Origin of the sequence: Desulfitibacter alkalitolerans DSM 16504 (genome assembly GCF_000620305.1) — a bacterium.
Lineage (GTDB): Bacteria > Bacillota > DSM-16504 > Desulfitibacterales > Desulfitibacteraceae > Desulfitibacter > Desulfitibacter alkalitolerans.
The window spans coordinates 320,890-378,560 of the sequence record NZ_KK211101.1; the positions used below are offsets into that span (position 1 = coordinate 320,890).

At 35.8% G+C, this 57,671-nt stretch carries 67 protein-coding genes and 4 pseudogenes (1 of these 71 running past the window's edge); 61 read left to right on the forward strand and 10 right to left on the reverse strand.

Annotation, left to right across the window (positions count from 1 at the left end; all coding sequences use genetic code 11):
• The coding region (locus K364_RS26960) for a DDE-type integrase/transposase/recombinase (RefSeq protein ID WP_028308445.1) at positions 1–1,335 on the reverse strand (1,335 nt) is incomplete at its 3' end.
• Positions 1,336–1,606: 271 nt separating this feature from the next.
• Positions 1,607–2,131, reverse strand: a complete 525-nt coding sequence (locus tag K364_RS0113410; protein ID WP_028307233.1) for a hypothetical protein — start codon at positions 2,129–2,131, stop codon at positions 1,607–1,609.
• A 465-nt stretch (positions 2,132–2,596) separates the two neighbouring features.
• Between K364_RS0113410 and K364_RS0113415 the strand changes: the two genes are divergently transcribed.
• The 18 genes and pseudogenes from K364_RS0113415 (at position 2,597) to K364_RS26735 (ending at position 15,866) form a co-directional block, all read left to right on the forward strand.
• A complete protein-coding gene (locus K364_RS0113415; RefSeq protein WP_028308446.1) occupies positions 2,597–3,583 on the forward strand; it encodes a helix-turn-helix transcriptional regulator in 987 nt (328 codons plus the stop codon).
• Positions 3,584–3,681: 98 nt separating this feature from the next.
• Positions 3,682–4,011, forward strand: a complete 330-nt coding sequence (locus K364_RS0113420; RefSeq protein WP_028308447.1) for a helix-turn-helix domain-containing protein — start codon at positions 3,682–3,684, stop codon at positions 4,009–4,011.
• Positions 4,012–4,231: 220 nt separating this feature from the next.
• Positions 4,232–4,912: a GGDEF domain-containing protein gene (locus tag K364_RS24105; RefSeq protein ID WP_051534058.1), complete on the forward strand. Its 681-nt coding sequence runs from the start codon at positions 4,232–4,234 to the stop codon at positions 4,910–4,912.
• 36 nt (positions 4,913–4,948) lie between these two features.
• Positions 4,949–5,077 carry a hypothetical protein gene (locus tag K364_RS27605; protein ID WP_276326169.1) on the forward strand — a complete coding sequence of 43 codons (129 nt, stop codon included), beginning with the start codon at positions 4,949–4,951 and terminating at the stop codon, positions 5,075–5,077.
• 171 nt (positions 5,078–5,248) lie between these two features.
• Complete coding sequence (locus tag K364_RS0113435; RefSeq protein WP_028308448.1) at positions 5,249–6,553, forward strand: DUF4139 domain-containing protein; 1,305 nt, start codon at positions 5,249–5,251, stop codon at positions 6,551–6,553.
• Positions 6,554–6,586: 33 nt separating this feature from the next.
• Positions 6,587–7,162, forward strand: coding sequence for an HD domain-containing protein (locus tag K364_RS0113440; protein ID WP_028308449.1), 576 nt, complete (start codon positions 6,587–6,589; stop codon positions 7,160–7,162).
• A gap of 89 nt (positions 7,163–7,251) precedes the next feature.
• Positions 7,252–7,452, forward strand: a complete 201-nt coding sequence (locus tag K364_RS0113445; protein WP_028308450.1) for a hypothetical protein — start codon at positions 7,252–7,254, stop codon at positions 7,450–7,452.
• Positions 7,453–7,510: 58 nt separating this feature from the next.
• Complete coding sequence (locus K364_RS0113450; protein WP_028308451.1) at positions 7,511–8,350, forward strand: hypothetical protein; 840 nt, start codon at positions 7,511–7,513, stop codon at positions 8,348–8,350.
• The gene (locus K364_RS0113455; RefSeq protein ID WP_028308452.1) at positions 8,347–8,880 is read left to right on the forward strand and encodes a hypothetical protein; all 534 of its coding nucleotides are present in this window, start codon (positions 8,347–8,349) and stop codon (positions 8,878–8,880) included. The genes K364_RS0113450 and K364_RS0113455 overlap by 4 nt, the downstream gene beginning before the upstream one ends.
• A 29-nt stretch (positions 8,881–8,909) precedes the next feature.
• Entirely contained in the window at positions 8,910–9,308 is a 399-nt protein-coding gene (locus K364_RS24110; protein WP_050753483.1) for a hypothetical protein, read from the forward strand.
• A 50-nt stretch (positions 9,309–9,358) separates the two neighbouring features.
• A pseudogene (locus K364_RS24115) lies at positions 9,359–9,778 on the forward strand (GTP pyrophosphokinase); the annotation flags it as partial.
• A gap of 312 nt (positions 9,779–10,090) precedes the next feature.
• Positions 10,091–10,381, forward strand: a complete 291-nt coding sequence (locus K364_RS0113470) for a helix-turn-helix transcriptional regulator (RefSeq protein ID WP_028308453.1) — start codon at positions 10,091–10,093, stop codon at positions 10,379–10,381.
• A gap of 81 nt (positions 10,382–10,462) precedes the next feature.
• On the forward strand, positions 10,463–11,458 hold the full coding sequence (locus K364_RS0113475; protein ID WP_081927162.1) for a helix-turn-helix transcriptional regulator: 996 nt from the start codon (positions 10,463–10,465) through the stop codon (positions 11,456–11,458).
• 31 nt (positions 11,459–11,489) lie between these two features.
• Positions 11,490–13,049: a hypothetical protein gene (locus K364_RS27325; protein ID WP_035269287.1), complete on the forward strand. Its 1,560-nt coding sequence runs from the start codon at positions 11,490–11,492 to the stop codon at positions 13,047–13,049.
• A gap of 35 nt (positions 13,050–13,084) precedes the next feature.
• Positions 13,085–14,110, forward strand: coding sequence for a hypothetical protein (locus tag K364_RS0113485; protein WP_028308456.1), 1,026 nt, complete (start codon positions 13,085–13,087; stop codon positions 14,108–14,110).
• Between the two features lie 264 nt (positions 14,111–14,374).
• Positions 14,375–14,815, forward strand: a complete 441-nt coding sequence (locus K364_RS26730) for a hypothetical protein (protein WP_154673498.1) — start codon at positions 14,375–14,377, stop codon at positions 14,813–14,815.
• A gap of 27 nt (positions 14,816–14,842) precedes the next feature.
• The gene (locus K364_RS0113495; protein WP_028308457.1) at positions 14,843–15,253 is read left to right on the forward strand and encodes a tellurite resistance TerB family protein; all 411 of its coding nucleotides are present in this window, start codon (positions 14,843–14,845) and stop codon (positions 15,251–15,253) included.
• A gap of 469 nt (positions 15,254–15,722) precedes the next feature.
• The gene (locus tag K364_RS26735; RefSeq protein ID WP_154673499.1) at positions 15,723–15,866 is read left to right on the forward strand and encodes a hypothetical protein; all 144 of its coding nucleotides are present in this window, start codon (positions 15,723–15,725) and stop codon (positions 15,864–15,866) included.
• 147 nt (positions 15,867–16,013) lie between these two features.
• On the opposite strand, the gene K364_RS0113505 is transcribed toward K364_RS26735, so the two are convergent.
• Complete coding sequence (locus K364_RS0113505; protein ID WP_035269292.1) at positions 16,014–16,526, reverse strand: ImmA/IrrE family metallo-endopeptidase; 513 nt, start codon at positions 16,524–16,526, stop codon at positions 16,014–16,016.
• Positions 16,527–16,591: 65 nt separating this feature from the next.
• On the reverse strand, positions 16,592–17,008 hold the full coding sequence (locus K364_RS0113510; protein ID WP_028308459.1) for a helix-turn-helix domain-containing protein: 417 nt from the start codon (positions 17,006–17,008) through the stop codon (positions 16,592–16,594).
• Between the two features lie 189 nt (positions 17,009–17,197).
• Here K364_RS0113510 and K364_RS24125 point away from each other — a divergent pair, with 189 nt between their 5' ends.
• The 23 genes and pseudogenes from K364_RS24125 (at position 17,198) to K364_RS0113625 (ending at position 37,150) form a co-directional block, all read left to right on the forward strand.
• The gene (locus K364_RS24125) at positions 17,198–17,809 is read left to right on the forward strand and encodes a hypothetical protein (protein ID WP_050753479.1); all 612 of its coding nucleotides are present in this window, start codon (positions 17,198–17,200) and stop codon (positions 17,807–17,809) included.
• 456 nt (positions 17,810–18,265) lie between these two features.
• Entirely contained in the window at positions 18,266–18,697 is a 432-nt protein-coding gene (locus K364_RS0113525) for a sigma factor-like helix-turn-helix DNA-binding protein (protein ID WP_028308461.1), read from the forward strand.
• A 557-nt stretch (positions 18,698–19,254) separates the two neighbouring features.
• A complete protein-coding gene (locus K364_RS0113530; protein WP_028308462.1) occupies positions 19,255–21,567 on the forward strand; it encodes an ATP-dependent DNA helicase in 2,313 nt (770 codons plus the stop codon).
• Between the two features lie 50 nt (positions 21,568–21,617).
• Entirely contained in the window at positions 21,618–21,869 is a 252-nt protein-coding gene (locus tag K364_RS0113535; protein ID WP_028308463.1) for a DUF6870 family protein, read from the forward strand.
• A gap of 149 nt (positions 21,870–22,018) precedes the next feature.
• Positions 22,019–23,689, forward strand: a complete 1,671-nt coding sequence (locus K364_RS0113540) for a recombinase family protein (RefSeq protein ID WP_028308464.1) — start codon at positions 22,019–22,021, stop codon at positions 23,687–23,689.
• 2 nt (positions 23,690–23,691) lie between these two features.
• Positions 23,692–25,425 carry a recombinase family protein gene (locus K364_RS24130; RefSeq protein WP_050753478.1) on the forward strand — a complete coding sequence of 578 codons (1,734 nt, stop codon included), beginning with the start codon at positions 23,692–23,694 and terminating at the stop codon, positions 25,423–25,425.
• Positions 25,391–26,998, forward strand: coding sequence for a recombinase family protein (locus tag K364_RS24135; RefSeq protein ID WP_035269295.1), 1,608 nt, complete (start codon positions 25,391–25,393; stop codon positions 26,996–26,998). The genes K364_RS24130 and K364_RS24135 overlap by 35 nt, the downstream gene beginning before the upstream one ends.
• Complete coding sequence (locus tag K364_RS24140) at positions 26,998–27,321, forward strand: recombinase family protein (protein ID WP_050752923.1); 324 nt, start codon at positions 26,998–27,000, stop codon at positions 27,319–27,321. The genes K364_RS24135 and K364_RS24140 overlap by 1 nt, the downstream gene beginning before the upstream one ends.
• Positions 27,322–27,500: 179 nt before the next feature.
• Positions 27,501–27,965 (forward strand): DEAD/DEAH box helicase, encoded by a 465-nt coding sequence (locus K364_RS27330; RefSeq protein WP_242841703.1) that lies wholly within the window; start codon positions 27,501–27,503, stop codon positions 27,963–27,965.
• Positions 27,966–27,970: 5 nt separating this feature from the next.
• Positions 27,971–28,549, forward strand: a complete 579-nt coding sequence (locus tag K364_RS27335; protein ID WP_028308466.1) for a phospholipase D-like domain-containing protein — start codon at positions 27,971–27,973, stop codon at positions 28,547–28,549.
• Positions 28,550–28,913: 364 nt separating this feature from the next.
• Positions 28,914–29,429, forward strand: a complete 516-nt coding sequence (locus tag K364_RS0113570; protein WP_028308467.1) for a DUF6036 family nucleotidyltransferase — start codon at positions 28,914–28,916, stop codon at positions 29,427–29,429.
• A 9-nt stretch (positions 29,430–29,438) separates the two neighbouring features.
• Positions 29,439–29,900, forward strand: coding sequence for a hypothetical protein (locus K364_RS0113575; protein WP_028308468.1), 462 nt, complete (start codon positions 29,439–29,441; stop codon positions 29,898–29,900).
• A gap of 114 nt (positions 29,901–30,014) precedes the next feature.
• Positions 30,015–30,854: an SDR family oxidoreductase gene (locus K364_RS0113580; protein WP_051534060.1), complete on the forward strand. Its 840-nt coding sequence runs from the start codon at positions 30,015–30,017 to the stop codon at positions 30,852–30,854.
• Positions 30,855–31,027: 173 nt separating this feature from the next.
• The gene (locus K364_RS0113585) at positions 31,028–31,384 is read left to right on the forward strand and encodes a Na-translocating system protein MpsC family protein (RefSeq protein WP_028308470.1); all 357 of its coding nucleotides are present in this window, start codon (positions 31,028–31,030) and stop codon (positions 31,382–31,384) included.
• Positions 31,385–31,503: 119 nt separating this feature from the next.
• On the forward strand, positions 31,504–32,502 hold the full coding sequence (locus K364_RS0113590) for a sodium-dependent bicarbonate transport family permease (RefSeq protein ID WP_051534061.1): 999 nt from the start codon (positions 31,504–31,506) through the stop codon (positions 32,500–32,502).
• Between the two features lie 88 nt (positions 32,503–32,590).
• Positions 32,591–32,908, forward strand: coding sequence for a DUF190 domain-containing protein (locus K364_RS0113595; RefSeq protein WP_028308472.1), 318 nt, complete (start codon positions 32,591–32,593; stop codon positions 32,906–32,908).
• Between the two features lie 384 nt (positions 32,909–33,292).
• A complete protein-coding gene (locus tag K364_RS0113600; RefSeq protein WP_028308473.1) occupies positions 33,293–33,880 on the forward strand; it encodes a carbon monoxide dehydrogenase beta subunit family protein in 588 nt (195 codons plus the stop codon).
• Positions 33,873–35,015, forward strand: coding sequence for a transketolase C-terminal domain-containing protein (locus tag K364_RS0113605; RefSeq protein ID WP_028308474.1), 1,143 nt, complete (start codon positions 33,873–33,875; stop codon positions 35,013–35,015). The genes K364_RS0113600 and K364_RS0113605 overlap by 8 nt, the downstream gene beginning before the upstream one ends.
• The gene (locus tag K364_RS0113610) at positions 35,012–35,881 is read left to right on the forward strand and encodes a thiamine pyrophosphate-dependent enzyme (RefSeq protein WP_028308475.1); all 870 of its coding nucleotides are present in this window, start codon (positions 35,012–35,014) and stop codon (positions 35,879–35,881) included. Before K364_RS0113605 ends, K364_RS0113610 begins: the two co-directional genes overlap by 4 nt.
• Positions 35,874–36,539 (forward strand): 2-oxoacid:ferredoxin oxidoreductase subunit gamma family protein, encoded by a 666-nt coding sequence (locus K364_RS0113615; RefSeq protein WP_028308476.1) that lies wholly within the window; start codon positions 35,874–35,876, stop codon positions 36,537–36,539. The genes K364_RS0113610 and K364_RS0113615 overlap by 8 nt, the downstream gene beginning before the upstream one ends.
• Before the next feature lie 17 nt (positions 36,540–36,556).
• A complete protein-coding gene (locus tag K364_RS0113620) occupies positions 36,557–36,745 on the forward strand; it encodes a 4Fe-4S binding protein (RefSeq protein ID WP_028308477.1) in 189 nt (62 codons plus the stop codon).
• An 86-nt stretch (positions 36,746–36,831) separates the two neighbouring features.
• Positions 36,832–36,945 (forward strand): annotated as a pseudogene (locus K364_RS27955) (2-oxoacid:acceptor oxidoreductase family protein); the annotation flags it as partial.
• Positions 36,911–37,150: a hypothetical protein gene (locus tag K364_RS0113625; RefSeq protein ID WP_028308478.1), complete on the forward strand. Its 240-nt coding sequence runs from the start codon at positions 36,911–36,913 to the stop codon at positions 37,148–37,150. The pseudogene K364_RS27955 and the gene K364_RS0113625, both read left to right, overlap by 35 nt.
• Positions 37,151–37,323: 173 nt before the next feature.
• Here the strand turns inward: K364_RS0113625 and K364_RS24150 are convergent, their stop codons facing one another.
• Positions 37,324–37,746 carry a hypothetical protein gene (locus tag K364_RS24150; protein ID WP_035269300.1) on the reverse strand — a complete coding sequence of 141 codons (423 nt, stop codon included), beginning with the start codon at positions 37,744–37,746 and terminating at the stop codon, positions 37,324–37,326.
• Positions 37,747–37,871: 125 nt separating this feature from the next.
• Here K364_RS24150 and K364_RS0113635 point away from each other — a divergent pair, with 125 nt between their 5' ends.
• Both K364_RS0113635 and K364_RS24155 read left to right on the forward strand, forming a co-directional pair.
• The gene (locus K364_RS0113635) at positions 37,872–38,327 is read left to right on the forward strand and encodes a hypothetical protein (protein ID WP_028308479.1); all 456 of its coding nucleotides are present in this window, start codon (positions 37,872–37,874) and stop codon (positions 38,325–38,327) included.
• 399 nt (positions 38,328–38,726) lie between these two features.
• Positions 38,727–39,248 carry a superoxide dismutase family protein gene (locus K364_RS24155; RefSeq protein ID WP_035269303.1) on the forward strand — a complete coding sequence of 174 codons (522 nt, stop codon included), beginning with the start codon at positions 38,727–38,729 and terminating at the stop codon, positions 39,246–39,248.
• Positions 39,249–39,319: 71 nt separating this feature from the next.
• Here the strand turns inward: K364_RS24155 and K364_RS27960 are convergent.
• Positions 39,320–39,485: pseudogene (locus tag K364_RS27960) on the reverse strand (carboxymuconolactone decarboxylase family protein); the annotation flags it as partial.
• A 290-nt stretch (positions 39,486–39,775) separates the two neighbouring features.
• On the opposite strand from K364_RS27960, the gene K364_RS0113645 reads away from it, so the two are divergent.
• From K364_RS0113645 to K364_RS27610, 15 genes and pseudogenes are all read left to right on the forward strand, one after another.
• On the forward strand, positions 39,776–40,024 hold the full coding sequence (locus K364_RS0113645; RefSeq protein ID WP_028308480.1) for a thioredoxin family protein: 249 nt from the start codon (positions 39,776–39,778) through the stop codon (positions 40,022–40,024).
• Positions 40,025–40,122: 98 nt separating this feature from the next.
• Complete coding sequence (locus K364_RS0113650) at positions 40,123–41,292, forward strand: permease (protein ID WP_028308481.1); 1,170 nt, start codon at positions 40,123–40,125, stop codon at positions 41,290–41,292.
• 38 nt (positions 41,293–41,330) lie between these two features.
• Positions 41,331–41,711, forward strand: coding sequence for an ArsR/SmtB family transcription factor (locus tag K364_RS0113655; RefSeq protein WP_035269305.1), 381 nt, complete (start codon positions 41,331–41,333; stop codon positions 41,709–41,711).
• Positions 41,712–41,782: 71 nt separating this feature from the next.
• Positions 41,783–42,172, forward strand: a complete 390-nt coding sequence (locus K364_RS0113660) for a secondary thiamine-phosphate synthase enzyme YjbQ (protein ID WP_028308483.1) — start codon at positions 41,783–41,785, stop codon at positions 42,170–42,172.
• 222 nt (positions 42,173–42,394) lie between these two features.
• The gene (locus K364_RS0113665) at positions 42,395–42,658 is read left to right on the forward strand and encodes a metal-sensitive transcriptional regulator (protein WP_277995589.1); all 264 of its coding nucleotides are present in this window, start codon (positions 42,395–42,397) and stop codon (positions 42,656–42,658) included.
• A 17-nt stretch (positions 42,659–42,675) separates the two neighbouring features.
• The gene (gene sqr, locus K364_RS0113670; protein WP_028308485.1) at positions 42,676–43,923 is read left to right on the forward strand and encodes a type III sulfide quinone reductase, selenoprotein subtype; all 1,248 of its coding nucleotides are present in this window, start codon (positions 42,676–42,678) and stop codon (positions 43,921–43,923) included.
• Positions 43,924–43,959: 36 nt separating this feature from the next.
• Positions 43,960–44,274, forward strand: coding sequence for a TusE/DsrC/DsvC family sulfur relay protein (locus K364_RS0113675; RefSeq protein ID WP_028308486.1), 315 nt, complete (start codon positions 43,960–43,962; stop codon positions 44,272–44,274).
• Between the two features lie 17 nt (positions 44,275–44,291).
• Positions 44,292–44,765, forward strand: a complete 474-nt coding sequence (locus tag K364_RS0113680; RefSeq protein ID WP_028308487.1) for a DsrE/DsrF/DrsH-like family protein — start codon at positions 44,292–44,294, stop codon at positions 44,763–44,765.
• Positions 44,766–45,005: 240 nt separating this feature from the next.
• Positions 45,006–46,439 carry an amino acid permease gene (locus tag K364_RS0113685; RefSeq protein ID WP_028308488.1) on the forward strand — a complete coding sequence of 478 codons (1,434 nt, stop codon included), beginning with the start codon at positions 45,006–45,008 and terminating at the stop codon, positions 46,437–46,439.
• Positions 46,440–46,466: 27 nt separating this feature from the next.
• Positions 46,467–47,882 (forward strand): amino acid permease, encoded by a 1,416-nt coding sequence (locus tag K364_RS0113690; protein ID WP_028308489.1) that lies wholly within the window; start codon positions 46,467–46,469, stop codon positions 47,880–47,882.
• A 100-nt stretch (positions 47,883–47,982) separates the two neighbouring features.
• Positions 47,983–49,251: a sensor histidine kinase gene (locus K364_RS25740; RefSeq protein ID WP_242841713.1), complete on the forward strand. Its 1,269-nt coding sequence runs from the start codon at positions 47,983–47,985 to the stop codon at positions 49,249–49,251.
• A 1-nt stretch (position 49,252) separates the two neighbouring features.
• Positions 49,253–49,837 carry an ANTAR domain-containing response regulator gene (locus tag K364_RS0113700; protein ID WP_035269308.1) on the forward strand — a complete coding sequence of 195 codons (585 nt, stop codon included), beginning with the start codon at positions 49,253–49,255 and terminating at the stop codon, positions 49,835–49,837.
• 257 nt (positions 49,838–50,094) lie between these two features.
• The gene (eutH, locus tag K364_RS0113705) at positions 50,095–51,324 is read left to right on the forward strand and encodes an ethanolamine utilization protein EutH (RefSeq protein ID WP_028308491.1); all 1,230 of its coding nucleotides are present in this window, start codon (positions 50,095–50,097) and stop codon (positions 51,322–51,324) included.
• Positions 51,325–51,616: 292 nt separating this feature from the next.
• Positions 51,617–51,784: pseudogene (locus tag K364_RS0113710) on the forward strand (radical SAM protein); the annotation flags it as partial.
• A gap of 407 nt (positions 51,785–52,191) precedes the next feature.
• Complete coding sequence (locus K364_RS27610; protein ID WP_277995590.1) at positions 52,192–52,317, forward strand: hypothetical protein; 126 nt, start codon at positions 52,192–52,194, stop codon at positions 52,315–52,317.
• Between the two features lie 44 nt (positions 52,318–52,361).
• Here K364_RS27610 and K364_RS24165 read toward each other — a convergent pair whose 3' ends face one another.
• Together K364_RS24165 and K364_RS24170 are read right to left on the reverse strand one after the other, a co-directional pair.
• A complete protein-coding gene (locus K364_RS24165; protein ID WP_051534064.1) occupies positions 52,362–53,198 on the reverse strand; it encodes an N-formylglutamate amidohydrolase in 837 nt (278 codons plus the stop codon).
• 22 nt (positions 53,199–53,220) lie between these two features.
• Positions 53,221–54,351 carry an HU family DNA-binding protein gene (locus K364_RS24170; RefSeq protein ID WP_051534065.1) on the reverse strand — a complete coding sequence of 377 codons (1,131 nt, stop codon included), beginning with the start codon at positions 54,349–54,351 and terminating at the stop codon, positions 53,221–53,223.
• A 180-nt stretch (positions 54,352–54,531) separates the two neighbouring features.
• Between K364_RS24170 and K364_RS0113730 the strand changes: the two genes are divergently transcribed.
• The gene (locus K364_RS0113730) at positions 54,532–55,314 is read left to right on the forward strand and encodes a helix-turn-helix domain-containing protein (RefSeq protein ID WP_242841715.1); all 783 of its coding nucleotides are present in this window, start codon (positions 54,532–54,534) and stop codon (positions 55,312–55,314) included.
• Positions 55,315–55,484: 170 nt separating this feature from the next.
• Here the strand turns inward: K364_RS0113730 and queC are convergent, their stop codons facing one another.
• Positions 55,485–56,153, reverse strand: coding sequence for a 7-cyano-7-deazaguanine synthase QueC (queC, locus tag K364_RS0113735; protein WP_035269310.1), 669 nt, complete (start codon positions 56,151–56,153; stop codon positions 55,485–55,487).
• A 146-nt stretch (positions 56,154–56,299) separates the two neighbouring features.
• On the opposite strand from queC, the gene queD reads away from it, so the two are divergent.
• Positions 56,300–56,692 (forward strand): 6-carboxytetrahydropterin synthase QueD, encoded by a 393-nt coding sequence (gene queD, locus K364_RS0113740; protein ID WP_028308495.1) that lies wholly within the window; start codon positions 56,300–56,302, stop codon positions 56,690–56,692.
• 12 nt (positions 56,693–56,704) lie between these two features.
• Positions 56,705–57,364 carry a putative 7-carboxy-7-deazaguanine synthase QueE gene (gene queE / locus K364_RS0113745; protein WP_028308496.1) on the forward strand — a complete coding sequence of 220 codons (660 nt, stop codon included), beginning with the start codon at positions 56,705–56,707 and terminating at the stop codon, positions 57,362–57,364.
• Positions 57,365–57,410: 46 nt separating this feature from the next.
• Here queE and K364_RS0113750 read toward each other — a convergent pair whose 3' ends face one another.
• Positions 57,411–57,671: the final stretch of an aminopeptidase gene (locus K364_RS0113750; RefSeq protein WP_028308497.1), read on the reverse strand. It continues 855 nt past the right edge of the window; 261 of the gene's 1,116 nt are visible here — the last part of the coding sequence; its start codon lies beyond the right edge, outside the window; it ends in the stop codon at positions 57,411–57,413.

Genomic DNA, 57,671 nt, shown 5'->3' on the forward strand with positions numbered 1-57,671 from the left:
CTCTAGCTGTTTTTCTAGATACCTTTGGTAATTGCTTTTAATGTTTTCAAAATACATCTTTGATATCTTGCTTTCATAGCCAGATTCTTCAGGTATTGTCCCAACGCTTTTATGCCTTTTGGTCTGTAAATCAATAATCTTAGCAGCACCAAAGTATTTATCCATGTAATATACATGCAGATAATCAAGATGGAAGGGGTTATACCTTACAACCACCTCTTTACTGACAAGCTCAACTGGAGCTTCATAGGTATTACCTTCAAAGGAAATAATGCCATACTTGTTTACAACACGCTTAGATGCATGCAAAAAAATCTCTTCAAGCTCTACAGGTGAAAAGAACCTAAGCTTATTGCCAGCATTTAATGACTCATCCCACCTTTTTTTAGGTGACATACCAATAGACGAGTGGAGCTTATCATCATACTCAACCTTCATCCAGGCAAAATACAGATCATTAAGCTCTGATAGAGACTTAACAGGCTGCTTTTTGACCTCGGGTATAAAACAATCTTGTACAGTTTTCCAGTACCTCTCAATTTTCCCACGACCAGCTGCGTGGTATGGGGTTCCAAACTTTAACTTAATGCCAAGCCTTGCACATATTAGCTTAAACTGCTCTGATATAAAAATTTTTCCATTGTCCACATAAAGAGAATCACTAGAACCATACTTTGTCACTGCTTTTTTCAATGTATCTTCAAGTCTTGGTAATTTGGAGTCTAAGTAAAACTCAGAGTGCATAATCCTTCTACTATGATCATCAATTATGCCAATAAGGTAAGCGAGCTTTCTGCCATTGTTACCATCTGGTATATAAAATGCTGTCATGACATCTGACTGCCACATGGCGCAGATTCTATCCTTTTCATGTTTTATGTATAGCCTTTTATCTTTAGTTAGACTATCTCTGGTATACCCATACTGATTAAGGATCCTGTTTACGGTTCTTACATGTAGAGAGTTTTCTTCTAATTTACCTGCTAGGGTAAGCATGGTGATAATCTTTGCTGCAGATCGACTGGGAAGCTCCTTTTTTAATTCAAGGATATCTGTGATTACTTTTTCATCAATCCCAGGGTGAGTACCCTTATCACTTCTAATCTTGGGCTTTAGGCCATCAAATCCATGCTTTTTGTAATTTGAGTAGTACTTAAAAATCGTTCTTTCGCAAAAGGTAACTATGCGTTTGTTTAGAGCATCATGAAACTGTTGCTTTGCAAGTTTTTTAGCAGTGGCTTCTATAAATCCAGGCTTTGCATCTAGCATCTCAGATATTACCTGGTATCTAAAAAAGGCAACTGCATCTTCACGCTTAATTGGGAGTTCCCCCATTTGTAACACCTCCAGGTTTTGTTCTGAGTGTATGATATCTTACATCAATACAGGAGCGTGATACGTAAAATTCTTGCTGGACTAAATAATTAAGAAAAAGTACTAAAACAGTGGGGAATTAATCTAGATAAGGGACAAAAAGAGCAAGTTTGGGATGGGTTTAGAACAGTCTTACAAGGAAAGTATGAATGGTTTTTTAAGCTAATATACTATTGTATTACATTATTGTTGTTAACTGGAAGTTAAGAAGCATTCTTTGCCTCTGTTGGTATTATACAACGATTACAGTATTTACAAGTTTAAGTAGTCCATACTGTTTTCCGAAGAATTGCCTTGCTGTTGATACAAGGCTAAACAGTGTACTAAATCTTCTTGTTTCTGTATACTGCTTATCTGATACCAAAAGTGGTCTGTTATAGACGGATACATATCTAGAGTTAAGTAATGCCAAGTAGTTAAACTCTCTGCAATCTTTTTCTATCCGTTTTATTGACCTTACTATACGATCTTCGCTGTCGAGGATTTCTTCCGGGTCATCAATGTGACTAAATATATTCTCACCCTCTCCTACCTGGCAGCTAATGTACTCAAGTAAATTAAGGCTTGGCTGGCAGTACTTCTTGATGAAACTAGGAAATATGCTGATATAGTGCCATTTGTCCGACTCGTTGTTAAACCATACCGCTGTCTGTACTACAAATCTAACCTTGTATATACAATCATTTTCATCGAGAAGAAATAGCCATCTTTCAAACCCACCATTAAACTTAAGCCTGATATTATCCGGAAGACCCAAACTTTCACGAATAAACGTATGCGATATTGTACCTTGATAATGTTCCTGATAGATTCTATTAAAATCCTCAGCGGAACACTTGAAAGGCAGCTCAATGTCTAATACAATGGTTGTGGTTGGTTTTTGTGTGTTGATAATGATATTAATATATCATAAAAAAGGGTACGGGTGGTTCTGTGCCCTTTCCAACCACCTAAACTTCTTACTGAAGGTGAAATTGTCCTAATAGTTTGATTTTACTGTAGGGGAGATTGTCCCCTTACAACATGAAAGTGAACTACAAATACAAATAAGAGATGATAATTATTTTGGTATGCTTAAAGCGGAATATGAAGATATGTATTGATGAATTAATTGACAATAAGTTTATTAGTGGGCGTTTTATTGGACACCTCTTGTGATATTATGATATCATTGGAGGTGTAATTATTTGGAATAATGTTGCAATTATAGGGGGGTGCAGTTATGGCAAAAAGCTCTAACCAGAAGTTGAAAATTCTTTACATAATGAAAATGCTTCTTGAAAAAACGGATGAAGAAAATACAATGACAATTAATGATATGATAGCAGAACTTGAACGCTACGGCATTACTGCTGAGCGAAAATCCATATATGACGATATAGATGCCTTACGGCATTATGGAATAGATATTACTACTCGGAAATCAAAAACTACGGAGTATTTTGTGGCAAGCCGTGTCTTTGAATTGCCGGAATTAAAACTATTGGTTGATGCTGTTCAATGTTCAAAATTTGTTACATATAAAAAGAGTAATGAACTTATAAAAAAGATCGAGAGCTTGGCAAGCTCTCATCAAGCTGCATTGCTTCATCGCCAAGTTTATGTGGCAAACAGGGTTAAGGCTATAAATGAAAACATTTATTATAATGTGGACAGGCTTCATGTAGCAATTGCAGAGAACAAGCAGGTATCTTTTAAGTATTTTGACTACGATATCAAAAAAGAAAAGAGATATCGAAAGAATGGAGAACTTTATTTTGTAAGTCCTTATGCTTTATCCTGGGATGATGAAAATTATTATCTGATTACTTTCTCGGAAAAATATAATGACTTTACACATTATCGAGTTGACAGGATGACGAATATAGAAATCGTAGATCAGCCCAGAGCGATGCTGCCGGACAATGAGCAATTTAACATTGTTGACTATTCAAAAAAAGTATTCAATATGTTCGGAGGAGAAGAAGAGACGGTAAAATTAAAGTTCGACAATTCCCTTGTTAATGCGGTCATCGATCGTTTTGGAAAGGATGTTAGTTTAGACAAAGTTGATGACAATAGCTTTTCAATTAGAATAAACGTTGCAATTAGTTCTACCTTTTTTGCATGGTTAGCACAGTTTGGAAATAAAGTGAAGATATTATCTCCGGAGAGCGTTATTGAAAAATACAAAAACTCTATTCAGGAGATTTTAGAACAATACAAATAAGAGGGTGGAATGTGACCATATAGTAAATAGTTGTGTTTACCAATGGACTGTTTTTATTTCAAAAACTTCCCTGTATGTTTATTACAGGGGGTTGAGACATGGACTATAAGGCTATTGGAGAAAGAATAAAACAGGAACGAAACAAAATGGGACTTACACAGTTTCAACTTGCGGAAAAAGTTGATATATCTCCACAATACGAGGGCAAGATAGAGCGAGGAGAAAAGCGATTTTCATTCGAGACTTTTTTAAATCTGTCGATTGCTTTAAATACAACTCTTGATTATCTTGCGTTTGGCCATAGAGATAGTGCTAAAAGTCCTGAAAGGTTAGAAATGGAGCTATTAGCCAATAAATTATCGGAAGGGCAAATAAGTTTGCTGAACGATATTATTCGAGCCATGTTAGTTCACAAAAACAGGGATTAAAATAGGGGTAGAACACACAACGGTAGGTAGTCTACCCTTATTTTATATATACTATGTGCACTATTGGTAATAATTAATATTTACTCATAGGGAATTTAAATATAAAATATAAAGTAAATAAATGCTAATACCTGTAAAAAGTTATTGGAATGTTTCAGATAAATAAAGTAAAATATTGTAAATGAATAGGGGGAATAGGTAAGTGAGGTGGTCATTTTATATGAGGAATGCTTTGTATAGGAATATTCCTATTTATATAGGTCTAGGGGGACTGTTAATAAGTTTTATTGTTTGCTTTGTTTATTACAGCATACAACCAACCTTCTATAATTTTTTTTGGATAAGTGTTATTGTATTTTCAACTGTTATTAGTGTATTCTGCGGCCTATGGATAAAAAACATAATATATTATGCCTATAAAGACCCACTCACGGATCTTTTTAACCGTAGATACCTCTATGAAAAATTAGAATCAGAGTTAAAAAGACTGAATCGTTCAAAAACTGCACTTTCATTAGTCATAATAGATATTGACCATTTTAAAAGAGTAAATGACAAATACGGGCACTTGGCTGGGGACAAGCTCCTCACACGGGTTTCGGAAGTTTTCAAAGCAAATTCCAGGGAGATTGATACTATTGCACGATGGGGAGGCGAAGAGTTTGCCATTATCCTTCCTGACACAGATAGCCAAGGAGCATTAAAATATGCGGAGAGGTTAAGAAAGGCAATAGAGAAATCCGAAAAATGTTTTGGTGCTACTGTGTGTATTGGAGTAGCAACAACTGATAAACCAATTGCTATAGATATTTTATTTGCAGAAGCAGATAAGGCACTATTTCAAGCAAAATCAGTTAGGAATAAGGTTGTAGGAGCAAATTTTCCATTATGTGAAATTTAAAATCATATAAATTAACATAGATGGGGGGATTAGGTTTTGCAGTATAAGGAAACAATGCAGTTGTTGGAAGCACTAAAACAACACCCTGTTCAAGGCACACTTATCATTCTGTTAATAATTGTGCTTCTTGCATTCTTGATTTATCTTGATAAAAAGAAAAGATAGTTTTTCAATGAGAAAGAGAGGGCATCCCTCTCTCTTTTGCTATAACAGAAGTTTTCTGTGCAGGCTTAGCAGCTTATTGATATTGTTAAAACAGAATAGAATATAAATTTACTGTCCGTTTTATTGTACATATTATTTGATATAATTTGTTATAAAGGAAGGTGTTGGATCATGAAAAAAATATCTACTGCAACTGATACAAAAGACATTTCATTGACTATTTACAATGGAGGATTCGGCGCTGTCAAGGAAACACGTGTCGTAAGCCTTACAGGAGCTGAGACTGAGCTGATTTTTGCTGATGTAGCACAGCAGATTGAAACGGATTCTCTCCTGGTGCAAGGCCTGAATATATTGGAGTTCAATTATGATTATGACTTGGTTGATAGGGATAAGCTCCTTAAAAAGTATATTGATAAGGAAGTCTATCTAAAGGACCGGAAGACCGGTGAAAAGAAGAGCTGCCGTCTTTTATCGGTTGAGAGTGCTGGAAGATGTGTATTAGAGGATAATGTTACAAAGGAGATATATATTGATGCCCAGGCAGAAATTGTTCTTCCTTCTTTACCATCAGGACTTATCGTAAAGCCTGCTCTTGTATGGAAGATTGGGAAGTCAACATCTGAATATGTTAAGGTGTCCTATCTTAGCAAGGGTTTCAATTGGAATGCGAACTATGTCGTAGAAATTTTGGAGAAAACCTTAAACATTGCAGGCTGGGCAGAAATTGAAAATCAAAGTGGTGCAACGTTTGAAAATGCCAAAATAAAACTTATTGCCGGAGATGTCAACAGAATTCAGGACGATACCTATGACATAGAAGAACGCATGTATATTTGTGAGTCCTCTGCTGCACCTCAAGCTGAGGAAAAAGCTTTCTTTGATTATCACATGTACACATTAGTAAATCCCGCAACACTGAAAGATAATCAGACCAAGCAAATCAATATTTTAAATGGTCTAAGTATACCTTATAAAAAATATTACAAGCTCAACATGAGTGAAGAAAAGGCAAATGTAATTATTGAGTTTACAAATAAGAAAGAGTGTGGCTTGGGTTACGCCATACCCAAGGGGAAAATCAAACTGTATAAAGCTGATGAAGCAGACAATTCTCTTGAGTTCATTGGTGAGGATAGTATAGGGCATACCCCAAAGGATGAAGATATTAAGCTCACCATCGGTAATGCGTTTGACATCACCTTTGATTTCAATGAAGTTGATCGAAAGAAAATAAACGGATTTGAACATTACAAATATGAGTGCATTATTAAGAACCATAAGGAAGAAGCTGCGGAAGTGCATTTTGAACATTATGCCTGGGGTATATGGGAAATGGTTTATGCAACACATGAGTATTCAAAGAAAACATCGGGGCTTATTGAATTCTCTGTTAATGTACCGGCTGACAGTGAAGTAAAGGTAGAATTTGAATATAAAATCGACCGGCGTACAGAGGTTATTGTTAAAAAGTAATACACTCGAAATTACATTGTGAGGACCGTTGTTATGAAAAAAAGTGTATCGGAAAGATATAAAGATTTAAAATCCATTGTTATAGAGCGAAAAGAACAATTTGATAGGGTAATAAACTTCATCGAGAAAGAAACCGCTTGGCTAACAGCACCTGCAAGCACGAAATACCATCTCTGCAAAGAGGGTGGTCTTTTAGAGCACTCGGTAAATGTTGCTGAAACTATGTTGAAGATCAAGTCTGCAATTGCACCGGAAATAAGTGATGAGAGCTGCGTCATAGTAGCATTGTTGCATGATTTAGGTAAAGTGGGTATGCCGGGAAATCCACAGTATCTTATAAATGAACCTTCAGAAAAGCAGAAAAAGTACGGATACAAACCGGATTATCCATATCGTTTTAATTCTGAACTTACATATTTGAGTGTACCGGTTAGAAGTATATATTTGGCGCTTCAGCACATCAACCTTACAGAGGAAGAAGTGCAGGCAATTGTCTATCACGATGGACAATATGTGGAGGATAACCGTTCCTGCGCTACCCATGAGGAACGGCTCACGCTGCTTTTGCAGTATGCCGATAGCTGGAGTGGGTTTGTAATTGAGAAATAAAAGACCAGCTAATAAAAGTCAAGAGTTTTTAAGAAAAAAATTTAAGAATTTTTGAAAACTCCTGACAGTGAAAAAAGAGGGTGATAATAATGAAGTTCGGTATGAGAAAACCAAGTATTAAAAAGAGTATTGCGGCAAGAACGAGTGTAAAAAGATATATACGCCACAGCTTAGGAGTGAAAGCTCCAAGAGGATGGGGTTGGATTTCAAACCCTAAAAAAGCCCTATATAACAAGGTCTACCGTAAAACCACATTTAGTATATTTGATATTTTTAAGTTTTTTAAATAATAAAACCTATTTTGAGCTTTTTCTTTTGCATATCTGAGTATCCATTGGGGGTGATTATTTGATACAAGCCGTACTTGAAGGCAAATCGTTAGGTTATGAGTATACGGAGGATATCCTTACTTCAACAGTTTTTGGCACTCTAAAATATCTAAGGCCAGACATGATATTGATTCCTTTTATTGAGTCTGCGTTTTTATATAACGAGGAAAGAACAACTTTTTGGGAAAAGCTAAATTCAGAAGGAATTGAGCTGAGATGTTACCGGGAAGTAGAGTATGTATTCTGGACTTGGAATCAGAATTATGGAGAGCCGGACTTAATCCTTATATTTAGAGACCATGTACATGGTCTTGATGATTTGCTTCTTATTGTTGAAGCTAAATTCAAATCAGGGAAAAGTGGAACAGACGAAAATGATCAATTAGTCCGCTATTTTGAAGCAATAAATAATGATATAGAGAATTTTACTGAATCATCTGTGTCAAGCTTTAAAGGCAAAAAGGGATATATTGTTTATTTAACAGAAGCCGAAGCTTACTCAGACATAATGGCAACTACCAAAATAATACAAAGCAGATATAATCAAATAAAAGAAAATGTATTTCATCTGAGATGGCATCAATTGTACAAAATACTTGAGAAAATGTATCCATTTTATTCATCATTTGAAAAGATTATCGTAGACGACTTGATGAAGTATATGGAAAAGCTCGGGTTGAGAGATTTTTCAGGAATATCTCTACCGGATAAGTCGTTGAATTCGGCTTTTTCATTGCCGTACCCGATTTTTTATAATGATGGAAATAGTTCTGCTGAGAAGAAAACTTATTTTGACCAATTGAACAACTTAGACATTACAATAGAAAAAAATATTTTTTATAGGGGTGAATCAGTGTGAGTGATATTCAAAAGGGCCATCAAATAACATTAGCTTTTCAATATATTCAACAAGTATTTAAAGAATGTCAGCGATTAATATTCAAGATTGACAACCAATTGGCTCCTGAATGGGGAAACTTATATGGTAATAGAATAACAAAGGATGTAAGCGCAAGCTTGCAGGAGGCTGATAGATGGATTGTTGAAGCAATTTTCCGTGTTTATCAAAACAATAAAGATAAACTGGTTAATAAATGCATTACAATCACTTTTTGGGGAGATGAAGTGGAACAACCAATTATTACTGCCGGGAAAATTGTATACTCTGATATTGATAAAAGGGATCATTGGGATTTATGGAATATCTGGTTTTATTGGTCTGGTGCAAGTGAAGACAATAACTATGAATTAGATGGCAAAGTTAATCATTTCCAATCCGAAGAATGCAAACATATTGATGAAGCATATGTTTTCAGTTTGCCACTTATTAGTATTACAGACGACGAAGCATTAATTGAAAAGATCATTAAACCGCTAAAAGAGCTTTAAAATTGGCATGGGAGAGGGTGAGATACCAGATGGAACTAACAGATAATATACGGGCTGTTCTTGAATTCTATTCTTCTCTCGGTAATCATCAAGCCTTCTGTGAATTAAAACACTACAATGGTAATACCGAGGAATATATTTATTCCCGACTGGAGAGAGCAGCCTTTGACCAGCGTGATGGGAACAATGTTGCTGCCTTTTCAAGATATGCCATATGGGCAGATGATGTAAGGTATCTTATAAAAAGTGCTATAGAATCGATTAATGCTCAGGATAAAGAAAGGGCTGTTGAAGAACTTACACTTGCGTTGAATGTTTTGGGTGCGTTTGTAGATATCCAGAATATGTTTGACGCTCAGCCTGGAAGAATGCAGTTTGAAAAACCTGAACAGATTTTAAAGGAGTATAAGGAGTTTAAAAAACTATAGATATAGTTTGCAGTATAATTTTATTGGAAAGATGAAACGGGGTGTTCTAAATGCTTGATAAAGCTATTCGTATCGCAGCTAAGGCGCATGAAGGACAGTTGGACAAGGCTGGGCAGCCATATATACTTCACCCGCTGCGGGTCATGTTTATGCGAAGGAATGAAACGGAAAGAATTTGTGCAGTGTTACATGATACTATTGAGGATTCAGATATTACTATTGAATATTTGAGAAAAGAAGGTTTTTCTGAAGGAGTTCTGATTGCATTAGATGCTCTGACAAAGCGTGAGAATGAAAACTATGATGATTTCATTGGCAGGGTTCTTGAGAATAAAACAGCCTGTAAAGTTAAGTTGGCAGATTTAAGTGATAACATGGATTTATCCCGTATTTCAAATCCTACCCAAGAAGATTATCAAAGAGTAGAAAAATATCGTAAAGCAGCAGACAGGATATTAATGACTATGGATTCTGAGGGTGATGATGAGTATAAAGCCATTAAGGAGATTGAAATAAACGGCTGTGTTTCAGTTCCTCAAAGCTGTTCAGAGGATGAGTTCCTACAAAAGTTTATCGATTTTATTGAAAATAATTATTGGTCATTTGGCGGTGGAGTAAAAGAAATTAATGAGAAGCAGTAGAGATTGGCTCCATAGAGGGCCTATTTTTATTGGTTATCTAAAGTCATTATTTTCAACATTTTATCTATATGTATAGTAAAATGTAAAATTTTATGATATTATTTATGTTGGTAAAATTTAGATTAGCGGGGTGTATGTGTTTTGGAAAACAATAATGTTGCTTTAGCGAGGGAAAAAGTATTAACCAATATGACTGATAATTTAGCAATGCTAAGAACCAAGTTAGGGTTAACACAAGTGCAACTGGCTAACTTAATTGGAGTTTCAAGACACACCATCATGCAAGTCGAGAATAAAAAAGCCAAGTTATCATGGAACACTTTCCTGAGTTTGTTGTTGGTATTTATTAAAAATCCTGAAACTGATAGGTTACTTAATATACTTGAGATATATACGGATGAACTTAACAACGAATTAAAACTAAGATTATAAAGAAATTCTTGAAGAACCCCATTATATGTCTATCTTGGCAGATATAATGATATTGAGCGTGTAAATAGGTTGGTGAAAGATTTGAACTTAGGAATTGATTATAATGGGAATAAAGGTTTTAGATTGCTGAGCATTTATGAGAGGCTAAATAAAGGCGAAGCTATAGAAAAAGCGCAGCTTGCGGACTTTTTTGGTGTTACTCAAAAAACAATACAGAGAGATATTGATGATCTTCGTGCATATTTAGCGGAGACACATATGACAGAAAATGAGGTTGCAATAAAGTATGATAAGACTAGGAATGTTTATTACCTTGTTCGTTTTGAGAGAGAATGGCTCACTAATGAAGAGGTTATGGCACTATGTAAGATTCTATTGGAAAGCCGTGCTTTCTGTAAAGAAGAACTCAATGGCCTTATCAGTAAGTTATTAACACAGGTTGTGCCAAATGATCGTAAAAAGATTGAGAACATGATAAGAAATGAGCTGCATCACTATGTGCCATTACAGCATAAAAAACACCTGTTTTCCATTCTGTGGGAGCTATCACAGTTTATAACCAATAATGAGATAATACAGTTTGATTATACTCGTCAAGACGGTATTACAAAGGAAAGATTAGTAAAGCCAGTAGCTGTATTGTTTTCAGAATACTATTTTTATCTAATAGCTTTTATGGCAGATGGAAGTAAGGATTTCCCTACCACTTTTCGTATAGACCGAATTACAGATTTGAAGGGTATAAAACAGCATTTTAATATCCCATACAAAGACAAGTTCAATGATGGAGAGTTCCGAAAAAGAGTTCAGTTTATGTACTCCGGAGAACTTATGAAAATCCAGTTTAAGTTTTGGGGTCATTCTTTGGAAGCAGTATTGGATCGTCTGCCAACAGCGAAGATTATTGCAGAAGATGGAGAGAAAAAAATTATCGAAGCTGAGGTTTTTGGCATGGGTATAAAAATGTGGTTGTTAAGCCAGAGTGATAACTTGGAAGTGATTAAACCTCAAAGCTTTAGAGAAGAAATCATGTTGAACATAAAGAAAATGTATGAAATTTATGGCTGCGAGTATTAGTGCAGGATATTTGTTTAAAGGAAGTGATTGGATGGAAGAGAAAAAAAAGAAGAATGATGGGTTGAGAGATGCGGCACTTGGAGTTGGTGCGCAAGATGTTGTTGATAAATTTGGAAGTGCCTCAGCAGAATACATAAAAGGATATAAAGGGTCTGTTGATGAAGCAGGAAATATTATATCAAAAGGACTTAGACATATATCGGAATCTAAAGTGAACCCTGATTTTGAGTATCAAAATCTGAAGCAGCAGGCTGGTTTCTCGGCAGAAAGGCATTTTGTAAGCAAAGAGAATGCTGAAAACATTATTAAGGGTAGAGATATTAGGTATAGTCGCTCAAACGATGTGGGTTTAGGGAATGACCAAAGGATTGATGTTCTTGCTGTAGATATTGATGGAAATCCAATCACAGTTAATGGACAGCCCTTGTGGAGTGCACAGATGAAATTTTGTGGTAAATATGAAACACCACAAGAAATTAAAGAAAGCTCAGAAAAATTGGCAAAAGAGCTTGCCGGAGATAAATGGGCTAAATACAGAGGAAACAAGGTTTTAGTTCCTTCTGAACAATATGAGCATGTAAAAAAGTATGCAACCGAAGAAGCTCAAAAACTCCATGAAAAAGCAGCTGAATTTAGACAAAACGGGAATTTTGAAAAAGCGGAGTTGTTGGAACAAAATGCACGGAAGTTTGAACAGGTTGCAGAAGATGTTCAAAATAGCGGGATTAGTAGTAAAGAAGCAATGTTTCTCAGAGAACATGCCAAGTTAGCTACAGCAAAGTATGTGGCTGAAACAGCTAATCGTGCCGGTATTGAACAAGCAAAAACCGGTGCTGTAATTTCAGCTACAATTTCTGTTTCACAAAACATTATCAGTGTAATAAGAGGTGAAAAAGAGATTAAAGAAGCTTTAAAAGATACAGCAATAGATACAGCTAAAGGAGCTGGTACCAGTTACATAATAGGAGCAGGGGGAGCTGCTATAAAAGGAGTTATGCAGACAAGCAGCAACAGTATATTTCAAAATCTTTCAAAAACCAATATGCCCGCTATGATAGCTACGGTATCCCTTCAAGTCGGAAAATCAATTGTTCGTTATGCAAAAGGTGAAATCAATGAAGTTGAGCTTGTAGAGGAGCTTGGTGAAAAAGGGACAGGAATGATGGCAGCAAGCTGGGGTGCAGCAATCGGCACAGCAATATTCCCTGGAGTTGGAACGGTTATTGGTGGAATGATTGGATATATGACATCTTCCACCATATATAAATCAGCTATACAGGTGCTTCAGGAGGAGAGAGTTTCAATTGAAAGAAGAAACAAGATTCATGCATTAACAGAAGCCGCATTAGAAGCTATGAACAAACAAAGAAGAGAATTAAGTATACTAATTGATAACCATTATAAAAATAGGCAAATTCTTTTTGAACAAAGTTTTGAAATGATTGAAAAATCAACTGAAAGTAATAATCTTGAGTTGTTTACTACGGCATTAAATAATATTGCATTAGAGATGGGTAAAGCATTGCAATTTAAGGATTTTAATGAGTTTGACACATTTATGCGTAATAAAAACATGGCACTCGAATTCTAAAAAAATTAAATTAATATAAAAGGAGATTGATGGACATGCCTATACCATTTATTGTTGGAGGAATTGCTGTTGCTGCAGCTATTACAGGGGTAAAGAAAGGAATAGATGCAAAGAATGATATGAATGAAGCTAATGAAGTTAATGAAGCGGCAAAAGCAATGGCTAAAGAAGCTGAAGAGTTTATAACGATGGCAAAGGATAAGACAAAAGGAGCAATCGAGGCTTTAGGTCAAGAGAAGATACGTATACTTTCAACTTCTGTTAATGATTTTGTTATGAATTTTGAGAAAATAAAGAATATTAACTTGAAAAATAGTCAAGGGATTGAAGAACTGAAGAATTTTAATCCATCAAGTGAAGGATTTAAACAACTTAAAGAGGCGGCATATGAAGCAAAACAAATAGCTATCAATGGCCTTGCAGCTATTGGGTCTGGGGCATTACTGGCATATGGTACATACAGTGTCGTGATGAGTGGATTAGGTGGATTAATAGTTACAGCTACAACTGGTACTGCCTTGGGAACTCTGTCTGGTGCAGCAGCAGTCAATGCCACTCTTGCATGGCTTGGTGGGGGTGCGCTTGCAGCTGGTGGATTTGGAATGATGGGGGGCATGATTGTTCTTGGTGGTATTGTTGCGGGACCAGCACTTGCAATTGGAGGAGCTATTTTTGCCAGCCAAGCTCGTAAAGCTTTGAATGATTCTTATGGTAATTATGACAAAGCAAAAGCTTTTAAAGCTCAAGCTAAGAATATAGGTGTGGCTTTAAAGGCAATATTTACACGGGCAGGACAGCTTACAGAATTGTTGCAAAAGCTTGATTCTTACTTTGTAGAATACATCTCAAAAATGGCAGATACAATCAATCATAAAGGAACGGATTGGGAGAAGTATAATTTAGCTGAACAGCAAGACATTTATAAGTGTGTACAGCTTGCTCAAACAATTAAAACCGTTCTGGACACATCGTTACTTAAACAGAATGGTGAACTTGAGGAGGCAACTGCACAAGTGTTAGAAAACGGAAACAAATACTTGCAGATGATAGGCCAGGTGTAGAGGGTGTTTATTTGTGAAAGATGTGGTTTGTGTTGTAAGGCTGTGAGCAGAAGCGATCTTTATAAGCATTTAGATAGAGGAGATGGAGTTTGCATATATTTTGATTGTAGTACAAAATTATGCAGTATTTATGATGAACGACCTATCATTTGTAGAATTGATGACTATTATGAGAAATTTTATAGAAATGATTTTACGTTACAGGAATTTTATGAAGAAAACTATAAAGCTTGCGAGAACTTAAAAAAAATGGAGGATATAAAAATGAGCGATATTAAATCAGCTTTAAAGGGGAAATTCGAAGAAATATTTGGTTATGCACCTGGAGATGATTATGCTCCACGTGTAAGCAATGCTAGAGAAATAATTTGTCAAGGAAAGTATAGAAAAGATGATTTGATAGATATAACTGACACCAGTATTTCAAGCAATGGTAAGTCCGGATTAGTACTTACAGTGGACTCTGTCTGTGTTAAGGATTCTGCAAATAGCACTTCTAAATTTATTGCACGTTATGAAGATATTGATTATACATATATGAATGAAGACCGATTTCTGGGAATGGATATAACGGCACTTGAGCTGAACATGAAATATGGAGCAAAATACAGAATAAGTATTGATGCAATAAATAAAGAGAAACTAATGGAATTCATAGATTATGCAATTTCCTTATACCAAGAGGATGAAAAATTAGAATGGTAATTTAAAAAATTTATTGGAGGGATTTTCATGCTATTAAAGTATTTATCAAAACCAGAACAGGAGTTATTTTTAGAATTATGTAACTTTGCTGCCAATATAGATAATGATTATTCTGAGCAGGAGAAGAATTACATACAAGAATATCGTCAGGAGATGGCTCTTGATGAAAATGCTTATACTATTAAAAGATTAGAATACGATGAAATTGTTAAAAAGATTCTTGAAATAAGCACACCGGAAAGCATCAGAAGAATTATAATCGAATTGATTGCACTCTTAAAATCTGATGGTATACTCCATTCACAAGAGAATAATTTGATTGCAAAATTGCAAGAGGATTTTAAGTTAAGTAGTGATATCCTCAAAGAAATATATGAGTCACTGGAAAATTTAGAAAATGCTTATGCAAAGATATTTGCAATAGTAAATGGAAACTAAGCATGAATGAGATTTCATTGTTAATCTCTGTTTCTAATAAGCTTTTACTCGTCTTTGCTTAACATTCTGACAATAGAGATTAAAAAAAGGGAGTAACAGCAGATTTGAAATGTTGTTACGGAAGGATCTATGGTATTTTTAGAGCCTTTTCTTTACTTTTGTTCATATGTATTAAGTAGAAAATATTGAATGGAAAGAATTAATGATAAAGAATAAAACTCGTTTTGGATTGAAAAAGTTAAAGTAGAAAATGGTGGTAGGTATTTTGTAGCTGAATTGCTTCCATGACCATTTGGAGGATTACTTGATAAAGGGAATTGTATCAACAACAGATAGACTTTGTTATATATCCGGATTGAAATATAAAAAAGCTGTGGAGGTTTTCGATTTTATTTTCTATTATCAAGATATTTAATGGATTTTTGAGATTTTTCCTATGGAAATGACAAATGAAAGGAATATTTAATTGATGATTGAATTAGATCAGGTTAATACGTGGACTGTACAAATATTAAAGATTTTAGAAAATAGGGCTTCCTTTATTAAAGATGAGAGGGAACGTGAAGAACAATCCTTATGTGATGGCTCATACATATTAAATAAAATAGGGTAAATATTAAAACTGTCGACATTTTAATGAGGCCATCAGTTTTGTTATGATACTTATGAGAGATAAGCAATATCTACCGCAATCACATCGCTCTTGTAGTTGGTGGTGTCAAATAGAAAACAGAGCTTTTCAATGAAGAAAATACTCTGTTTATTTTTTTAGAAAATCAGATTTTGGGTCATAAACAGTTCTAAATTGGTATCCTCTTGAATTCATAGAAGCCATTTTTAGGGCGATTAAATTTATGTCGGTATAAAGTATCCGTGCTATTTGTTCAATATCGTAACCTTCATGTGCATAAGAAAAAATAGCATCATCCGGTAGAAGAATCTCTGATGCGAATAGATTAGCTTCATATTCAGGACGGCTTTTCATATCATACAGCATGAATTCCTGCAAACACACCCTCCTAGCCAAATCCCTATGTAATAAGTCGTGCCCTAACTCATGAGCACAAACCAACTTTTTTATGTAATCATCAAGTTTTTCATTGATGACTGCAAAACGGTTCCGTTTAAGATATTTGTACATTCCTTTGAGATGCCCTAAATCAGCATAAAAAATTTCAACTCCAATAGCTTTACATAGTTCAAAAGGATCTCTCGTATCATAACGCTTGATTAACCCGGAAGCAACCGATTGAATATAGTCTTTGTTCGGCATACGTGATTCACCCCCTTAGTATCCCCATTATACCAAATAATGTGTACTATAAAACGGACAGTAACCTATTCATCAGACTCTTTTCGGTACTTCTTAGGGGTATATTTCTTATTATTGTCCTTGGCTCTCCAGTACATCTCAGTGATAGCTCTAAAAACTTTGTCTTTATCCTCTTCATTTAATTCCCCACCGGCAAAAAGGCCGCCTAACTCATCAACTAATTTTTGAGCATCTTTTTTGCCACGGGTGCCGTATTTTTCAGATGCTTCCTGAATGAAATTATCTTCTTCCTTCATTAGTTCTTCTATTGTTGTATTCAATGCCTTGCAGAGCTTGTTTAAAATTGCTACATCTTTTGGGTATCTTTGGTTGCTCTCATAATTTTGAATAGATCGTAAGGAAAGCCCTGCTTTATTTGCTAATTCTTGTTGACTCATTCCTGCCGAAGTTCTCAGTTCTTTAATTTTATCACCAAACAACATGATATTGGCTCCTTCCTAAGCAATACGTTTTTATATGATCGATATGCAATATCGTACACAATAATTCTATTGACAAACGAAAATATGTTCGTGTATAATTTGGATATACGATATGCAACTTCGTTCGTTATATATGTTACACTTGATTGAAACAGATGTCAATATGAAAATTAAGGAAGGACAGATGCTATGCGTAAAGAGAGCAAAGTAATGAAACAATGCGCACTAATGTATAAAGGATTAAATATAGAGCGCACTACGGTTCTACATAAAACAAAACTGCTTCTTAAAATATATCGTCCGGTCGTGTGGTCAACATCAAATAGAGCCTATCAAATATGTGAGAGTGCCGAATGTTATTGCGGTAAAAATTTGGAGAGAGCATTAGAGTACCTGGCTAATTTTGCGCCTGAAACTGAACAAAATAGGTTTTCAGAAAATGTACGATCCTTATTTGAAACACATTGGCTCATTTCATTGATTGATTCCACAATGAATAAAATTTATGAATATCCTGATAACGGGAAGATGTATCATGAAATATTAAGTAAGCAATATTTGACGGTTTCCAAATACTCAGAGCAGGAAATGCTTGAATTATTAAATATGGAGCGTAGTACATATTACGATAAAAAAAGGGAAGCGATTGATTTATTTGCTATTTGCCTTTGGGGCTATACTATTCCATCAATGAGAGGAATTTTTGCTGCAATCGAAGGAGGAAGTGAGATACCGAGCTTTTTTCACTGTTTGGACAACCCCGACTTAATCCCGACTAACTTCCGACAAAGTTCCGATTAAATCCCTACTGCTTTCCGACTTCCAACATGTTACACTGTTTATGCTGGTGAATTATGGCATAAATTAAATCGAATATAGAAGCATACAGCCTCAATTTCCATTGGATTTTGGGGCTTTTTTCATGCCTTTTTCATCAGTTAATATGGCGGCGATTAAGGCCGGAGGTGATTAAGTTCACTTCCGGCCTTTTTTCATGCCCGGAAACAGGAGAAGGTTGCATGAAAAGGCTGGGAACTTACAGGTCTTATTTTCTTATAAAGCATGAGCATTCCTTAAAACAAAAAGACGTGTTTTTAGACGTTTTTGTATTAAAGGCATACTTCGGGAATTTTGGAGGTGCCTTTATGAAGACCTGTATCTATAGCACAAGTCGGTGGGAAACATTTATCGCCCGTTATCCATGACTTTCAAATTTCGTTTGAACATTCATCAAAACGAAATTTGGAGGTTAAGAAAATGGATAAGAAAAAGAAGTTTTTTATACGCATTGATAATCACGTAGAGCAGGTAACAGAAGAAGTCTACAGAGAGTATTTCAAAATGCTCCGAAGAGAGCGCTATTTAGAAGAACGGGATTTGGCACATGGCAGGTTCTTGTATTCACAGCTTGATAATGTCTATGAGGATATTCTGGGAGAAGAAATGCTAGTTGATAGGCTTACAGAGGATCTTTGCGATTCCATTGTCACCAAAATCATGATTGAAAAATTAAAGGAATGTTTATCCCTTTTGTCTGATGATGAACTGAATTTAATCACCCAGTTATTTTATGAAGAAAAAAGTCAGCGACAGCTATCAGAGGAAAGTGGCATACCAGTAATGACCATAAGTGATCGAAAGAACAGAATCCTAAAGAAGCTAAAAAAATATATGGAAAATAAAAAATAATTCCGTACACCCCCCTCACTTTTCCGGCTTAGAAGTGAGGGGGTAATTTTTTACTCTCCTTATGCTCCTTGAAAACTGAACATACGGTATATCAGGAAAACCACCTTTGTAGCCAGAAATGGCAAGCAACGAAAGCGGAGCGCCATGACCGTCCTGGACGCGAGCGAACACCTCCGGCTTGAAATAGCCAGTGGAATGGCTAATTGCGATGACCGGCAAAGGGATAAATAATGATACTTCTGCCTTGAACGCCTCACCGCATTGGGCAGCCCGCAACGAATGACGGGATAACGCTCATTTGGCTTGAGAACTTATAGCCATGTCAGCTTATATGATGTTTTCCAAAGACAAACTGATATATCCCCTCAGTTGTATCAGGGGCGTTGAGAACAAATATGATACACACCAATTCTACTGTTCAAACGAATTGCTTGACAGCAGAAACTATGCGGTGGCCTGTACGAAAGCTGATTATTCAAAATCGCTCAAATAGTAGTACAGGCCACCGTATCATTGTGCTATCAAGTATCCCACATAATACGAAGGAGAGGAAAATTATGTTTGAGATAAAAACGACAGACGAATCGATAATGCAACAATATCTCAAAAAGCATGGAAACAGAAACGAATTTCGTTATCTTTTTACATTTGATAAAAACTACATTTTCATGGTGAAAGAAAATAGAAGCATAAATACCTACTATGTAATTTGCTTGATGAGAAATTGTATGGTTGCTATTGCTAAAAGCAAGCAAGTTTATTCTGATGATATAAAAAAGAAACTAATAGAGAAGTTTATTGCTACACCTGCTTATCAAGTCACACTTCCTGAAAACCCGAATGCCATGATTGAATTTATCTTCAAAAAACTGATGGCAGCAAGCGGATTTACAATCAGGGAAAATCAAATTGAGCTATCTAAAATGATGTATGAAGGAATTAAGCAGAATCATATTGCTATTTGCGAAGCAGAGGTTGGAACGGGAAAAACCTATGCTTACATAGTTGCTTGTGTTGTTTATGCTCTTTATGAAAGACAAAAGCGTAGCAAAGCAGGTATACTTACATATTTGGACAATGAATACTGCTCTGTCCCTTGTGCTATATCAACATCCAGTATTGATTTGCAAAATGCCATTGTTCGCACTTATGTCCCAATCTTATCTGATATATTGCTGAAGAATAAGGTGATTGATCGTCCTTTAAGTGCAGTTTTAAGAAAGGGGAAAGAACATTACTTTTGTCAGATGCGATACGACCGGTTAACGAGTTATTTAAAGAGTAGTCAAAAAGCTGTGGACAGAGAACTGCTTTATAAATTGTCCGCATTAAAGATACCGGATTACGGAATTGATTTGGATGAATACAAAGGGTTGAAAAACCATATAGTTCAAAAAATCAATGTGCCCAAAGCCTGTGAAATTTCCTGCCCTTACTATAAGGAATGCCAATATATCAAGCATATGGATTATGCGAGATCATCAATTCATGACTTTCAGGTATGTAACCATAATTATTACTTGGCAGATACAATGAAACGTGCCAAAGGGAAGCATACGCTTATTCCGGAACACTCAGTAGCAATTATTGATGAGGCTCATAAATTGCCGGATGCAGCTATGCAAATATTTGGGAAGAGATTTTCAAGTGAAGATATAACGATCATGACCAATGTGCTAAAAAGCAATCTAAAAGGTAATAAGGCATATTTACAGATAGCAAAAATGAAGTTAGACAGTTTATCTGTTCTGAGGACGAGATTTTTTAGAAGCCTAGTTTCAAAAATTAACCTGGATGCTGTAGATGATGAAACATCACAAATTGGTATATTCATAGGGCACTTTGAAAAAATGCTGCTCTTGGAGATGTTAAAAATCATTGAAAATATTCAGGAATATTGTGCGGTGGATATTTCAAAGAGCAGGACATTAGAGATTATGTTTTTGGAAGCAAAAGAACAGATTGAAACTTTTTTCCGGACAGAGAATATCATTTATTGGCTTGAAAACCCTTTGAGCGACAAATTGGTTTCTATCTGCTGCATCCCAACAGATTTAGAGGATCAATTGCACAAAGTACTATGGAAAAACAGAATCCCAAAGATTTTGACTTCCGGAACATTATCAGATGATAGAGGCTTTACCTACTTCAAAAGCAATGCGGGAATAGATAAGGTCAATAAAAATTTTATCAGTGAGATGAGCTGTCGTTCTCCATTTGACTATAAAAATAATGCATTGCTTTATGTCAGTGAAAACGTACCATTTCCTGATAAACAATGCAATGAGTATATTGAGGCTTTAGCTGATGAAATTATAAGGATTGTGGATGCAGCCTATGGGCATACAGTGATTTTGTTTACTTCCTACTCTTTATTATCAAGAGTATATGAATTGGCGAGACACAGAATCAAATATCCGGTCCTGAAAATGGATAAAAGTGAGAAGAACATTGTTGAAGCTTTTAAAAACAGCGGAAACAGTGTTCTTTTTGCTACAGGCTCATTTTGGGAAGGTGTTGACTGTCCCGGAGATATTCTATCTTCACTTATTATCGTCAACTTGCCGTTTCCAACACCGACACCGATTTTGGAACATAGGAAGAAACAGTATGCGGAGTTGAAAGAGTTTATAGAATTTATTATTTTTCCTGAAATGCTCATTAAGCTAAAGCAAGGTATGGGGCGCTTGATTCGATGTGAAACTGATACCGGTCTCATTGCCATTTTAGATTTCAGGATCAGTAAAAAAGGAAAGTACCGCAAGAGGGTGCTTGGTGCCCTATCAGACTATAGGGTGACAGATTCTCTTGATGAGGTAAAAGCATTTTTCCGTAAAGTAAAAAGAAAAGAATATTTTTATCAAGATTGAGTGAGCGGTTATGGGAATAGCTGCTCGCTTTTTTTGAAAGGAGCGGTTTCATGAATACAGCCATGACCATAACGGACATGAAAAATATAGATATACGTACAGTTGATCCATCCACCTTAGTAGATATTAAAACAGTCAAAGTCAATACGGATTTACCGGTGGAAGAACGAAAGAAAGATTTTATCAGACAAGTGAAAAATCCTTACTGCTTCAGATGTGGCAAGGTTGTGGTTAAGATGAGTTTCGCTGATACAACAGCAACATTAGAAGACAGGTTGGAGAATTACTTTAGAAGCTTATAGAACAGTAGAAGGCAAAACTTTACAAATTGGCGCTTCGGAAATCTGGACGCGCAGTTAATTTTATGCTAAGCTTTTATTGGACTATAATCAGTGAAGCCTAATGTGTTTAAAGTTTTGCTAATACTTTAAACAAACAGGAGGCTTTACTCATGGAATTTTTAAAAGATAACAAAACCTATAATGCTGCTATTTATGTAAGACTCTCAAGAGATGATGGAGATAAAGAAGAAAGTGACAGCATTTCAAACCAAAAGGAACTAATTCGTGAATATTTAAGGTCAAAGTCAGAAATCCAAATTGCTTCTGTGCACGTAGATGATGGATATAGTGGCGTTGACTTTAATCGGCCTGCCTTTTTAGAAATGATGGAAGAGATTAAGGCAGGGAAGGTAAACTGTGTTGTCGTAAAAGACCTTTCACGTTTTGGCAGAAACTATATTGAGTCAGGGAAATATATTCAAAAGATATTTCCTTTTCTTGGTGTGCGTTTCATTGCGATCAATGATAATTATGATAGTGCGGAAGGTTCAAATATTACCGATAACATCATGATTCCATTTAAAAATCTAATAAACGACTCATATTGCAGAGATTCCTCAATTAAAATAAGGAGCCAACTTGAAATCAAACGTAAAAAGGGTGATTTTATTGGCTCTTTTGCTGCTTACGGCTATAAGAAAGCTGAGAATAATAAGAATAAGCTGGAAATAGACGAATATGCAGCTCAAGTTGTCCGTGACATTTTCAAGTGGAAACTTGAGGGGATGAGCCAGCAGGGGATAGCCAACCGACTAAATGAAATGGGCATCCTGTCCCCTATGGAATATAAACGCTCATTGGGAGAAAGGTACAAAACAACCTTTAAAGTAAAACAGCAGGCTCTCTGGTCTGCCGTTGCAGTCAGACGAATCTTAACAAATGAATTGTATATCGGTGTGTTGGAGCAGGGAAAAAGAACCACTCCGAATTACAAAATAAAAACGAGAGTTGAACGTCCTAAAGAAGAGTGGGTGCGAGTGGAAAATGCACATGAGCCTATAATATCAAAAGAGCTATTTACCACAGTAAATGGTTTATTGCTCCATGACACTCGGATTGCCCCTGCTGAGGAAACCGTATATCTTTTTTCAGGTATTATTGTCTGCGGGGATTGTAAAGAAAATATGATCCGCAAGACGGTTCCTGCTAATGGGAAAAAATATTACTACTACACTTGTTCTACCAACCGAAATGATAAAAATAGTTGCACTACCCATAATATCAGTGAAAAGGCATTTGAAGAAGCTGTTTTGGTGGCTTTAAATGTACATATACGCAGTATTCTTGATATTGAACGTATTCTAACATATATCGATACACTACCTTACAAGCAAGAAGAAATATTGAAATTGGATGCTCAAATTGTCAAGGCACAAGAGGAAATAGAAAAGATTCAAAAGTATAAGCTGACATCATACGAACACTTTGTAGATAAAGTAATCACCAAAGAAGAATACCGAAACCATGTCAGCAGATATAATGCTAAAATTCAAAAGGCAGAAAAGCTTATACTAAAGCGTAAACAAGAGATTGAAGATATTATAAACAATAAGACGCCAACTAACTTATGGATTGAGAATTTTAAGCAGTACCAAAACATTGAGCAGCTTACACGAAAAGTAGTTGTGTCATTGATGGAGAAAATATATGTATATGAAAATGGGAAAATCGATATTCATTTTAAACATCAAGCGGAATATGAAAGTGCTATTCGTTTTATAGAAAGCGCCAGCAAATCAGACTCCTTTGATGCGAGTGTTGCGTTTAAGGAGGCGATTTAATCATGGCAAGAAAAAGCAGAAGACAGTCTGTGATCGCACAAAAAGAAACGGTAACACAGGAGAAGGTTTTTAAAACAGGACTGTATGTCCGTCTTTCTATTGAGGATGTGCGTGACAGAAAAGATAGTGATTCCATTGAAAATCAGACATATTTGTTGAAACAATTCGTTGAGGAAAGGCCATTTTTGCAGATTTACTCAATATATACGGACAACGGAGAAAAAGGAACGAATTTTGACCGTCCTGAATTTAACAGGCTTATGGACGATGTTAAAGCAGGCAGAGTGAACTGCATTGTGGTAAAAGACCTCTCGCGCTTTGGCAGAGATTATCTTGAAACCGGAAACTATCTTGAAAAGATTTTTCCGTTTCTTGGAGTCCGTTTTATATCTATCAATGATAATTATGACAGCTTTAACCCTGAAAACAGTAATGAAGGCTTGATTATTTCTTTGAAAAATCTTTTGAATGATGTTTATACAAAGGACATATCCAAGAAAATCATCTCTACCTTCAGAGAAAGACAGTCGAAGGGTGAATTTTTAGGTGCACACGTGCCTTATGGATACAGCAGGCCGGATGACGGCACTTATAAACTTGTAGTTGACGAGGAAGCTGCTTTAGTCATTCGGCAAATCTACCAGTGGAAAGTAGAAGGGCTGAGCGATACTGCAATAGCTCGTCGCTTAAATGATATGGGAATACCTTCTCCAAGCAAGTACAAATATTTAAAGGGCGAGTGGAAAAATGCCCGTTATAATAACAATATCTGGCAGCGTCAGGCAATTAAAGCTATAACAGAGAATGAAGTATATTTAGGACACAAGATATATGGCAAAATTCAGGCATCCCTTTATGAAGGCAAGCGAAAATCAAGAGTGCCAAGAGATGAATGGACAATTATTGAAAACGACCATGAACCGATTATCGATCAAGAAACTTTTGATATTGTCCATGCTAGACGATTGGAAGTATATAAAGAATTTACTGAACGCTTAGAGCAAAACAAGCATTTTGAAAATACTGAGAATATTTTTAAGGATATTGCTATTTGCGGAGATTGCAAATGTAAACTTGTTCGCAGGAGAAGGATTAAAAATGATGAGCTTTATTATTATTTTTCATGCACTACTTACGAAACAAATAGTGGTTATAAATGCACGAGAAAGCATATAGTAGAAACTGATATGATTAAAGCAGTATATGCTGCTATTCGCAGTCAAATAGATATGGTTGCATCGGTGGATGATATTCTGAGAAAAGTAAATTCCGATGCGAGTTATGAGAATAGGAAAGACAACTTGGCTAATGAAATCAGAAAGGTTAAAGCACAAATTGAAAGGCTGCCTTCCTTGCGAAGTTCTCTTTATGATGATTATATTGAACAACTGCTTACTGAACAGGAGTATCTATATGCAAAAATTAAGTATGAGAAAGATGAAGTTGCATTAAAAGACAGACTAAATGAATTGTTGTTACAACAGAAGAAGTATGATCAAACATATTCCTATGAAAACCAGTGGTTATCTTCTTTTAGAGCATTCCGAGATGAAAAAGAATTAACTAAAGAAATGGTTGCAGCCCTCATAGAAACTGTGGAACTGTATGCCGATAGGAGTATACAGATCAATTTTAAGTTTAAAGACGAATATGAGGAATTACTTGATTATCTTAACACTATAGAAGATGAGGTGAAGCCTGATGAACAAGAATGTCTCAGTAGCTATGTACATTAGGCTTTCCAATGAGGATGCGGACATTTCAAAAAATGATGCAAAAATTGAAAGCAACAGCGTTAGTAATCAGCGTGATCTGTTGATGGATTTTATAAGTCGCCATCCTGATTTGGCAGATTCAAACATCTTGGAGTTTTGCGATGACGGCTACAGCGGTACGAATTTTGAACGTCCGGCAGTACAGCAGTTGTTAACCAAAGTAAGGCAAGGAGAAATTAACTGTATTGTGGTAAAAGATTTTTCACGATTTGGCAGAAACTACTTGGAGTTAGGGGATTATCTGGAGCAAGTATTTCCGTTTTTAGGAGTTCGATTTATATCTGTAAATGACGGATATGACAGTGCAAAAGATAATGGTATAACGGCAGGCCTTGATATTGGGTTGAAGAACCTTATCTACGACCTTTACAGTAAAGACCTATCAAAGAAAGTAAAGACAGCTAAAACAGCTAAAATGAAAAAGGGCGAGTATATTGGTTCTTTCGCTCCATTTGGGTATCTCAAAGCGAAGGATAAGAAAAATGCAATTGTTGTTGATGAGGAAGCTGCAGTTGTTGTTAAGCGAATCTTTCAATTGGCAGCCGAGGGGAACAATACAAGTGCGATCGCTAAAATACTCAATGCAGATGGAGTACCTTCACCTGCAAGGCACTACCAAAAAAATCATAATAACAAAAAGTGGAGAAAAGCCAAAGGAGATTTGGTTTGGCAAACTATGGCTGTCTTAAAAATCCTTAAAGATGAAACTTACACAGGAAAGACAATCAACCATAAGAGGGAAAAGCCTGACGTTAACAGTATGAGTACGGTGGCTGTTCCGAGGGAACAATGGATAGTGGTTCCAGATACGCATGAGGCTATAATAAGCGAAGAATTGTATTTGGAAGCTCAGAAGGTGATTCGTAAGATATCCAAACGTAAAGAGTACAAGATTGATAATACAAGAGTTCTTTATGGTAAAGTAAAATGCGGTATTTGTAAGAAGAACCTTCAACGCTCACATACAAAGGTGCCTTATTATATTTGTAAGAGCAACTATTTTGATGAAAACAGCCTTTGCTATCATGGAAGAACAGAGGAGCCAATGATTCTGGAAGTGCTATTGGAAGCAATACGGCAACAGGCTCAAATAGCCAACAAAGCAGAAAAGCTTGTACTTAAGGAAAAAGAAAAATCAGAAAGTGAAGTGGCTGATTTATTACAATCTGCAAGGAAAGCTCAGCAACATCTTGAAAGGCTAAATGCTTTAAAAATTGAAGAGTATGAGAAATATTTGGATGGGAAGATCGGAAAAGATGACTATCTGAAGCAGAGAGAAATGTACAATCAAGAGATTGAACAAACATCCTCGCAGATTAGCAAACTGGAAGCCGATTACGAACTTCAAAAACTAAAGAATAAGGAGTCGGAAAACCAATTTATCGAACACTTCAAAAGAAAACAGGAAATCAAAGAACTAAGCAGGGATTTAGTGAAAGAACTTGTTGATTCAATATACGTGTTCGGTGAAAATCAGATTGAGATTGTGTGGAACTTTGCTGATGATTATAAAAAAATATTGGAGATGTTATAATGAAGAAAGTATGGATCTACAGCAGGATTGCTAATGCTGAAAATTTAAATGATGTTTATCTGATTGGGCAAGAAAGATCGTTAAAGAAATTGGCCGAGCAACATTGTTTTAGCATAGTTGGATATTCAAAAGATATTGGCAGTGGGCTGAATCTCAATAGGAAAGGACTCAAGGAAATTGAGAATGCCATATCTGTAAATGCGATTGATACCGTTATTGTAAAAGATATGAGCAGGATTGGCAGAAATGTTTTTGATGTTCTTTCTCTTTTAAGAGAATGGAAGGAGCAAGGTATTGAATTGCTTACGGCAGATGAATTATAGAAATATCAATAAACCAAAGCAAAGGACGGATGATTCTTAATAATCTTAAACCGGGTGGTTTCGTTGAAGAAATCGCTCGGTTCTATTTTTTTATGTGAAAAATTTAAAAATTTTTTAGTTTTTACTTGACACAGGCTGATGAATGTCATCATGTTTCGGCCTTCAGATTTGAACAGATATTGAAAAACGTAAATGCTAAATATGTTTATGGACTAAGTGCGACGCCAACTCGAAAAGACGGACATCACCCAATTGTATTTATGCAATGTGGTCCAATCCGCTATAAGGATGACGCGAAAAAGCAGGCTCAGAAAAGGCCTTTTGAGCATTATATCTTACCAAGATTTACTTCCATGAGAGTTCCATTGGATGAGAATGAAAAGGAAGTTACTATTCAGGAACTATATACTGAAATAGTAAATAATGAAACCAGGAATAACCTAATTGTCGACGATGTAGTTAAAAGTTATGATAACGGCAGAAACTGTATTATATTAACAGAAAGAACTTCCCATGTCCAGTTACTGGCAAAGAAACTTGGTCAAAGAATCCCTGAGGTAATACCTCTTACCGGCGGGATGGGTACAAAGAAAACTAGAGAGATATTTGCAAAAATAGCTGATACACCACCAACTAAACAATAGGAAGGTTGCATAGACTATTTGAGAATAAGAACGAGGTCCAAATATATGATTATGTAGATATTCATGTGAGAATGCTTGAGAGAATGTATAGTAAAAGACTCAATGGGTATTCAGCAATTGGCTATAAAGCTAAAGGGGAAACAAATATTCCTGACTTAAGTAATATCATCAATATCATCTTTGACCAAAGGAATTTTTTGCCAGCTTACAAAGAAGATATTACTAACGCTGTCGATGAAATTATAATCGCAAGTCCATATGTGTCAAAGAAGCATGTAGAAAATCTTAAATATTTACAATCTACTTTAAGCAGGAATGTTAATGTAACAGTTGTCACCAGATCATTTCAAGAATTAAACGGAAAGAATAGAGCAGTAATAGAGAAGACAATAGGCTTTCTTAAAGCCGCAGGAATTAATGTAGTATGTGAACCAAACCTTTTTCAAAAATTTGCTGTAATTGACAAAAGGATAGTATGGTATGGGAGCATTAATTTATTGTGTTTTGGTAAAACCGAAGAAAGCATTATGCGACTAGAAAGTCCATATATAGCAAGTGAATTGCTGGAGTGTACTAAGAAATAATCGTTCAATAAAGAGTTATTACTAATATTACATCAAGTTGTTAAGGAGTGCGGATACCAATAAAAAAAGGGGAAACAAATAGAGGTAATTTCCCATAAGGACATACAAACTTTTTGCTTTATCTTAAGCTAACTGGGCTGATGATTTGTCAAAAGAAAGAAGATAGGTTATGAAATCGTTTGTATTATTTATTATGTAAAAATTTTGAAGGAAACGTGCTATAATGTAGTTGGGTAGAAGACAGATAATGGTATCAGTCATTGTAATAACGAAGGTGTAATGATATAATTTGGATTATAATGGAAAAGATATTAATGGAGAAGAACTGATTTCCTCATTATGGGATTAAGGGAAGGAAATTTCTATGAGCACAGCTGAATTAGAATTAAAAGATATAATTGAGAGAATAATCATTGCTGATACAGAACTTGAGGAAATATTACAGAAAAATGAGAGAATAAAACTAACCATTGTAGGTTCTAGTGCTTTTATTATAAAGAAATACTTAAACAGGACAACAAGAGATATTGATGTATATATAACGGCAGATAAGCGAATAAAGGAAATATTAGATGATAATGCTATAAACGATAGATGCATGCCAATTATAAATATCCGTGAAGGGTTTGAAAATAGAGTAAATAAAATTAACTTGAATTTAAATCATATAGAAGTATTTGTTTTAGGTGACTATGATCTATTGATATCGAAAATAGGCACGGGTCGTCCAAAAGATTTAGATGACATAGTGCAATCCGGTTTGGTTGAAAAAATAGATTTCAACAAACTAGAATCAATTATTAAAGAAGAGCTAGCTACTGCAGTTAATGAGCAAAGATTATGGTCCGATGTTAATTATCTAAAATCCATAAAAAAGTAGGTGAATAAAATGAGCTTCTCAAAATATATGACTTCATATAAAAATAGATTAACGAATTTAAATTCATTAGAAGAAATAGTTAAAGAAGCTCCAAAAAACCATAGATTGCAGAAACTATTAGTAGGTTATATGTTAAAAGATAGAAGAATATTAAATAGAGTTCTAGAACTATCAAAGCATGATCCCTATGCCAAAAAATTAGTAGGCCATGCTAAAATTGCTTTAATGGATTTAGTCAATAGTGAGTCTATTGAAAAAAGAAGATTAGCAAGTCAACTACTCAAAAATACAGGTTTGAGAATACAAAGTGTTCCAGAGGTAAATATAAAGTACTGGGAACGAGTTGGATATGCAAAAATATTTGAAACTTATTTAGCAGAACTAAAGAAAAATAACATGAGTCATCAAATGAAAGTCAGGGTTGGCAAAAAACTTAAAGAAGTCAATTGGGATAAACTAATAACATCATAAAAAAATTCCAAGGGTCTTTGTATTCGCAAAGCCCTTGGAATTGAGCTATTTCTACTTTTTTGCACAGTTGTCCAGGGAATGTAAAAGGATAAAGAACTATGGATGGTGATTATATTGTACGAAAAAGTAGCAGTAATAACCGGCGCTACTAGTGGAATTGGGCTAGAAACTGCAAAGGACCTTGCCCAAAAAGGGTATTGTGTAGTTATGGCCTGCCGGGATACTGAGAAAGCTGCAGGGTTGGCTGGAGAAATTATTAACAAAAGTGGCAACGAGTATGTTAGGGTTCTTCCGTTAGACATGGCCTCCATGCAGTCAATAAGGTCTTTTTCAGAATCATTTTCAGCTCAATATGATAAACTTCATGTTCTCATAAATAACGCTGGTGTTTTTTGTGATAAACTCCAAAAGACCGAGGACGGTTTTGAAATGACCATGGGGGTTAACTATTTGGGTACTTTTCTGCTGACTCGGCTTTTACTTCCTGTAATAATGGACACAGCGGAAGCACGGATAATAAATATTGCATCAAAGGCTGCATTATATGGGAAATTGAAAATCGATGAGCAGGTCTTTTCTAATAAGATATATGGATTTAAGGCTTACTCAACATCTAAATTAGCGCAAATACTTTTTACCATTGATCTAGCAGAAGAGCTAAAAGATAGTGGAGTAACGGTCAATGCTGTATCCCCTGGAAGGGTTGCCACAAATATATGGAATGGCAGCAGCCTGCTGATGAAGATTGTGAAGCCAATCATGATGAGAAACAGCATTAGTGCTCAAGAAGGAGCAAGAACAGGGGTATATCTGGCTGTATCACCTATGGTGGAAGGCATTACTGGAAAATTGTTTGATAAGGAAAAGATTATGGAGTATAACCAAAAGTGCCTTGATGAAGGGTTGCGTAAAGAACTGATGAAGGTTAGCTATGATGCGGTACAATTTCTGTAACATACTGGCATTATGAAAATATTAACAATTGGTTTTGGTCCAGGAAATGAAAGCAAACCCCATATTGTTAATGAATGGCTCGAGAGGTTAAAAGGTGAAGAGAGAAAACTTCTTGACCGGTTATATTTTTTGCTATATCATATAAATTACGCAAGTGGAAAGGAACTGTGGACATGGAAACCTCTAAAGGGCAAATAGAAGATGAAATAACTAAAGCAATGATTCAATGGGAAAAGGATTATATGGGCAGGGGACCAACGGAGGCTAAAACTGATATTATTAGAAATATGGTGCTTGTCAGCTTGCGAGGAGTGATGTCTGCGTCTGAAGTTCACTTGGCCAGGGAAAAAGAAGGAATGGTTTTAATAAAGAAGCTGCGGCAGCAGCTTGTAGAACAGGGTCGTGCTGAATTAGAAAAAATTATTGAAAAGCACACTAAAGCTAAAGTTGTAAGTCTTCATACAGATATAAGCACAAAAACTGGAGAGCGTGTGTTTGTTTTTGTGACAGATAGGAGTATTTGCGTCTAGTTGGAAGAAATTTTAAAGGGTAAACTAGTTATCAGTTAAAATATAGTCCGACGCCAAAGATTTTTGGTGTTGGGCTATTTATTTTTGCATAAACTACCAAATGAGTCGAGGTGAAACAGATGAACAACATGCTTGATTTGGCAATTGCTAACTTAACTTCGCCAATTATTCTCTTTTTTGGATTAGGCATTGCAATAGGTTTTGCCAAGGCAAAGGTGGAGTTTCCAGCTGCCATTAGTGATTTTCTTTCTATTTATTTACTGACTGCCATTGGATTTAAAGGTGGAGCGGCCATTGCAGAATATGGAATGAATTCAATACTATTGAAGGTGGCAGGGGCAATGCTAGCAGGAGTAATAACACCTATTTTTGCCTTTTATATTTTAAAACATATAGGGAGGTTAAATACAGATAATTCTGCTGCCATTGCAGGTCATTATGGTTCAATTAGTGTTGTGACCTTTATGGCTGGTACAATATTTCTAAATAATCTAGGGATTACTTATGAGGGGTATATAAATGGTTTTCCAGCACTTATGGAGGTTCCAGGAATTGCAGTAGCATTATTCTTGGCTTCTTATGCAAAAGAAAAAAAGGGTACGGAAATTAATGAAGAATTCAGCACAGGGCAGGTAATTAAACAGGTTATTTTAAGCAAGAGTGTTGTTTTGCTACTGGGTGCCATGGCGGTGGGGTATTTCTCGGGACCCATGGGAACGGAAATGATGGAAGTATTTTACAAGGATATTTTTTATGGAATGCTTGGCCTATTTATGCTTGAATTGGGAATAATAGCTGCTAGCAAGCTGGGTGAATTTAGAAGATCAGGATTATTTTTGATTATTTTTGGTGTTTTAATGCCAATTATCAATGGGTTAGTTGGGGCTTTTATAGCAATTGCTGTGGGACTTAGCTTGGGTGGAGCAACATTATTCACAATACTTGCTGCCAGCAGCTCATACATCGTAGCTCCTGCTGCCATGCGTATTTCGCTGCCCAGAGCAAACCCTGCTTTATACTTGGGTGTATCCATAGGCGTAACCTTGCCTTTTAACTTAATAGCTGGTATACCAATTTATTACTTTCTGGTTAGCTATTTAATTAAATTGTCTAGTTAAAAATATTAGTTAAGATATAATTAAAGGAAGGAAATGGCTGTAGCTGCAACGAAATTGAAATGAAATAATATGAGCAGGTGGTGTATATATGAAACTGTTTCCAAAAAAGAGAATCAGTATTATTGTAGAGAGCACATATAAAGAAAATATCATCAAACTGCTTGAAAAATCAGGGGCAAGTGGGTTTACCCTTTATAAAGGGATTTATGGCAAAGGTAGAAATGGAATAAAAGGTGACTATGGAGGACTAGGGGATATTGGGATGAACATTGAAATTGTCACAATTACCAGTCCTGAAACAGCTGAGAAAATACTTTTTGGGCTGCAAAAACGTATTGACCAAGGAATAATCATCATTGTTCATGTGATTGATGTTTATGTACTTAGGGATGATTATTTTAGTTAATTCTTATTAAAAGATACGTATTTTACTATGTTATCCCGGCTATTAATCTTGACATGAATTTGTTTTTTACTTTAAAATGGTATAATTCACAAAACAATCTAAATGGTACTTAGTAATGGGTTTGATTAATAAATTTACATAACTTTCTTGCTAATTTATTAATTGGAAATGTTTTTAGGTACCAAACAACTCCGCAGTTGGAAATATTTTAAAGGATAGAAATATCAGTTGAAACGTGTCCAACACCAATTGGTTAGAAGCCTATTTTGGTGTTGGATTTTTATTTTACTTGGGCTTTGTTGAGATGACTGTTGCAATTAACCAAAGCAGGTTAATTACAGCTATGTATATAACATCTAGCTAATATTCAAGGAGGGATTATTAATGTCTAACAATCTTTACCGAGTTCAAGCTGGGCCGGAGGGCTATTTGCCTCCAGCAGCAGCTTCCATGGGAGTTGTTCTTCCAGAAAAAGGCGAGGCGATAGTTGAGGGTGAAATTACTCTTGTGGACGAGGCAATGAAAGAAATTGGGAAAAAGCTTTTAACAGCAAAAAATCCTGTATTCTTTCCTGGTCCCCAAATTCTCTGGGCCTGGAAGGAAGGGGTAGCAGAAAGGGCTAGGGCTATAAAAGAACTAGCCGAAGTAGTAGGTGCGAGAATTATTCCTATGCCGGACTATAGGCCTAAGTATCCAATGATTAATCCAGCCATCGAAATTAACCCTAACCATCCTAATTTAACTATTTGGCATAATAAAATTGATGTTTGTGTTTTTGTAGGTGTTCATTGTCATTTTGCTAATGTAGCTTTAAAGATTATTAGGGGAGGTACTGATTGTTATACCATTGCCCTTTGCGGTGAAGCAGGTCACGAGGATGCTATGATTTCTTTAAGGGATGTAGATTTGGCTGTTATTCAGAAACTAACTGCAGTTGTAGCGGAATTAAAAGAGGTGATGGTGCATGATTGATCAGAAGGTAGTTTCTCCGGAGTATCTCTTTTTTGAAGCCCCTCGTGAAGAAATGTTTATAACAGGAAGTGAAGCAGTTAAAGAGGCAGTTAAAAGAGCAAACGTAGATATGGCTATTTCTTATCCAATAACTCCACAATCTGAGAGTATGCACCTGGTAGGGGATTTATTCAGAGATGGGTACTTGCGAGACTATTATAGAGGGGAAAGTGAATTTGCTGTAATGTCCGCTGTTGCCGGTGCAGCTATGGGAGGAGTTAGGGCTTTTACTGCAACTGGAGGACCTGGTACTTTAAGAGCTTTTGAGGCATTTTCCACCTGGGCGGGGGCTAGGCTTCCCATAGTTTGTGCTTTTATGACCAGAGGAATAAATTCTCCATTAAGTATTCAACCAGATACCATTGAAATGGCCTTTATGCTGGATACAGGAATAATTGTCATTCATGTGGAAACTGCCCAGGAACTATATGATGCAATTTTGAAATCCTTTATAATTGCTGAAAAAACTGATGTTCATGTACCCGTGGGGGTTTTTGTAGATGGCTTTTTTGTTACTCACACCCGGGATAAGATAAAAGTACCATCTGATGATATTAAACTACCTCCTTATAATCCATATTCTGCGCCGGTTCCAGTTATGGATATGGAAAATGTGCCCATCAGACATATGCGGGACCCCTTTGTTATGAAAAGTAACTTTATCAGCTATGCTTGTCATGCTTCTTGGCAGCAGGAGATTCTGGCTGCCGTAGAAAGATCAAGAAAACATATTCAACATTATTTTGGCAGCCTAATAGAAGCGGAAAACCAGGATGCTGAGATATTAATAGTGGCATCAGGTACTGCAGTATCACAAAGCAGAGAAGCAGTTGAATTGGCAAGGGCAGAGGGAATAAATGTAGGCTTGGTCAAGATTAAATCCATTAGACCTTTCCCAACTAAAGAAATTAAAGAATTAAGCAGTAATGCAAAATATGTAATTGTTCCAGAATTTAATCGTGTAGGGTGGCTTGCCAGAGAGATTAAAGCATCTATAAATGAGAGCGACAAGGTAATAAGTAGCCCTAAAGTATTTGGAGGTATGACCATGCCCCCTGAACTAATATTAGATGAAATCAGGAGGTGTTCAAAATGAAAAAGGATGTATTTAAAATTTCCCCGTGTTTTGAAGATATTATGCCACAAGAATATATAGAATTGGTAAGGGAGAACACTAGCCCCTTTGATAATAACCAAGGCGTTAATGGGTTAGGTGGGGGTAAAGAGTTAATTGAAGAGCATCCACTTTGTGCAGGCTGTGGATTGGCTCTATCTCTACGAATGATTTTAGCATCACTGCCTAATCCTGAGGATACCATAGTTGTAGGCAGTACTGGTTGTAGTGCAATTGCTTTTCCACAGGTTGCTCTCCACAACATACACTCTTTGTTTGGGAATCAAAATGCAGTTGCTTCAGGCTTAAAAAGGGCATTAAAACTAAGATTTCCGGAAAAGACAAAGGATATAGTAGTCATAGCAGGTGATGGAGCAACTGCTGATATTGGCTTAGATATGGTAATGCAGTCCTGGTTCAGAGAAGAAAACATTACTACCATTATGTTGGATAATGAAGCTTATGCCAATACAGGCGGACAGGAAAGCGGAATGTCCCAGAAGGGAGCAGTTCTTAACATGGCACCAACAGGTAAAAAGTTCTCTAAAGTATCACTGCCTGAAATTGCTCGGGAAAGCGGTTGTGCATATGCCGGAGCTGTTAACCCTTCAAATATTAAAAGATTTGAAAAAATGGTACAGAGGGCAATTTTAGTAGCTAGAGAAATTGGTCCTTCCTATCTGCAGGTATTCGCTCCCTGCCCCACAAATTACAAGTTAAGGCCCAATGAAACCTTGATAAAGGCAAAAAGTAGAGAAAAGGATAACACTTACCCTGTGAAAGAATATATTTCACCTACAGCCCAAGAATTTTTAAACAAACTGGAGGAGGGGAAGCATAATGGCTGAAAGAATGAGCATTAGGATGTCTGGCCTGGGAGGCCAGGGAGTAGTCACTGCTGCCCATATTTTAAGTTTGGCTGCAACTTTAGAGGGAAAAGAAAGCACTGTTAACCCTTTTTTTGGAGCGGAAAAAAGGTTGGCTCCAGCGGAAAGTTATGTGCGTATTTCCACCACCAGAATTAGTGAGCGAGGTGAAGTGCTTTCCCCAAATATAATTATGATTTTTCACCCGCATGTTATAACCCTTGGAAAGTGCTACACCATGCCTTTTTTTGATGGGCTGCAAAAGAATGGAATTATTCTTGTTAATTCAGATGTACCACTAAATTTGAGTAGTGATGAGTTGAAACAGCTAAATAAACTTAATGCTAAGCTGTTCTATATCCCGGCTACACAAATAGCATCTGAAGTAGGTGGTACAGAACTTTCAACAAATATGGCCATGCTGGGAGGACTACTAGGAATTGTTCCATTAGCTTCCATAGAAAACATCCAAAAATCACTTATGGATAGATTTGGCGGTGGACAATTTGTAGCATCAGGAAGTACTGCTGCCTTGGACGATACCTTAAAAACAAAGTATGAAAAAGTTACTCAGTTAATTGAGAAAAATATTGAAGTAATACTTAAGGCTAATGGATCTATTGAAGAGTACATTATATGATGGGAGGTTCATAATTCATGTATTATGCCGCTAAAGTCGCTATGGAAAAGTGTACGGGATGCAAGCTGTGTATTTTTGCCTGCCCTGAACCTAATGCCATTAAATACATTCACAAGACAAAAATAGTAGAGGTTGAACCAGCTCGCTGTAAGGGTTGTGGTCTGTGTGTAACTGCATGCAAGAAAGAGGCATTGGAAATAAGTTAATACTTAAGGTTATAGTATTTCAAAAGGTAAATAAGGAGGTGGTTTAACAATGCCGGCAAATTTGGATATTCGCATGGCGGGGCTTGGTGGCCTATCCATTTTTTGGCGCAGAAAAGCGTTTAGCTCCCGCCGAGAGTTATGTTCGCATTTCTGAAGAACCTGTTTATGACAAGGGGGAAATCCTTTATCCTGACATTATTTATTGAAGCAGTTGAAGAGCGTTTTGCTGGAAAAACAAAGATTATTGCATCTGGAACAACCGCAGCCCTTGACGAGGTTTTAAAAAGTAAGTATACTGCAGCTGCTGCGCTAATAGAACAAAATACTACTGCTATTAAAGAAGCCTATAATTTAGCACTAGAAAAAGCCAAAGAATGTAAAAAATCATATTTCATTATAAATTAATATACACCATGAATTGTGAGTAATCTTGAAAATGGCTTAATGCACATCGGGATAATTAAAAATCATTAGTGACATTACCGGTTACTGGGTTGTTGACAATATTTCTTTTGCTGCTGCAAGAGAGCTTTTTGTAGGCACTTCTAAAGAGTTTTCTCATGTTCCCATGATTTTCGTTATCCAAACCTAAATAAAATCCAAACCTTTTGATAAAAATACTTGTATTTCAGGTGTTTCATCGAAAAAAGGTTTGGATTTTTTTCTTGAATCCTTTTTATCCTTGTTAAATCGTAACCCACAGATCTTGAACCAGAGCTGACCACGGCCACCAGTATTGTCGTAAAGATATGTATGAGGAGCACCACAACGATGGCAAGTGACATCAGAGGTACAGGATTATCATCACCACGAGACTTTACAGGCTTAAGTTCCTTACCGTGCTGGGATTTGTATTCACAAAGTAATTGTTTGTAATCAAGCTTCTCTGGCTGCTTAATAAAAGGGAGCCTGTCCACAGAATATACCATGAATGGAATATTCGGATGAGCATAAAAAACAGGATGATAAAGTAACAAAAAAGGTGCTAAAAGCAATGGCATATATAATTTTACTACTTAAAGCCAATCATTTATATTTAATTCACATTTTTATCACATTTGTAAATTATAATTAGTTTATTACTTAAGATACTTCAATAAGAAATAGAAAGGAGGTGCATAGCTTTATGAGGATACTTAATGAGAAACGGTTGCGCAAATTGGGCATTGTAGCATTGGTATTTACCCTCTTTATAGCAGGAGCCTGGCTTGTCAACCAAAGAGCGGCTTATGCAGAAGGAGACTTTAGAGATTTATCCTTTGGAAAACTATTAAATAATACACCTAGTTTTGGTGGGGGATGCTGCAGTGGAACCGACAATTCACGCCAGAGAAGCTGCGGTATGAATCCCGGAGGTGGCTGTGGTAGTGGAACTTCATTTGCACAGAAAGATTTGACAGCAATTGAGGCAGAGGCAGAGACGTATTATAAAGATAGATATGGTGACACAGAAATTGAAGTAAAGGTCACAGATTATGGATGCCATATCCAAGCTGATATATTCAAAGAAGGTCAGTTAGTTATAAGTTATGGTTATGCGGGAAATGGTGAGTTTTATGAAATTCCAACTAGAGGATTATAATGAAGATTAAAAAGAAAGTTACACGGAATGTACACATTTAACGGCATGAGGAACCGGTATTTTGAAGAGAGGAACTCGATTAGAGGTACCCAAACCAGATATAAAAAGGACTAACAATAGGAGCTCGCCTTAAAATAAGGTGAGCTTCTTCTATAAAAATACTCATTATAGTCATAATCTCATCAAAACTTATTTACAAAAAATCTTACCGCTACTCTTTTTATTTAAAGCTTGATATATATTATGATTATGTTACTTTTGTTGTTGCGATTTGGTAGATAAAGAATATAATATTAAGTTCTTCCATCTTCCATGGCATTTGGAAACTTTCGGTTGTAGCACACGTATTATGGAAAAAGGGAATTCATTAATATATGAAATTGAGAGGAGGAATAAGTCTTGGCTATTCGTAACTCTTCAAGGGGTTTTGCAGCTGCCAGGATACATGGAGGGCCACTAAGACCTCAAATAAGAGGCATTGTAACCTTTCAAGATGTTCCAGGAGGGACAAATGTATGTGGAGAAATTAGAGGTTTACCACCTTTTCAGAGAATACCTGGAGAACCGCCAATAGGGCCTCATGGTTTTCATATTCATGAGTTCGGTACCTGTGTAATAGGAGACCCGACCGACCCTTTTCAGGCAGCAGGTGGACACTGGGATCCTGATAATCAACCACATGGAAACCATGCAGGAGACTTTCCAGTGCTATTCTCTAACAGAGGTTTTTCTAGAATGTGCTTTTTTACAAACAGATTCAAGGTAAGGGATATTATTGATAGGTCAGTAATAATTCATGAAAGTCCTGACGACTACAGGACACAACCTACGGGGGCCTCAGGAAGAAGGTTGGCTTGTGGAGTTATAACATATACTCAGGTAGATAAAAAAGATTTGCCCTGTTTTTGCTCGCCGGAATAACTGAGTAAGTAACGACCCACCTATTTATTATGGTTGAGGGTAGAAGTATTAATAATATGCTTAATGAAAGAGTGTTTTATAACACAGGGTTTAGATCTCGCCTTAATTGAATGGGCGAAACAAATAAACTGATATGTCTTTTCGTCAATCATTCTCTTTTCAGTATACATCTAATCAATGTCTTCAGTCTTCAAGTTTCTCTGCAAACTTTGGAAAGAATTCGGCCAACAATCTCATTTTGTACAACCTCTCATATTTTATGGATCCTGTTTATATTCTAATAGATTATTTCATCCTTATCAATTACAATAGGAAAAAGCTTTTGTAATAAAATAGTTTACAATTGGTACTTGAAAGAAAACGCCATAAGGTATATTATAACTATATAAGTTAATTCTTATATAGTTGCGGCGAGGTTTCTCAGTGAGGATATTCTATATATTACTAGCATTTTCACAGTAGAATTGGGAATGTTTTTTAGTAAAAGTTAAGATTTATTATGTAAACAATTAAAGGAGTGATTTTTTATGGAAATTAAGGTTTTAGGCCCAGGATGTATGAAATGCGAAAAGCTTTATGAGTTGGTAAAGGAGGTTGTACAGGAGTTAGGAGTAGATGCTAATCTTAAAAAGATTACTGATATCAAAGAGATTGCCAAAATGGGCATAATGCTCACCCCTGGCTTAGTTATAAATGGTAAAGTTAAAGTAACAGGTAAACTTCCTTCTAAAGCTGAAATTAGTAAGTTAATTACAACGGCGGCAGCAGAAAAATAAGTTATAGTAGAATTAAAAACACCTAAGGGTGTTTTTAATCAGTACCCGTATTACCTGGCAATCTTTAAGAACTAGGTGTTAAAGGGAGAGATGGGGAAATGAATAACCAATGGAGAAAATTTTTTCTATACGTTGGTGCTTTTTTAATACTTTACTTAACTCCATTTAATAATGTTAGATTAGAAGGTGCGATTTTAGAAGCTTTTAAGATGGCTGGTGAATATGCGAGAGAGCACGTACTATTTTGTCTAATACCTGCTTTTTTTATTGCAGGTGCCATGGCATTATTTATCTCACAAAACGCCATACTAAAGTATTTTGGAGCCAAGGCTAAAAAATGGATCTCTTATTCTGTGGCTTCAGTATCTGGAACCGTGCTTGCAGTCTGCTCATGCACTGTGCTGCCGCTTTTTTGTGGGCTTTACACCAGGGGGGCCGGGATAGGTCCTGCTGTAGCTTTTTTGTATTCTGCACCTGCAATCAATGTTCTTGCCATTATTCTAACAGCAAGAATACTGGGATGGGAATTTGGACTTGCAAGGGCGATAGGCGCTGTTGTATTTGCCGTTGTGATAGGAATACTAATGTCTTTAATTTTTCGTAAAGAAGACGAGGAAAGTACAGATTTTGGAGATGGATTAGAAGAACAGGCATCCAGAAGTGGTGTGCAAATAATTATGTATTTTGCTACTTTAATTTTAATTCTCATCTTTGCAGCATGGGCAAAACCAGATACAGTCCACGGTTTCTGGTATGGGGTATATCAGGTCAAATGGCCTATAACCCTTGCCCTTTTGGGTATACTAGCTTATATGCTGGTAAAATGGTTTACCATGGACGAATTTAAGAACTGGGTAGATTCCTCCTGGGATTTTGCACAAAAAATATTACCATTACTTTTTGTTGGTGTTCTCGCTGCAGGATTTCTCATGGGCAGGCCTGGAATAGATGCAGGTATAATACCTTCACACTGGATATCAAGTTTTGTTGGAGGAAATTCGCTGGGCGCAAACTTTGCAGCCTCACTGATTGGTGCCCTGATGTATTTTGCTACTTTAACAGAAATTCCTATTCTTCAGGGACTACTGGGTGCAGGAATGGGAAAAGGTCCAGCATTAGCACTTTTATTAGCTGGTCCAGCCCTTAGTCTGCCAAACATGCTTGTAATTAGAAGTATTATGGGTACAAAAAAGACACTGGTATACGTTTTTTTGGTGGTGGTAATGTCTACAATTTCCGGATTAATATATGGAACCATTATGGGTTAAATGTTTAAGTAATCAGGGCTTGTCGGGAGGTGCAATCTATGGATAAAATTTTTTTTAAGGAGTTTAAAGCCCTTGGAGAAGTTACTAGAGTAAGAATACTAAAGGTATTATCAGTTCGCAGCATGTGCGTATGTGAACTGAGCCAAGTGCTAGACATAGTGCAGCCAAGGGTTTCTCAACATCTTAAAATATTAAAAGAAGCTGATTTAGTTAAAGAAAGCAGAGAAGGTTACTGGATCTTCTATTCTATTAATAAAGAGAGAATAGAAAATGTTTTTAAGGTTTTCATGGAATTTTTAGATGCCGATTTAAGGGAACTCCAGGGTTTTGAGAGAGAATATCAAAGATATATAAATCTAGATTCTAATGAAAAGGTAAAGAAAATTAAAAAGAGATTAATAGATACCAGGAATGAATAGTCAGTGAAAACAATAAACCTTAGGTAAAGGAATGCTGCAGGTTAGGAGGTTTAGATATTTTGAATGGGCACATGGAGATAAAAGTAAAAACTTCTAAAAAGGAAGAAATGATTGATATCACTTCAATAATAAATGGAGTACTTTCAGAAAATCGGTTTACCAATGGAATATGTGTTATCTTTGTTCCTCATACCACCTGTGGTGTTACCATTAATGAAAATGCAGATCCAGATGTGGTTTATGATATGTTAAATACAATGACCAGGATTGTACCATACAAAGGCGGCTATACTCACCTTGAGGGAAATTCTGATGCTCATATAAAAGCCTCCATGATGGGAGCATCTCAAGCTTGCATAGTTTCTCATGGAAAACTGTGGTTAGGAACATGGCAGGGGGTTTTTCTTTGTGAATTTGATGGCCCAAGGCAAAGAAAGCTCTGGTTAAAGCTTATGTCATAGTGAAAATAGTGAAATCTCATGAGTTATGTGAAAAAGAATACTATTTTAATCCCAAGGTTTTCATCTGAGAGAGCCTTGGTTTTTTAATTGCTGATTAAAATATTCACTAGGTTCAAACTATCAAAAAAATAGTTTACATTTCCTATCGAACTGGATTATAATTAAACTACAGCCCACCCCCAGGGGAGGGGTTGCGGATACTAATTAATGGAGTTGATGGAAGTGGAAAGTGAAAAGGCAACTATCTTAAACCGTTTGCGGACTATTAGGGGGCACATTAATGGAATTGAAAAAATGATTGAAGATAACAAGGATTGTGCTGATATACTGATTCAAATGGCTGCTGTAACAGGATCAATAAAAAAGGTAGAGATAATGATAAGCAAGCATATGGCCGAACAATGTTTAGAAAAGGCCTTGAATGAAGGCAAAGACCTGAAGCAAGAAATAGCCCAGCTTTTGGAAAATATTCTGAAATACAAATAAAAAATTAGGTGATAATCATGAAAAAGATTCTTATTTTAGGAGCCGGTACTGCTGGAACAATAATGGCTAATATGCTTAATAAAAAAATAAATAAGAGAGAATGGTCAATTACAATTATTGATCAACACTCAAATCATTACTATCAGCCTGGTTTTCTATTTATTCCCTTCGGAATCTACACAGAAAAAGATGTAGTAAAAAGAAAAGTTAAGTTTTTGCCAAAAGGTGTCGAATATATTCAAGCTTCTGTGGAATTAATCAATGCAGAAAAAAATCAAGTTGTTTTAGGTAACCAAGAAATGGTTTCTTATGACATTTTAATCATCGCAACTGGATGTGACATAGCCCCTGAAGAAACAGAAGGGCTAAATGAAGGATGGGGAAAAGATTTATTTGACTTTTATACCATTGGGGGTGCGCTAGCTCTTAAAGATAAATTGGAAAACTGGAATGGAGGAAAATTGGTTGTTCATGTCAGTGAAATGCCCATTAAATGTCCAGTAGCTCCAATTGAATTTGTTTTTCTAGCAGACTGGTTCTTTACTGAAAAGAAAAAAAACCGTCAAGAAGTAGAACTGGTTTATGTTACTCCCCTTGATAGTGCTTTTACAAAACCAATTTGCTCTGAAGTTTTAGGTGATTTATTTCCACAAAAGAATATAAGTTTAGTTAATAAGTTTAACGTCAGCCATGTAGATCCCAAAAGCAGGAAACTTGTATCTTTTGATAATAAAGAGGTAGATTATGATTTGTTAGTTACAGTTCCAATAAATATGGGAAGTAAGCTCATAGGACGGTCTGGTTTAGGAGATGATTTGAATTTTGTACCCACAGATAAACATACCCTGCAATCCAAAGACTATGAAAACATTTTTGTTATTGGAGATGCCACAGATCTACCAACTTCAAAGGCCGGTTCAGTTGCCCATTTTCAAGGGGAAATTTTAACTGAAAATATCTTGAATTATACTAATAGGAAACCATTAACTGCACATTTTGATGGCCATGCCAATTGTTTTATAGAATCAGGGTATAATAAAGCATTTTTGATTGATTTTAACTATGATTATGAACCTGTTTCAGGAACATTCCCGCTACCAGGAATTGGGCCTTTCTCACTTTTAAAAGAAACTAAGGTTAACCACCTTGGCAAGATGGCTTTTAAATACATTTACTGGAATATGTTGTTAAAGGGCATACCTATTCCAACTGTCTCTGCGCATATGAAAAAGAGTGGCAAGAATCTTGATCTGCTGCCAGATTAGTTTTATAAAATTTTTTTATACAAGGAGTGTTTAGCTATGGAAAAAATAATTGCTGGCTATACTGTAGATGTTACTGAAGAAGGATATTTGACTCAAATGAATCAATGGAACAAGGAAATTGCCGAGGCAATAGCTAAAGAACTTGGCATCCATGAATTAACTGAAGGTCACTGGAAAGTAATTGAATTTTTGCGAAAGGACTTTGCTGAAACAGAAAAAGTACCAACCACCAGGAGAATAAAAAATGTAGGCAATATTCCCACAAAGGATTTATATGATCTGTTTCCCGATGGACCTGTATTAAAAGCTGCTAAAATAGCAGGTATAAGTAAACCTGTTAGTTGTGTTTAATGAAGGGGGATAAAAAGATGCCAAATGACGATAAGATAAAAAAAGTATCCATTATAATTTCAAAGGGTTCTTTAGAAGGAGTATATCCAGGGTTAATTCTAGCTAATGGAGCGAGAATGAAAGGTATTGAGGCCAATATATTTTTCACTTTTTTTGGATTAGACGCCATTACAAAAAAGAAAATGAATAAAATTAAAGTTGCAACAGTTGGTAATCCAGCAATGGGTATTCCATCCTTAATTGGAGTTATGCCGGGGATGTCTGCCCTAGCAAGTGGTATGATGAAAAAACAAATGGAACAATTAGATATTCCTCCAATACCAGAATTTATTGAAATGATTTATGATGCAGGAGGAAAGCTGTATGCATGCTTGGCTAGTGTAGAAATGTTCAAACTTAAAAAAGAAGACTTTTGTAATCAGGTAGAAGATGTATTAACTGTAGGAGATTTTTATGAGCTTTCAGCTGGAGGTCAAATAATATTTACGTAAACATTTTCATAAATAAGTAGTTCTGATTTCACTAGTGACATTTAAAATATAGCATGTCGATTTTTATGGATTTAGAATAGTTGCCCAAAGGCAACTGTTTTTTTGCTGCCATTTAGTCATCCATGATTCTGCAGTTTTCACCTGACTAACCAAAATTTAATTAGAGGAAAAATAAAAATATTATGCTATTATAAGATATATGTTTGCCAAAATTTTAACAAGGATTAGGGAGACCATATTATGCATCCGTATGAAAATGGCATTCAAGTACCTGGTGAGGAAAATATTCTAATAACGAGAAGACATGCAGAAGATTTCCAACGAAAACATGGACTAAAGAAAATACTAGGCACAAAAAATTTGTGGACACTAGGTGTCGGTACAGTTATAAGTGGATTTTTTCTTCATTGGAATAGCGGCTTAAGCACTGGTCCATTTTCTTTATTAATTGCTCTATTTTTTGTTGCAATAATTTACTTTTTGTTTGTATTAGTATTATCGGAGTTGTCAACATTATTTCCCTTTACTGGAGGCCATTATGCATATGCCAGGTGTGCATTAGGGCCTTTTTGGGGTTATATAGCTGGAATGGCTAGCTGTATTCAGTTTACAGGTGCCAGCTCTCTAACATTAATTTATCTAGGTGAATACATTAGATTTGTTTTTTCAGATTCATCTTTATATTTATTTATACTTTTAATGGTTAGCCTCATGCTTTTCCTCAGTATTCTGGGGGTGAGGTTTTTTTCAGCAATGCAGTTTGTTTTTGTTAGCTGTTCCTTAAGTTTAATTGTATTATTTTTTATTGGCACCATAGACTATATTGACAATAGCAATTTTAGTTTTGTATTTGTATTAGATAGCGATTGGAAGGGAATAATTCTTGCTTTATCCTTTGCAGTATGGTTCTTTTTAGGTATAGATGCTGTTGTAATGAGTGCTGAAGAAGTAAATAGCGAGGAAAGAAATATTCCACTTGGACTAAAAATTGCATTTGCAACTATAATAATGTTATCATTGGGTATTTGGTATTTTTTGGGTAACATTCAAAACTGGCCATTAGCTCCGGGAAAACAGTTCCCATTACTGCATTTATTAAGTCAAAAACAACCTAATGATAAAGTTCTGTTAACTACATTTTCCTTTTTGGGGGTAAGTGCCTTTTTAGCTAGTATTTATGGCCTGATATATGCTTTGTCAAGGCAAGTATTTTCTTTGGCCAGAGCTGGATATCTTCCATTAGTATTAAGCAAATTAAACTCTACCTTTCAAACTCCACATATATCACTTATTTTTACTATCCTTGTCTCCTTGGTAGTAAGTTTTAATATTAATAAAGAGACTCTAATATTCCTTACTGTTAGTTCTACTTTAATTTTATATCTCATTATTATGTATTCATTTATATTTTTAAGCTTCTACGAACCTGAGTGGTTTCGCTATGGGAATAAACGTCCTTTCACTTTATTATTAATGACTGCTGTAATAATTATTTCAGTTTTACTGGTGGCTTTTGTTATATACAATATTGAACTAATTCTAAGTGGTGCTGCGATCTGGCTGATTTTTATAATTTACTATTTGCTTCATGCAAGAAAGTCTATTCGTTCTGAGGCTCCAGAGGAACTAAAGGCAGTAATGGTTCAGAATAGATTTAAAGTAAATATAAAGTAATTACCCAAACACCAAGGGGGTAATTAAATGGACTTTGATATTAATGTTGAAAAACAAATAAAAAAGGATATTCAAGACTTGCGAAAGCTGGGTTATGCCCAAGAACTGTACCGAGTAATTGGCGGATTTTCTAATTTTGCCATTACTTTTTCTGTAATTTCTGTTTTAAGTGGATTAATGTTTTTATATGGCTATGGCCTTGAACTTTTAGGTCCCCTTAATATTTGGACTTGGTGGGTTGTGGGATTTTTTCAGCTATTACTAGCCCTATCATTGGGAGAAATCGTTTCGATATATCCTTTAGCGGGTGGGGTGTATCAGTGGACAAGCAGATTAAGCAATCCACATATTGGATGGTTTTGTGGGTGTTTTTCCTTATTGGGTTGGCTGGCATGTACAGCAGCTATCCAATATGGCAATGCTTTGTTTATCAGTACTTACTTTGGTTTTGATATAAATAATACCAATATAGTCATTTTAGTAACAACTTTAATAGTAATTGCCCACAGTTTAATAAATATTTTTGGCATAAGAATCGTTGCCTGGTTTAACGATTTTAGTGTTAACATTCATATCATTGGGGTAATTATGTTAGTCAGCCTAATGCTGATCTTTGGGCAAAAGCATCCTTTGAGTATTATTACTATAAATGATTATATCCCAAAGGATACATTGGTATTAAATTTTACCATGGCTTTATTAATGTCTGCTTGGACATTAACAGCCTTTGATGCTGCAGCCAATGTGTCAGAAGAGAGTATTAATCCATCAAAGGTAGTTCCATGGGGAATGCTTTTTGCAGTATTATCATCTATAGTACTGGGAAGCTTATTATTACTAAGTTTGAACTTGGCCCTGCCGGACTTATCAATAACCCTCAGTTCTAATATGCCACCGGCGTTATTTGTAGTTAATAATGCCTTGGGGCCTACAGTATATAAGTTTGTAGCAATATTTATCATATTAGCTCAGTTTACTGCAGGTTTATCTTCTCAAACTGTGCTGATAAGGATCCTATATTCTTTTTCTAGAGATGATTGTATTCCCTTGTCTAGAATTTGGAAATATGTATCTACCAGGTATGATACTCCCGTTTATAGTGTTTTATTAGTAAGTGCTGCAACCTTAATACTATGCTTATTCACCTCTTTTCTACCAACTATTGCTTCTCTAAGTACTTTAGGTATATACTTGTCCCATGCTATCGTCCTTATGGTAGCAGTATTTAATTATAATAAAATTATGTCTAATAGAGGCCGTTTCCACCTTGGGAAGTATGGCAAGACTATTCATATAATTAGCTTCATATGGGCTTTGTTTATTTCGGCCATAATGGTCATTCCCCCCATTGGCAATATTGGTAAAGTTTTTCTAGTGATAGCAATATTAATACTAGTCTTTTACTACAAAATCATGAGGAAGAAACTAAAGTCTTATTCTTAATTTCTATAATTTTACGGGACGGGGTATAGGTATGAGTATAAGAGAAAAGTGTCTGATGCATACAGACTTAAATTCAGATAAAATTACTGTTTTGGAAAAAATGGCTGAATATTTTAGTGTGTTAACGCCCTTCTACGAAAGTGTAGAAATAATAACTCCCCTAAAAAAAGGAAAAGAAGCATTAATTATATCATCAAATCCCGATAAAGAAGCAGTTATAGTCGATTACTACAAGTATCCTTTAATGAGCCCTCCCAATATTGAAGACTTTACATTTTATGATTATGGTGACAAAAAAGGTATACCACTATGGTTGGGAACTGAAACGATTTTTGGCATGGTTTTGGTTAAGGAAAAAAAGAAATCCATTAATCTCTCTTTAGAAGTCTTTAAACAATACTATATAGAGCATTTGAGTTATAATTATCCTAGGGGCTATTTAGTTCCAGATGGAATAATTTTGGCAGGTGAAGACGGTAGTTTTTCGTACTTAAATTATGTAGGTGAATATATACTAAGAAGGCTAGGAATTAACACACAAAACCTCTGTGGGCTATTTGATGGTTTTGGAATGGGGCAATGCTCCAAGCTTAAAAACAGCAGTGGTTTCTTTAGTTTTTTTGTTAAGTTAAACAGTTTTGACTTAATTATTATGATTAACCCAATAATATGGCGTGATAAAAGTCTGGGGTCATTAATAATTATATCTGATATCAGTCTAATTAAAAAAAAGGAAAATGAACTGATAGAAAAATCAACAGTAGTTAAGGAAATTCACCATAGGGTAAAGAATAACTTGCAAACTATTACCAGTCTTCTTAGAATGCAAATGCGCAGATCAGATTCCAAATTCATTCAAAAAACCTTCAACGAAAGCATTAATAGAATTTTAAGTATAGCCATAATTCATGAAGCTTTATCAAAGGAGGACATTGAGTGTGTTAATATAAAGCAAACTGTCTACACCATAATGAATATGATTATTTCCAACATGGTGGAGCCCCATAAGGCCATACTTGGGGAACTACATGGAGAAGATTTTTATTTATCGGCTAACTATGCTAGTTACCTATCATTATGTGTTACTGAATTGATTCAAAATAGTATTGAGCATGGCTTTAAAAATGCTAACAGGGGTCTAATAAAAGTTTCCATAATCGAGAAGGGGCAAGACTTCATAATATCTGTAAGCGATAATGGTAGCGGTTTCGCTTCTGGTAAAACAATAAATGAAAGCAGTTTAGGAATGACAATAGTAAATACTATTACCCAGCAGAAGCTTAGGGGTAAATTTACTGTGGAAAGTTCTAGCAAGGGGACCACTGCAACTATAAGTTTTCCTAAGGCAGATGCTGAGGAGGTTGAATAACGTGAAAAAACTAAGAATTTTACTTGCTGAGGATGACCCAATAACTAGAATTGATATCAAAGAAACCTTGGAAGAAGAGGGTTTTATAGTTGTTGGAGAATGCTGGGATGGAGAAAGTGCTGTTAATCTAGCCAGGTGTTTAAAGCCTGATTTGGTTTTAATGGATATTAAAATGCCTGTTATGAATGGATTGCAGGCAGCAGCTGTTATTAATGAAGAAAATATTGCTCCTGTTTTGTTATTAACTGCTTATAGCAGTGCTGATTTTATATCAAAAGCTACAGCTGCAGGTGTTTTGGCCTATTTAGTTAAACCTGTAGCGAAATCAACACTTATCCCAGCTTGCTATATTGCTGTTAACAGATATGAGGAATTTGATATTTTAAGGGGAGAGATTAATAACTTAAAAGAGGCATTAGAAGCTAGAAAAGTAATTGAAAAAGCTAAGGGATTGTTGCAAAAGAAATATTTGTTAAATGAAGAAAAAGCATTTAAGAAAATAAGGAAGATTAGCATGGACCAAAATATTCCTATGAAAGATGTTGCTGAAGCAATTATTCTTAGCTTGTCCAGCAAGAATCAATAGTATGATTAATGTTATTGACGTTTTCCGAATTTTGTGTTAGATTAAACATATAGTATATTATAGATTTCAGGGCGTAACGGAGCGTCCTGTTTGTGTGAGAGTAGAGAAGCTCTCCATTTGCAAGTATTTTTGATACTTGTGAATGGGGAGCTTTTTGCTTTTTTACCATAAAAAACAACAAAGGTGGTGGTGATTGCTGCATAGTTAAGATTAATTGTAAGGCTGGAGGAAACAAATTTACATGAGGGGGTTATAAAATGGAATTAATAGGTAATGTGGTAATTTATATTATTATGGCGTGCGCAGTAGTAGGGGCTTTTGCATCCATAAGGAATGAAGAAAGTGAAATAGGAAAGGAATTCTTGGAGGGCTTATATTCCATTGGGCCAATTTTTGTTCCGGTTGCGGGTATTATGGCATCCATCCCATACCTATCCAAGGCAGTAGAGGTACTATTTGGTCCTGCTTTTAGTATTATAGGGGCAGATGCTGCAATGGCAGCTACTACCTTCATTGCTGTTGATATGGGTGGCTATCATCTGGCACAAGCTCTAGCCTCTACAAAGGAAAGCTGGATAATGGCAATGATTACCGGGTATATGGCTGGTGCCACAATTGTTTTTAGCATCCCAGTTGGACTTGCAATGCTAGAAAAAAAGGACCATAAATATATGGCTTTGGGAGTTATGTCAGGTATTTTAACAGTGCCCATTGGGGTTTTTGTAACAAGCGTAATAGTGGCATTAACAAATACTAGAGTTAGAGAAATTATTTCAACAGATGCAGAAGCATCATATCAATTGGCCTTATCCTTTGGAACCATATTCTTAAATCTAATTCCACTAATAATAATATGTTTAGCCATTGCTATCGGACTGCGATTTATACCAGATACAATGATAAAGGGCTTTATGTGGTTTGGCAAGATTATGGATACAGGTATTAAAATTGTACTAGTATTTTCAATAGTAGAATATTTTACAGGAGCCTTTTCCTTGATATTAGGAACATGGGGATTTGATCCAATTATTGCTGACGATATAGATCAGTTTAGGGCATTGGAGATAGCTGGTTATATAGGGATAATGCTCGCTGGAGCTTTTCCAATGGTTTATTTAATTAAGAAATATCTTGCAGCTCCTTTACAGGTCATTGGACAAAAATTTGGTTTTAGTCCTCAAGGAAGTGCAGGTATATTAGCTGCTGCAGCTAATATTTTAGCATTATTTAGAATAGTAAAGGATATGCCTGCAGAAGACAAAGTTAAGTGTATTGCCTTTGCAGTTTGTGCAGCATTTTTATTTGGTGATCATTTAGCCTTTACCGCTAACTTCCAGCCTACTTTAGTAGCACCTATCATGCTTGGGAAAGTTACAGGTGGATTAGTTGCAGTATTAATAGCAATTAAATTATCCGTACCGAGAGCTAAGGAATTGGAAGCCAATGAAGTTAAAATCATAAAAACCAATAAAAATATATCAGCATAACTCCAAACAACAAAAATAACTAAAACACCAGATATAATTTGGTTATTATATTTTATAAACTAAAAAACCCTATAGGGATAATATTATTCCCATAGGGTTTTTGCTATGTCAAAAATTTTATCCCATATCAACATCCAATTGTTCCAGTTTTAATTTGACTTTATTTGCAACCAGGATATAAACCAAGATATAATAGATATACTGTAAGAGAGAATTTTTGAATGTATACAAATAATTTAAACTGCTTAACCATGTTCCAGGATTTGCAGTGTTGTTTGAAGGGGAGATTTTTCTGAGGTATACTGGAGTTGTCTACCGTCCGCCTAGTGAAGCAAATAGTCTGTTAATACAAGCTACAATAGGCTGCCCATATAATCAATGTTCTTTTTGTGCCATGTATAAGGATGTAAAATTTAGTATTAGAAGCGTTAAAGATATAAAAGAAGACATAGATATGGCTACCTGAAAGCCAGCTAAGACCCTTTGAGATAAGTAGTCTTTAAATTAAGCAACAGAGGACTGCAAAATACAGTTGCCTTCTGTTGCTTAATTATACACTTATAGGAATAAATATTCGTTCTCGATATTGCTAATAAGTTGTGCGGATGGTTATTATTAATTATATTAATAAACAACATAAAATTTAATTTTTATCAAATCAATTGTACCAATTATCACAATGAATTAAGAAGTTTTCATGAATTATTGAAGAGGAGAAGCTCATTAGAAATACTTATAACTATCAGTACTAATTTGAATAGTTTTAAAATTATAAAAGTATTGCTTTTATATTTATACACTGGTTATAATATACTTAAGAAATTAAAAACTTTGGTTTTTGAAAATAAATTTTGGGAGGAACAAAAAATGAAAAAAGTTAGACATTCTGCATGCAGCACCTGTAAACTTTTAAGATATTTACCTGAAGGATCTGAATGTCCATTGGTGGACAGCAGCAACTCCATAAAGTTAATGGTAAATTGCCAGAGATAAGACGTGTTTACCTAGCAGCCCAAATCTTGGGCTTTTTTTGTTTATCAAACCATGGGTTTAAGCTCCTTTAAAAAACCATGTAAAGCATTCCTGAACATATTTTGTAGAGATTTAAGTCTGGCTGCAATTTCACTGGTCATAATGTAGTCAAATTGAGGGTGTTCAGGTATATAAAGCGCTTTGCTGAGTTCAATTTGAATCCAGGGAATTTTGCTGTTAAGCCCATGATGTTTGGTAATGTAGCCGCCACGAAAGGGATTATTGTAGACTAATAGAGGAATATTTGACTGGATCTGAATATCTGCATGTTCAAAAGCTTTGATTATAGCATCACCAAAGGCAAATAGTAATTCAGGCGGAGCTGTGACTGGCATATTTATAGGTTTTCCATGCTCATCTCCACCATTGCTCAAGCAGATTAAGGGCCTGAGTTCACCAGGAAACCTTGATCCTGACGGGGCGGCAGCAAGCATAGTATGACAGTCTAATCCTAAGACTGCATCTTTATCTTTGCAAGCATTGGTGATGGCCCTGTGATAAGCCTTATGATACTTATTTATAAGGAACTCTGTTATATGACCAGGCAAACCACTTGCTTCAGGCCAGATTTGTTTATTAAAAACGGTAACTGTCTTGACAACACCATCTGGATTATTGGGAGGAAGATCATTACAAGACCTGTTCATATCCAATACAGCCCTGGCAATAGAAGTTTTAATGCATGCTGCCACCTCACCTGACAGGGTATAAATTTCTTTAGACCAGGTGTCTCCATCCTCCAATATTTCTCTTGCATTTAGTCTACAAAGATTACGTACTTCACCTGGGATAAATGTTCCTCCATGGGGTATGGAGATAACTACTGGCAGAATACTTTTCACGATAACCTCCACCTCCTTCACCTTATCTCGATAAAAACTTTTTCAGCTTGGCTACAAAGCCTATAGATTTTTCCTGCTCATAGACAAAGCTATTTTCAAGTCTAATATTAGCTCCCTGGTAATTAGGGTTAAGTTTTTCTGCAATTTCAGAGATATTCTTGGAAGCTATGGTATTTGGATAGCAAAGGATAAAGGGCTCCATCATTTTGACTGCCTTGTTTACATTATTATCCCTAAGAATATATCCAAGGGGATAAGGTTTAATCTCAAGAAAACGCCCCACCACCTCTAAAATTCTCCTGGCCACATTTCTTGCTTCTTCAATATCATCCACCATGTTAAACACCATTTTAACAGGCTTAACTACTTTTTTTTCATTTAGAACCTTAATTAGTGCATAGGCGTCGGTAATAGCATGGGGCTCTGGGGTAACAACTACTACTATTTCATCAGCCGGAAGCAAAAAACTCACCACATTTTTAGATATACCAGAACCTGTATCAATGAGTATAACATCAGCATGATCTTCCAGGGGTTCAAACATGTTAAATACCCTGTTTAGCTCCATTTCCGAAAGATCAGCTAAAGCCTGAATTCCTGAACCTCCTGGGATAATTTTAATACCTCCAGGTGCATCAATAACAATGTCCATAACACTAGTCTTTGTACCATTAACCAAATGTTCAATAGTATATTTTGCCCTTACACCTAGAAGCACATCCACATTAGCTGTTCCAAGGTCTGCATCAATTATGTATACCTTTAATCCTTTTTGGGCTAAAGCAATAGCTGTATTTATAACATAGTTTGTTTTACCGGCACCACCCTTACCACTTGTTATAGAAATTATCTTGGGTAGTCCTGATTTTCTGCGCTCAAATCTCATTATAGAGTCCTTTAATTTTTTCCCAGGTTTAAATACAGGAGCAGCAGTTGATGGCAGATTTATGACCTCGCCTGTTTTTGGGTTTCGGCCTTCTCGTGCTGCTCTTTGTCTCACTTCAAAGGAACCGAAACCAAGAAACTTTATCTTTTCTCCTTTAGATAATGCTTCTTCAATGCTTTCAAGTACTGCGTTAACAATTTTTTGAGAATCCTTAATGGATATTTCAGCTTCCTCAGATACTTTTGATATTAAATCACTTTTATTCATCAAGCAGCCCCTCCAAAGATAAAGTGAAACTTTTTGTCAATATTCAACATATTGCGCCTATTTCCTTCCTGATTCTGCCTTTTATTTCATAGATAAGAATATTTAGGCAGGATTTATGAACTTATATATAGAATTTTTAAACATTGGTCATATGAAGGAGATGTGATTTCTGTGTCAAAGATGGGCGAAGTGCTTAAACTGGCCAGGGGGAAAAAAGGATTATCAATTAATGAGATTGTATCAAAGATTAAAATCAACGAAATCTATATCCAGGCCCTTGAGGAAGATAATTTTAACGTCTTTTCTAATAGACAGGCGGGAGAGGAAGCTTTAATTGCTTATGTTAATTTTTTAGGGCTGAACCGTGATGCTCTTATAGCTGAATTTAATAAAGGTTGGGCCGATTCAATAACAGCAAAGGAGTATATTAAAGCAGCCTTTTCATCAGATAAGAAAAAAGGGATTAAGGTCCCTGTTATTATAACCAGCCTAGTAATTATAGCTTTATTTACAGTAATTGCCTTTAGTTTTATTAATATACCTGTCCAGTATACCAATGATAAAGATTTTAAAGTTGCTGAATCTGGAAAAGATACCCATGGAATTAATAATACTACGCTTACTAAAGAGCCTGCCGGGGAATCTTCAGAGGTATCAACTGAAGAGGCAGGAGATGTAACTGATGAAAAGGCAGATGGAAAAATGCAAGGAGCTATTGTTCATGGTTTAATGGTAGAGATCATTCCGTCCAGAGGAGACTGCTGGATAGAGGTAAGGGTTGATGATGAGCTTGTACTTTATCGCATGGTCTATATGGGGGAAGAAAGCATGGTATTCAAAGGTAACAATAGGATTGATATATTACTTGGTAATGCAGCGGCAGTTGATATTATCAAAAACGGAGAAAGTCTTGGGGCATTAGGTAATGAAAAACAAGTTGTCAGGAGAATTATAACTCCTTAGCATCTTTGAAATGTTGCTTATCATTGTTAGGTGCCTCAGCACTCAAGTTTAAAAAAACAATTTTTAGTGTGGAATAACAATGTCCAAACCTTTATCTCTAATTGCAAAAGACAGTTCAGGAAAAGGTTTGGACATTATATGTTTAATCATGTAAAATGCTATATGTGGGTTTACTCTAAATACTGTATGGGATCAACGAGACCAGCTTCTTTAAAGCCCTTTAACCTTAAGACACAGCTGTCACATTTTCCGCAATTGGTACCATTATAACATGATGTTGTAAGATGATAGGGAGCAGATAGTTTATTTCCTAGTTTTACAATTTCAGATTTTGACAGGTTAATCAGGGGAGTATCTATTATACATCTTAAACCATCTTGAACAAAGTTCTTTGATGAAAGGTTGATGGTTTCTTCCAGGCTTTTTATGAATTCAGGCCTGCAGTCAGGATAACCACTAAAATCCACAGCATTAACACCTAGATATATTTTTCCGGCACCAAGCACTTCAGCATATGCTGAAGCCAATGAAGCAAAAATTAAATTTCTTTGTGGAACGTAAGTATTTGGAATGCTCTCATCGGTTGTTTCCTCTGGAATAGCAAGGCTTTTATCTGTAAGGGAGCTGTTGCCTATCTCACATAAGAAATTAACGTCTACAATTTTATGTCTTGCTTCAAGTCCATAGTATTTGGCAACTGCTTTAGCACTTTCTATCTCTATAGAATGCCTTTGACCATAGGTAAAGCTAATGGGGTAAATATCCTCTTTATTATTAAAAGCTACAGCCATACATGTTGTACTGTCCAATCCACCAGATAATGTTACAATGACTTTCACGTAAATCCCTCTCTTTATACAATGATATGAACAATTATATCTTATTTTTTCAATAATACAACAACCAGGAGTTCATAAGTTATTAATAAAAGCGGAGTTCGAAACCTCCTCCGCTATATAAATCAAAACTAAAGGAGTGAGTGAATATGTTTATCCTACAGTCAGAATTTGAATTTGATGCAGCCCATAGACTTATAGGACATAAGGGAAAATGCGCCAGGCTTCATGGACACAGGTGGAGGGTAATTGTTCAAATCAAAAGCCAACAACTAAAGGAAGAGGGCACTGATAGAGACATGGTAATAGACTTTTCAGACCTGAGAAAAGATCTTAAGGAGCTGGAGAATATTTTTGACCATAAAGTAATTGAAGAGGGAAAGGTGTTTCAGGTCAATGATACTACAGTCATTGTACCCTTTAGACCCACAGCTGAAAGGCTGGCTCAATTCATTTATAAAAGAATTGAAGAAAAAGGCCATCAGGTTCATGAGGTTAAGGTTTTTGAAACGCCTAAAAATGCAGTTACTTATATGGAATAGGGGTGCCTAAATATGCTAAGAGTTAATGAAAAGTTTGTGAGTATTAATGGAGAAGGCCCTCATTCCGGCATGTTGGCAGTATTTATTAGATTTGCAGGCTGTAATCTGCAATGCTCTTATTGTGATACACAGTATGCAGTCAATTTAACTACAGCTGAATACAAAGAAGAAAGTGTAGAAGACATCCTGAGCTATATTGAAGAACAGGGCATTATCAATATTGTTTTAACAGGTGGAGAACCCCTGCTTCAGCAGCAGTCTGAGCTTTTAATGCTTATAGAGAATTTAAATGCAAGGGGTTACAAGGTAGACATTGAAACCAACGGATCAATTGACATTTTGCCTTATAAAGATATTGCCTGTATCATCATGGATTACAAACTTCCCATGAGCGGCATGGAGGAGTGGATGTGTATTAAAAATTTACAGCATCTAAAAAATAGTGATGTAGTAAAGTTTGTGTGTAGTACAGAAAAAGACCTTAACAGGGCTTATGAACTAATTCAGGAACAAGAGTTAACAAAAAAAGTCAAAGTGTTTTTAAGTCCGGTTTTTGGGATGTTAGATCCCGTTGCAATTGTTGATTATATAAAGCAAAAAAGGCTAAACAATGTTGCATTACAACTGCAGCTGCATAAAATTTTATGGGACCCCCAAGCAAGGGGAGTGTGAAAAAACACCTCTTTCCAATTCAATAGTGGATAGAGGTGTTGCCTGTTTAAGAGGATTTTAGATTTTCAGGATTTAATTCTTTCAGTTCATCTAATACAAAGAGTCCATCCTTTCTAATTAAAACATCATCAAAATATATTTCTCCGCCACCATATTCAGGGGTTTGAATGCTTATCAGGTCCCAGTGGATGGCAGAACAGTTTCCATTGCTAGCCTCCTTGTAGCACTTGCCAGGTGTAAGATGAAAGCTGCCTGCTATTTTTTCATCAAACAAAGTATCATTCATTGGTGCAGTAATATAAGGATT

Coding starts and splice junctions, on each gene's coding strand:
- K364_RS0113415 (WP_028308446.1), top strand. CDS start 2,597: ATGGCAAAAAGCTCTAACCAGAAGTTGAAAATTCTTTACATAATGAAA.
- K364_RS0113420 (WP_028308447.1), top strand. CDS start 3,682: ATGGACTATAAGGCTATTGGAGAAAGAATAAAACAGGAACGAAACAAA.
- K364_RS24105 (WP_051534058.1), top strand. CDS start 4,232: ATGAGGAATGCTTTGTATAGGAATATTCCTATTTATATAGGTCTAGGG.
- K364_RS0113435 (WP_028308448.1), top strand. CDS start 5,249: ATGAAAAAAATATCTACTGCAACTGATACAAAAGACATTTCATTGACT.
- K364_RS0113440 (WP_028308449.1), top strand. CDS start 6,587: ATGAAAAAAAGTGTATCGGAAAGATATAAAGATTTAAAATCCATTGTT.
- K364_RS0113445 (WP_028308450.1), top strand. CDS start 7,252: ATGAAGTTCGGTATGAGAAAACCAAGTATTAAAAAGAGTATTGCGGCA.
- K364_RS24110 (WP_050753483.1), top strand. CDS start 8,910: ATGGAACTAACAGATAATATACGGGCTGTTCTTGAATTCTATTCTTCT.
- K364_RS27325 (WP_035269287.1), top strand. CDS start 11,490: ATGGAAGAGAAAAAAAAGAAGAATGATGGGTTGAGAGATGCGGCACTT.
- K364_RS0113485 (WP_028308456.1), top strand. CDS start 13,085: ATGCCTATACCATTTATTGTTGGAGGAATTGCTGTTGCTGCAGCTATT.
- K364_RS26730 (WP_154673498.1), top strand. CDS start 14,375: ATGAGCGATATTAAATCAGCTTTAAAGGGGAAATTCGAAGAAATATTT.
- K364_RS0113495 (WP_028308457.1), top strand. CDS start 14,843: ATGCTATTAAAGTATTTATCAAAACCAGAACAGGAGTTATTTTTAGAA.
- K364_RS26735 (WP_154673499.1), top strand. CDS start 15,723: ATGATTGAATTAGATCAGGTTAATACGTGGACTGTACAAATATTAAAG.
- K364_RS0113505 (WP_035269292.1), bottom strand. CDS start 16,526: ATGCCGAACAAAGACTATATTCAATCGGTTGCTTCCGGGTTAATCAAG.
- K364_RS0113510 (WP_028308459.1), bottom strand. CDS start 17,008: ATGTTGTTTGGTGATAAAATTAAAGAACTGAGAACTTCGGCAGGAATG.
- K364_RS24125 (WP_050753479.1), top strand. CDS start 17,198: ATGCGTAAAGAGAGCAAAGTAATGAAACAATGCGCACTAATGTATAAA.
- K364_RS0113525 (WP_028308461.1), top strand. CDS start 18,266: ATGGATAAGAAAAAGAAGTTTTTTATACGCATTGATAATCACGTAGAG.
- K364_RS0113530 (WP_028308462.1), top strand. CDS start 19,255: ATGTTTGAGATAAAAACGACAGACGAATCGATAATGCAACAATATCTC.
- K364_RS0113535 (WP_028308463.1), top strand. CDS start 21,618: ATGAATACAGCCATGACCATAACGGACATGAAAAATATAGATATACGT.
- K364_RS0113540 (WP_028308464.1), top strand. CDS start 22,019: ATGGAATTTTTAAAAGATAACAAAACCTATAATGCTGCTATTTATGTA.
- K364_RS24130 (WP_050753478.1), top strand. CDS start 23,692: ATGGCAAGAAAAAGCAGAAGACAGTCTGTGATCGCACAAAAAGAAACG.
- K364_RS24135 (WP_035269295.1), top strand. CDS start 25,391: ATGAACAAGAATGTCTCAGTAGCTATGTACATTAGGCTTTCCAATGAG.
- K364_RS24140 (WP_050752923.1), top strand. CDS start 26,998: ATGAAGAAAGTATGGATCTACAGCAGGATTGCTAATGCTGAAAATTTA.
- K364_RS0113570 (WP_028308467.1), top strand. CDS start 28,914: ATGAGCACAGCTGAATTAGAATTAAAAGATATAATTGAGAGAATAATC.
- K364_RS0113575 (WP_028308468.1), top strand. CDS start 29,439: ATGAGCTTCTCAAAATATATGACTTCATATAAAAATAGATTAACGAAT.
- K364_RS0113585 (WP_028308470.1), top strand. CDS start 31,028: ATGGAAACCTCTAAAGGGCAAATAGAAGATGAAATAACTAAAGCAATG.
- K364_RS0113590 (WP_051534061.1), top strand. CDS start 31,504: ATGAACAACATGCTTGATTTGGCAATTGCTAACTTAACTTCGCCAATT.
- K364_RS0113595 (WP_028308472.1), top strand. CDS start 32,591: ATGAAACTGTTTCCAAAAAAGAGAATCAGTATTATTGTAGAGAGCACA.
- K364_RS0113600 (WP_028308473.1), top strand. CDS start 33,293: ATGTCTAACAATCTTTACCGAGTTCAAGCTGGGCCGGAGGGCTATTTG.
- K364_RS0113605 (WP_028308474.1), top strand. CDS start 33,873: ATGATTGATCAGAAGGTAGTTTCTCCGGAGTATCTCTTTTTTGAAGCC.
- K364_RS0113610 (WP_028308475.1), top strand. CDS start 35,012: ATGAAAAAGGATGTATTTAAAATTTCCCCGTGTTTTGAAGATATTATG.
- K364_RS0113615 (WP_028308476.1), top strand. CDS start 35,874: ATGGCTGAAAGAATGAGCATTAGGATGTCTGGCCTGGGAGGCCAGGGA.
- K364_RS0113620 (WP_028308477.1), top strand. CDS start 36,557: ATGTATTATGCCGCTAAAGTCGCTATGGAAAAGTGTACGGGATGCAAG.
- K364_RS0113625 (WP_028308478.1), top strand. CDS start 36,911: ATGACAAGGGGGAAATCCTTTATCCTGACATTATTTATTGAAGCAGTT.
- K364_RS24150 (WP_035269300.1), bottom strand. CDS start 37,746: ATGCCATTGCTTTTAGCACCTTTTTTGTTACTTTATCATCCTGTTTTT.
- K364_RS0113635 (WP_028308479.1), top strand. CDS start 37,872: ATGAGGATACTTAATGAGAAACGGTTGCGCAAATTGGGCATTGTAGCA.
- K364_RS0113645 (WP_028308480.1), top strand. CDS start 39,776: ATGGAAATTAAGGTTTTAGGCCCAGGATGTATGAAATGCGAAAAGCTT.
- K364_RS0113650 (WP_028308481.1), top strand. CDS start 40,123: ATGAATAACCAATGGAGAAAATTTTTTCTATACGTTGGTGCTTTTTTA.
- K364_RS0113655 (WP_035269305.1), top strand. CDS start 41,331: ATGGATAAAATTTTTTTTAAGGAGTTTAAAGCCCTTGGAGAAGTTACT.
- K364_RS0113660 (WP_028308483.1), top strand. CDS start 41,783: ATGGAGATAAAAGTAAAAACTTCTAAAAAGGAAGAAATGATTGATATC.
- sqr (WP_028308485.1), top strand. CDS start 42,676: ATGAAAAAGATTCTTATTTTAGGAGCCGGTACTGCTGGAACAATAATG.
- K364_RS0113675 (WP_028308486.1), top strand. CDS start 43,960: ATGGAAAAAATAATTGCTGGCTATACTGTAGATGTTACTGAAGAAGGA.
- K364_RS0113680 (WP_028308487.1), top strand. CDS start 44,292: ATGCCAAATGACGATAAGATAAAAAAAGTATCCATTATAATTTCAAAG.
- K364_RS0113685 (WP_028308488.1), top strand. CDS start 45,006: ATGCATCCGTATGAAAATGGCATTCAAGTACCTGGTGAGGAAAATATT.
- K364_RS0113690 (WP_028308489.1), top strand. CDS start 46,467: ATGGACTTTGATATTAATGTTGAAAAACAAATAAAAAAGGATATTCAA.
- K364_RS25740 (WP_242841713.1), top strand. CDS start 47,983: ATGGCTGAATATTTTAGTGTGTTAACGCCCTTCTACGAAAGTGTAGAA.
- eutH (WP_028308491.1), top strand. CDS start 50,095: ATGGAATTAATAGGTAATGTGGTAATTTATATTATTATGGCGTGCGCA.
- K364_RS27610 (WP_277995590.1), top strand. CDS start 52,192: ATGAAAAAAGTTAGACATTCTGCATGCAGCACCTGTAAACTTTTAAGA.
- K364_RS24170 (WP_051534065.1), bottom strand. CDS start 54,351: ATGAATAAAAGTGATTTAATATCAAAAGTATCTGAGGAAGCTGAAATA.
- K364_RS0113730 (WP_242841715.1), top strand. CDS start 54,532: ATGGGCGAAGTGCTTAAACTGGCCAGGGGGAAAAAAGGATTATCAATT.
- queD (WP_028308495.1), top strand. CDS start 56,300: ATGTTTATCCTACAGTCAGAATTTGAATTTGATGCAGCCCATAGACTT.
- queE (WP_028308496.1), top strand. CDS start 56,705: ATGCTAAGAGTTAATGAAAAGTTTGTGAGTATTAATGGAGAAGGCCCT.